Below are 55,133 nucleotides of genomic sequence, written 5' to 3'. Positions count from 1 at the left end.
CGCCGCCGTTGCTGCCGCTGACTTTGCTCATATCTCTTTCCTTCCAGCACGCCGCAGGTCCGCCAAACGGATCGCGGTCAACTTACCGCCCGCAGATACGGCTCGCCTTGGGGTGCATTGCCGTATCCGCCTCGTTTCCCGGGGTACTAGCCGTGTCAGATACAGGAGCTGACAACCGGCTGCAACGAATTCCCCATCAAACCAAAGGCCACGTCATAAAAATTCAACACAGCCTTAATATATACTAATATCGCTTTCTGTTGCGGTTGAAAGCCCCGAAATTACTTTTGCGGGATCAAACAAACGTCAAAAAGCGGCGCGCCTCAATTCGCGGCGGCGCCTTCCATTTCCTGGCGCGAGGTGAGGATCTTGTCGATCACACCCCAATTCTGCGCTTCGTCCGCATCCATGAAGTGGTCGCGATCAAGGGTTTTTTCAACCTCTTCGAGCGTGCGGCCGGTGTGCTTCACGTAGACTTCATTGAGGCGACGCTTCATCTTGATGATGTCACGGGCGTGACGCTCGATATCCGATGCCTGTCCCTGGAAACCGCCGGAAGGCTGGTGCACCATGATGCGGGCGTTCGGGGTTGCAAAGCGCATTCCCTTCTCACCGGCGGCCAGAAGCAGCGAACCCATCGATGCGGCCTGGCCAACGCAGAGCGTCGAGACCGCAGGGCGGATGAACTGCATCGTATCGTAGATCGCCATGCCGGCGGTTACGACGCCACCTGGCGAATTGATGTAAAGCGCGATTTCCTTCTTCGGGTTTTCAGCCTCGAGGAAAAGCAGCTGCGCGCAGACGAGCGAAGCCATCTGGTCTTCCACCGGACCGGTGAGGAAAATGATGCGTTCCTTGAGAAGACGGGAAAATATGTCATAGGAGCGTTCGCCGCGATTGGTCTGCTCTACGACCATCGGCACCAGAGCCATGGCGGTATCAACTGGATTTTTCATGTCCGTCCTTTGTCAACTCTGCCCTTCGCGGAAAGCCGCTCCGGAATCACTTCTAACCTTCATTCTCCCTACATAGAGTGTCCCTGCCCCGTACTTCAAGACACGAAGCCGCATATCCTTAACGGCTCAACAGCGATTACAGGCGTTTGAAGCCTCTGACGGCGACGGCTTGAAACCATCGGGCGCGTCTGGAACCGGGTGCCCTTGCCGGCATTATTTTCCATCGAAGTGAGCCGCAAATGCAAAAACCCGTGGCCATGCACAGATATAACTTCTCACCGGCAAGAACTCGTTAGGGATTTACTGCTGATACTGCGCGGCGAATTTCCGGTTTCCGTCAGGAAGCGGGCGCCCCATTCGGGCGAAATGGCATCTCAACAATTCCGGCGGGCATTGCGCACATCGTGCCGCAGATCCCGCTTTCACGGCATGATAGCGCAGATAGGATTTTGCAATGCTGGATGCAAAAACGGGCATGCTGCTTTGGGCGTCGGAGACGTTCACCCTTGCCGTCCTTTTGGGAACCCTGTGGCTGCACCGCCCTGCCCGCCAGCACAATCTCTATTTCGCCGCCGGTTTTCTTTCGACCGGCATCGGCGCCATTCTTGTCGCCATGCGCGGCGACATTCCCAACTACCTGTCGATTGACCTCGGCAATACGCTGGCGCTTTCAGCTTTCGGTTTCTGGCTGGCCGGCCTCCTTTCCTTCGAACAGCGCAAGCTTGCCGGCTGGATCGCCATTCCCGCGCTTTTGTGGGTGGCCGGCATGCTCATCCCGCCGGTGCGGGACAGCATGGTTTCGCGTATCCTGCTTTACCATGCCTGTGCCGCCGTCGCTTATTTCATGCTGGCCGGCGTCGTTCTGGCAAACAGGAGCCGGGCATCGCTCAGCCGCAAGGTTCTTGCCGCTATTTTCATTTTGCAGGCCTTTTTCGGCGCCATCATCGCATCGGTCATCATTCCCGGTGATATCACGTCCCCCAGTGCCGTCGCGCTGACGTCGCCGCTCGCCTTTTCAGGCATTCTCGGCTTCACCGTCATCATCATGATCAGTGCCAAGATCATCATGGAAGATTCGGAAGCCCGCCTGCACCGGCTGGCGATGACCGACCACCTCACCGGCGTCCTCAACCGGCGCGGTCTTCTCGAGGAGTTCGAGCGCATCAAGAAGCGGTCGCCGGCTTCCAGCCGTTATGTGGCGCTGGTGCTGTTCGACATCGACCATTTCAAGAAGATCAACGACAAATATGGCCACCAGTCCGGCGATGCGGTGCTCGTGCACTTTTGCAACATGGCGCAACGCGTCATTGGCGATCGCGGCCTGTTCGTCAGAATGGGCGGCGAAGAATTCGCGCTGGTCGCCGAAGTCGAAAGCCCGTCCAGCACGGTGACGCTGGCGGAAGCCATCCGCAGCAATCTGCGTCTTTCCAAGATCAGTTCACGCGGCGAAGGTATCGAAGTCACCACCAGCGTCGGCATATCGGAAGCCATGATCAAGGATGCCGACCTGAGCGTGATGATGACGGAAGCCGACCGTGCGCTCTATGCAGCGAAAAAAGCCGGCCGCAACAGGACCGTCATCCACGTCAATTCGGCCAATGTCGTCGTCCCCTCCCCGGACCGGGACGAAAATCCGATGGACAATAATGCCGACCGGCAGGTTGCGGCGCTGAACCGCATATCGGCCATCGCCAGCCGGTGACATGATGCCCAGGCGATGACAGGCGGAAAAACAGGCAGCGGTTTTTCCCCACCCTTTCCAAAGCGCAAGAGGCGGACTAAACCTTGAGCATGACAGCGACATTTCCCTTCCTCACCATCGACCCCGCCACGCGCCGCGTTTCACTTGATGCCCGCGACCCGGCCTTCTACAATGATCCGAACCCGGTCTATGCGGCGCTTCACGCGCAATGTCCCACCTTTTACTGGGAAGAGCAGCGGCAATGGTTCTTCACCGAATATGACCATGTCAGCGCGCTTTTACGTGACCGTCGTTTCGGCAGACAGATCCTGCATGTGGCCAGCCGTGAGGAAATCGGTCTCGCCGAACCACTCGAACATGTGAAGCACTTCGATGCCGCCGAGCAACATTCGTTGCTGGAACTGGAGCCACCGGAACATACGCGGCTGCGCACGCTCATCAACCGCGCCTTCGTTTCGCGGCATGTCGACAAGATGAAGCCGGAAATCGAGGAACTCGCCAACCGCCTGATCGACGCCTTCGAAGCCGATGGCAAGACGGAACTGCTCTCAACCTATGCCGATATCATTCCGGTGACGATGATTGCCCGCATGATCGGCATTCCCGAAGAAATGGGGCCGCAGCTTCTGAAATGGTCACATGCCTATGTCGGCATGTACATGTTCAAACGCACTGCCGAGGACGAGATTCTTGCCGACAAGGCAGCCAGGGAGTTTTCGGATTATGTGCGCAGCGTGATCGCGGAACGGCGGGCGGAACCGCAAGACGATCTCTTGAGCCACATGATCCACACGGAGCATAAGGGCCAGTACCTGACCGATGACGAGCTGATTTCCACCACCATCGTGCTGCTGAACGCCGGACACGAGGCGACCGTGCACCAGATCGGCAATTCCGTGCGCATCATTCTGGAAAGCGGCATCTCGCCTTATACGCTGTTCAGCGACGAGACGACCACGGAACGCACGATTGAAGAGACGCTGCGTATCTGCGCGCCAGTCCATATTTTCCAGCGCTGGGTGCTTGAGCCGGTCGAGATTGGCGGTGTGACGTTCAAACGCGGCGACAAGGTCAGCCTCATTCTGGCCGCGGCCAACCTCGACCCAGCAAAATTCTCCGACCCGCTGGCCTTCAAGCCGGACCGGAACGAAGGCGTCAACGTCTCCTTCGGTGCCGGCATTCATTTCTGCATCGGTGCGCCGCTGGCAAGGCTTGAGCTTAATCTTGCCCTGCCGCTACTGTTCAAGCGCCTGCCGGGTCTCAGGATCGCCCAGCCGCCGAAGGTCAAGGACGTCTATCATTTCCATGGTCTGGAGCGGCTTGATCTGGCGTGGTGACGTAGTTTTTTTATTATCACCAATGCGCTATGGTGTTGTCGTCCAACAGTGATGAGGCAAATGCCTTGGCAACCAAGTCGAAGAAAAAAACGGAACCTGTTCTGCCCGCCCCGGCAGATTTCGACGACCTGCATTCAACGCTTGAAAAAATAGCACGACAACTCGACGCAGTGGACCTTTCCGAGAGTAAATCGCGTTCCGCTCCGAAGGAAAAGCCAAAGCGCGTACCCGGGCGTTTCAAGGGAGCGCTTGTCGTTGACGGTAGCTTTTTCGAACCGCTGACGGATGATGAACTCAAAGAGTTCACAGGCGAATGAAATATCTGCTGGATACTCACGCTTTGCTCTGGTGGCTTAGCGATGATGAGCAACTTTCCGCAGACGCCCGTGACATCATTGGCGACCTGAACAATGATATTTATGTGAGCGCGGCTTCGGCCTGGGAGATTTCCACGAAATTTGCGAGAGGCCGCCTGCCTGGTGCATCACTCATGTTGCCGGATTTTGCCGGTGTGATTTTGCAGGAAGGTTTTCTGGAACTTCCTATCAACAGCGCGCATATGGTTCGCAGCGCCATGCTACCGGGTGATCACCGCGATCCATTCGATAGAATTCTTGCGGCTCAGTCGATCCTCGAAAATATGGCGCTGATATCCATTGATGAGAAAATTCCATCGCTTGGCGTAATGACGCGCTGGTAGCCTGCCGTCAAAGCCGGATGACGTAATCCTTCCTTGTCGTTTCAACGACCTCCCAGGTGCCCGTGAAGCCGGGCTGCAGGACGAGCCGGTCGCCCCGCTTCAGGTGGCGCGGCGCCCCGCCATCTTCCGTCAGGATGGAGTGGCCTTCGAGAATGTTGAAATATTCCCATTCATCATAGACCACGCGCCATTTGCCCGGTGTGGATTGCCAGATGCCGGCATAGATGCCGCCCGGCGCTTCCTCCAGATTCCACGTGGTGAATCTGGGATCGCCGGAAATCAACCGTTCCGGCGCAGGCGCGCCATGCTCCGCTTCGACCGAAACATCAAATGTCAGCAAGTTCGTCATGGCGGGCCGCCCCCCTCAGATTTTCGCAAGCGATTGTTCAAGATCGGCGATGATGTCCTTGACGTCCTCGATACCGATGGACAGACGCACCACATCCGGCCCGGCGCCGGCGGCGGTCTGCTGTTCCGGCGTCAGCTGCGCATGGGTGGTGGAGGCCGGATGGATGACGAGCGAGCGCGTATCGCCGATATTGGCGAGATGGGAGAAAAGCTGCAGCCCTTCCACCAGCGCCTTGCCGGCGGCATAACCGCCCTTGACGCCGAAGGTGAAGACGGAGCCTGCCCCCTTTGGCGAATACTGCTGCTGAATGGCGTAGTTATCGCTGTCCTCCAGCCCGGCATAATGCACCCAGCCAACTTTCGGATGCGCCTTCAGCCATTTGGCGACGGCGAGCGCATTGTCGGAATGGCGCTGAACGCGCAGCGGCAGGGTTTCGATGCCGGTGAGGATGAGGAAGGCGTTGAAGGGCGAGATGGCCGGGCCGAGATCGCGCAGGCCAAGGACACGGCAGGCGATTGCGAAGGCGAAATTGCCGAAGGTCTGGTGCAACACGACGCCCGAATATTCCGGCCGGGGTTGCGACAGCGCCGGATATCTGTCCGTCGCCGACCAGTCGAAGGTGCCGCCATCGACGATGATGCCGCCCATGGAATTACCGTGGCCACCGAGAAATTTCGTCAGTGAATGCAGCACGATATCCGCGCCGTGTTCCAGCGGTCGCAGCAGATAGGGGCTCGCCATGGTGTTGTCGACGATCAGCGGCAGGCCGTGGCGGTGGGCGACATCGGCAATTGCAGCGATGTCCACGAAGGTGCCGCCGGGATTGGCGAGGCTTTCGATGAAGATGGCGCGGGTTCGGTCATCGATCTGCGCCTCGAAACTGGCCGGATCGGTCGCATCGGCCCAGCGAACCTGCCAGTCGAACCCCTTGAAGGCGTGGCCGAACTGGTTGATGGAGCCGCCATAAAGCTGGCGGGCGGCAACGAAATTGTCGCCGTGCTGCAAAAGCGTGTGGAAGACCAGCAATTGCGCGGCGTGACCGGATGCGACTGCGAGCGCCGCGGTGCCACCTTCAAGCGCTGCGACACGCTCCTCCAGAACCGCCTGGGTGGGGTTCATGATGCGGGTATAGATATTGCCGAATTCCTTCAGACCGAACAGCGCGGCGGCATGATCGGCATCACGGAAAGCGTAAGCGGTCGTCTGATAGATGGGCGTCGCGCGTGCGCCGGTGGTTGGATCTGGCTGTGCGCCCGCGTGGACGGCCAATGTTGAAAAACCGGGATTGCTGCTCGACATGATATTTCCTCCACATACAATTTTGGAGGGATCATAATGCCTTGCGGCGAAATGATAAGTCCGATCTGTACCAACTATCGCACAATATTGAGACGCGGATACTCAATTGCGGGGCAACGGTCCATCACCACGTTCATGCCATAGGCTTCGGCCTTGGCGGCGGCCTTGTCATCGCGCACGGATAACTGGCCCCAGATCACTTTCGGGCGCTGCGGCAGCAATATCGCCTCCTCGACGATCGCTGAGAGATATTCGGGCGCCCTGAAGACATCAACCATGTCCACGGGTTCGGGAATATCGGCAAGCCGGGCATAAACTTTCTGCCCCAGTATCTCCTTGCCCGCCTGGCCGGGATTAACCGGAAACACCCGGTAACCCTTCGACAATAAAAAACGCATGACGCCATGGCTCGGCCGGTCCGGATTGGGTGAGGCGCCAAGCAGGGCGATGGTCCTGACATCGGTCAGGATTTTTCGGAGATAGTCCGGTTCATAAGTATCATGCTGCATGTCAACTTGTCCCTTTGGCGCATCTCGCAGTTTGAGCGATGCTGGCAGGCACCCTTGTGAGAAATCAGCGCGAGTATCGCGTTTCCTGCATAAATCCGCAGCTACATTTGCACGCCACCGGCGATTGCTTTTGTTCTCTGCTTTTAATGCCATTTAGGACGCATCATCGCATTCTTGAACCCCTGCCCGGTCTAAAACCCGTGAAGTCGGCCCTTTCTTGCCTCGATATGGGGCAATTTCATTCACGCAAAATGATTTCACGAAACTACCCCGCATAAGCTGGTATTGAGTATTTTCATCCAGTTTCCAAAATAACCCATATGCGGGGGAACACTGGCTCAAACAACATTAGCGTGCATTTTATGCGCCATTCGTCTCCTGTTTGTTTTCATTCCGTTCACCGATGAATTAGACTTGACTAATTTTCAGAAAGTTATTCTGTAAATCAATCTATCTGCAAAACTACAACGTTTCAGCTTGTGATTTTACATGGATATGAAATTCATTTTCAGAACAATGAAAGAAACTGGCATTGGGATTGATGCCCTTATCCGCGCTGCCAGAAATGCGAATTAAACGCCAATATCCGCTTAAATAGCCCTGATTTTTAGAAAAACAGGCAAGCGCCAGCGTGATCCGAGCCTTGCATCTGGAGCCAGCATGCCAGTTCCTCGGATGAAATCATGGGCAAAGCGGCATTGCCCCCGGAGCAGGAGATATAGTGACATGCACAAATCTGAAATTTGACGCATGTCATAATCGGCGAGAGGATCGAATATTCGCACGGACGATCAGACGAGACCCGCACTCGTTTTTAAATGATCACAAAGCGCCCATGGCACCTCACGGCCTCCATCGAAAATGGATTTCGGTCGTCAAACCCCATGCTATAGGTTTGGCAAAGTAGCCCGCGAGCGAGTCTCTATTGTGACAATCGACATTCTTCTTCTGGTTCTTCTGGGTGAAATCCTGCATGCCGGATGGAATGCACTGGTCAAATCGGGATCCGACAAGTCACTTGACGCCTCGCTGATTGCCGCCGGGGCTGCGGCCTGCTCCTTGCCGTTCCTGCCCTTTCTGCCTTTTCCGGCGCCGGTGGCCATTCCTTTTCTGATCGCCTCGGCGTTTCTGCAATTTGCCTATTTTCGCCTTGTTGCTGCCGCCTATGCGATCGGCGATATCGGCCTCGTTTATCCCGTCATGCGCGGTGTAGCGCCCCTGATCGTCGCGGCGACGAGCAGCCTTTTCCTGAGCGAGGTCCTGAGTCCGCTGGCGCTTGCCGGCATAGCCATCATTTCCGGCGGCATCCTGACGCTCGCCTTCGAGGCGCGGCGCGGCGGCGGAAAAGCGATCATCCTTGCGCTCATCAATGCCTTCGTCATCGCCTCCTACACCTTCGTCGACGGTGTCGGCGCAAGGCTTTCGGGCAATGCGATTTCCTATACGCTGTGGATGTCGCTGCTGCCGCCCGTGCTGCTTTTCGGTTTCGCCTTTTACCAACGCGGCGTGAGCGCCGTTGCAGCGCATGTGCGGCGCAACTGGTGGCGCGGCCTGATCGGCGGCGGAGGCTCCATCCTCTCTTACGGACTGGCGCTCTATGCCATGACCAAGGCCCCCGTCGCGGTCGTCGCCGCACTTCGGGAAACCTCAATCCTGTTTGCGCTTGTCATCTCCGTCGTGATCCTGAAAGAACGCGCCAGCATCTGGCGTTATCTCGCCGGCGGCATCATAGCAGCAGGCGTTCTGGTCATGAGACTGGGCTAAAACAGGCCGATTTTATGGGGTAAAATATTACCACACCAATAAACTCTTGTTTTTGCTTGGTTATTTTTAAGGCCTTCAAAAAACGCCATATTGACGCATTCCCCGGCGCACCGTATAAGCGCGCCAGATCGGATTCCAGCCGGAATAGGTCATTTGCGGTTAGCCTCAGGGCAACCAAACCAAGCAACAAGAAACGCCCGTATGCTCTTATTCAATCAAGAGGATGACGGGTCCACATTAGAAAGTGAAATTCATGTCTACTTTCGTTCAGAAGCCTGCTGAGGTGGAGAAGAAGTGGGTCATCATCGACGCCGAAGGCCTCGTTGTTGGTCGCCTCGCCACCATCGTTGCAACCCGCCTGCGCGGCAAGCACAAGGCCACCTACACCCCCCACGTCGATGATGGCGACAATGTCATCGTTATCAACGCGGAAAAGATTGCCTTCACCGGCAACAAGTACTCCGACAAGAAGTACTACTGGCACACCGGTCACCCGGGTGGCATCAAGGAGCGCACCGCTCGCCAGATCATCGAAGGCCGCTTCCCGGAGCGCGTCGTTGAAAAGGCCATCGAGCGCATGATCCCGCGCGGCCCGCTCGGCCGTCGCCAGATGAAGAACCTGCGCGTTTACGCCGGCTCGAACCATCCGCACGAAGCACAGCAGCCCACCGTTCTCGACGTGGCCGCGCTTAACAAGAAGAACGTAAGGAGCGCCTGATAATGGCCGATCTTTCCTCTCTGAAAGACCTCGCCCCGGCATCGGAAGCTTCGGCTCCCGTGCACGTCCGCAAGGTTGACACCCTCGGCCGCTCCTACGCGACCGGCAAGCGCAAGAACGCCGTAGCCCGCGTATGGGTGAAGGCCGGTTCTGGCAAGATCATCATCAACGGCCGCGATTTCACCACGTATTTCGCACGTCCGGTTCTGCAGATGATCCTTCAGCAGCCGATCGTTGCCGCTGCCCGCGCAGGCCAGTTCGACATCATCGCCACCGTTGCCGGTGGTGGTCTGTCCGGTCAGGCCGGTGCCGTTCGTCACGGTCTGTCCAAGGCCCTCACCTACTTCGAACCGGGCCTGCGCTCCGTTCTGAAGAAGGGTGGTTTCCTGACCCGCGACAGCCGCGTCGTCGAGCGTAAGAAGTACGGTAAGGCCAAGGCCCGCCGTTCGTTCCAGTTCTCCAAGCGCTAATCGCTTCTACGAACGGTTCGTTCAGAACTTCGAAAGGCGGGACTTCGGTTCCGCCTTTTTTTATTTTGGTGACCGGCCGCATCTTGAATTATTCCCTCAAGGGAATAATATTGCCGCATGAGCTATGTTGTCGAGTATACAGATGAATTCGGAGCATGGTGGGAAACGCTTGGGGAAAGCGAGCACATCAGCATCGACGCTTATGTTCGGAAACTGGAGGAGCGAGGCCCTCGCCTGCCGTTTCCTTATTCGAGCGGTATTCATGGATCACGGCACGCGCATATGCGGGAATTACGTATTCAGAGCGGAGGAAAACCGCTCAGGATATTTTATGCCTTCGATCCACGCCGAATGGCGATCCTGCTGATCGGTGGCGACAAGACGGGTGACAAACGGTTCTATGATCGCATGATACCGATTGCCGATACACTTTATGACGAGCATCTGACGGAGCTTGAAAAGGAGAAGTACCATGAGCGGTAGGCACAGTTTCGCACAGTTGCGCGACCGAATGTCGGATGATGCACGTATGAAGTCAAAAGCCGAAGCCCATCGTCTGGAAGAGGAAATGGATCTTGCGGATGTTCGCAGGGCACTGAAGCTTTCACAGGACGAAATAGCGCAGGCGTTGGATATTGGCCAAAGCTCGGTCGCCAAGCTGGAAAAACGGGCCGATATGTATGTCGGAACGCTGCGCCGGTTTATCGAGGCGATGGGCGGCGAACTGGAAATCGTTGCCCGCTTTGACGGCCGCGCGATCAAAATTCGCAACTTTGCCGATCTTGCTGAAAAGGCGGACAAATAATGGCCGGCAAAACCATCGACCATGCCTTTACCGCAACCACGGTGACTTCAGCCGCCACCGACCCGACCCATGCGGGCGTGCTCTCCTTCATGCGGCGCAAATATACCAAGACCCTCAAGGGCGTTTCGACGGCGATCTGGGGTATCCCCTTCGATGCGGCGACGTCCAACCGGCCGGGTGCACGCTTCGGGCCGCAGGCCATCCGCCGGGCCTCGGCGATTTTCGATAACGATCCGCAATATCCCTTCGCGCGCGATCTCTTCGCCCATATGCCGACCGTCGATTATGGCGACTGCCTGCTTGACTACGGCAACCACTGGAAGACGCCTGATACGATCGAGAAGGAAGCTCGCAGCATCATCTCCAAGACGGATTATCTGCTGACGCTCGGCGGCGACCACTTCATTACCTGGCCGCTTTTGAAGGCGCATGTGGCCAAGCATGGGCCGTTGGCGCTGGTGCAGTTCGATGCGCATCAGGACACATGGTTCGACGATGGCAAACGCATCGACCACGGCTCCTTCGTGGCCCGCGCCGTGCGTGACGGCCTGATCGATGCGGACCGCTCGATCCAGATCGGCATTCGCACCCATGCGCCTGACGATTTCGGCATCCGCATTCTCCACGGCTACGAGGTGGAGGAGATGCTGGCGAGCGACATCGCCTCGCTGATCGTCAAGCATACGGGCGGCATGCCTGCCTATCTGACCTTTGACATCGATTGCCTCGACCCGGCCTTCGCGCCCGGAACCGGCACGCCTGTGGCCGGCGGACCGACCAGCGCCAAGATTCTCTCGGTCCTGCGCGGCCTTGGCCAGCTTGATATTCGCGGCTCCGATGTGGTGGAGGTGGCACCCGCTTACGATCATGCGGATATTACCGCCATTGCCGGAGCCACCGTTGCAATGTATATGCTTGGCCTGCGTGCCGAACGGCTGGCCAAGGCCGGCTGACACAAAAACGGCACCTGCCAAACTGATTCCGAATACCCTTACAACCCTTTGAAAAGTCAGGACAAGGACATGACAGCGAAGATCTTCATCGATGGCGAACACGGCACCACGGGTCTGCAGATCCGCACGCGCCTTGCTGGTCGCCGCGATATTGACCTGCTGTCCATTCCCGAAGCCGAGCGCCGCAACGCCGCAATGCGCGAGGATATGCTCAACAACGCCGACATTTCCATCCTCTGCCTGCCGGATGATGCTTCCCGGGAAGCGGTCTCGATGGTGGCCGGCAACAACAATGTCCGCATCATCGACACCTCCACCGCCTATCGCGTCCACAAGGACTGGGCTTACGGCTTTGCCGAGATGGACAGCGAGCAGGGTGAGAAGGTTCGCTCCGCCCGCTTCGTCGCCAATCCGGGCTGCTATCCGACAGGCGCTATCGGCCTCATCCGCCCCCTGCGCGCTGCCGGCATCCTGCCCGATGGTTATCCGGTCAGCGTCAATGCGGTTTCCGGTTATACCGGCGGCGGCAAGCAGATGATTGCGCAGATGGAAGATCAGAGCCGCGACGACGCGATCAGCGCCAATAATTTCCTCTATGGCCTGACGCTTTCCCACAAGCACGTGCCGGAAATGACCATTCACGGCCAGCTTGACCGCGCGCCGCTGTTTGCGCCTTCCGTCGGTCGCTTCCCGCAGGGCATGATCGTGCAGGTGCCGCTGTTTGCCGCCGACCTCAAGGAAGGCACGGGCATCGAGACGGTGCATGCCGCGCTCACCGCCCATTATGCGGGCCAGGACATCGTCAGTGTGGTGCCACGTGCCGAAAGCAAGGGGCTTTCCCGCATCGATGCCGAGGAACTGGCGGGCAAGGACACGATGAAGCTCTTCGTCTTCGGCACGCCGGGCGGCGAACATATCAACCTCGTGGCGCTGCTCGACAATCTCGGCAAGGGCGCATCCGGCGCGGCTGTGCAGAACATGGAACTGATGCTGTCGGCATGAGGTTTTTTGCATGAGCCGAACCATCCCCTCTTTTCCGGCCTCGTGGAATATCGAGGCCGCAAAACAGATTGCCGATACGCCGGCCGGGGTGGTCTACGCGGTGACGCGTGGTGACGGCTCTCCAGCCGTCGCCAAAGTCCTGAAAAAGAAAGTGCTTGAGGACAGCCTTCGCGGTGCGGATTTCATCGCGTGGCGCGCGGGTGTCGGATGCGTGGAGCTGCTTGAGCGTTCCGATGACATTCTGCTGATGGAACATGCCGGCGCGGAAACCCTGCGCGATGTACTGTTCCGCGACGGTGACGACGATGCGGCCACGGAAATCGCCGCCGATGTTCTGCTCCGATACCATCAGCCATCGCAGCAGCCCCCGCCCTCAAGCCTGCTGACGTTGCCTCTCTATTTCGAAAGCCTGTTCCGCAAGGCCGAGCAGGATCGCAACAGCGGCGTGGAGAGCATCTATATCGACGCCGCCGCGATGGCGCAGGAGCTGATTGACCGGCAACGGGATGTGAAGCCGCTGCATGGCGATCTGCATCACGAAAACATCATGCGCAGCGGGCGCGGCTGGATCATCATCGACCCGGCGGGCCTGATTGGCGATGCGGCGCTTGATGTCGCCAACATGTTCTCCAATCCACTCGACCGCTTCGATCTGACGCGCAGCGAGGCACGTATCGCCTCCATGGCGGCGATTTTTTCCAGGGCGCTGCAGCGGGATGAACGGGTGTTGCTGCAATATGCCTTCGCTTATGGCTGCCTTTCGGCCGCATGGCACGATGAGGACAGCAATGCGGAAGAGCGCGACAACGAACTCGCTGTCGCGGCTACTGTCAAAACGGTGCTGAAGCAGTTCTGAACGCGCTCAGTCCCTGACTTCGACGGCGACAGGCGCCGGATATTCACCAATGAAACCGCGCCAGTGGGCGACCGCAAATCCAAGCACGATCAATGCCATGCCCTGATGGGCGAGCGCCACGTGGATATCCACATGCATGAGAAGCGTGGTGATGCCGAGCGCCGCCTGAATGGAAACGAGCACGAAGAACAGTACGGCCCGGCGGGCGTGTGGCGTATTCGGCAGGGCACGGGCAATGGACACCATGTGCCACAGCGTGGCGGCGAAAAGCGTGTAGGCGCCAAGACGATGGATGAACTGCACCGTTTTCGGGTTTTCGAAGAGGTTGATCCACCAGGGCTGCTGCAGGAAGAGATCGCCCGGCACCAGTGAGCCGTCCATCAGCGGCCAGGTATTGTAGGAAAGGCCGGCATTCAACCCCGCCACCAGCGCGCCGAGATAGATCTGGAACAGACAGAGGACCGTCAACAGGCCGGCAAAGCCCCTGCCCGTCTTTTCGTCAGCCGCCTCAGGCGAATGATGCGACAGGCCGCGCAATATCCACATACAGCCGGCGAAGATGAGGCAGGCGATGGTCAGATGTGTGGCGAGGCGATATTGCGAAACATCCGTGCGATTGACGAGACCGGAAGAGACCATCCACCAGCCGATGAAGCCCTGAAAACCGCCAAGCGCCAGAAGACCGACCAGCGGCAGGCGCAAACGCTTTTCGACACGGCCGGTCAACCAGAAAAAGGCAAGCGGCAGGGCGAAGATGAGACCGATGGCGCGGGCAAGCAGGCGATGCGCCCATTCCCACCAGAAAATCGTCTTGAACTCGTCAAGCGACATGCCCCTGTTGATTTCCTGATATTGTGGGATGCGCTTGTAGAGCTGGAATTCTTCTTCCCATTCGGCAACCGAAAGCGGCGGGATAGCACCGTGGATCGGTTTCCATTCGGTGATCGACAGGCCGGATTCGGTAAGCCGCGTAGCGCCGCCGACCAACACGAGACAGAAAAGCGTGAAGAGAACGACGCGCAGCCAGATGCGCAGCAGGCGGCGGTTCTTTTCCTGCTGCTGCAGGGCAGCCTCCACCACCATTTCCGCGGAACCGTTTGCCATCGTCATGCTGCTCGAACGCATCTTTTCAGGTCTCCCTCATACAGTCATGTTGATTAGCCCCAACCGGCACCACAAAACAAGGCCTCAGGGTTTGCGGCATCCGGTCGCGGCGGTATAGTCGCGCTTACATATCAGATCGTCCTGCCTCTTCGTCGAATCGCCAAGACGATCTATTTTTTTGTTTTACGCGTGTCTTTTTCCCAAAATCGATGACACTTTTGGGAGACATGCTCTCATGATGGAAGATTTCATGCCCCCTCGCCTCAGATCGCTTATCGGCACCATCGTCATCATCTGCCTCGTCGTCATCTACGCCGTGGCGGCGACTGCCATCGCATCGGCGACACTGGCGCAATCACCCTGGTGGGTGCATCTGGCCTATTTCGTGCTGAGCGGGCTTTTGTGGATATTGCCGGCCATGCTCATCATCAAATGGATGGCTGGCCCCAAAAAACAGGGATAAGCGCCAACCGTTGCGCAACACCCTGAGGTCGCAATTTTATAAACCGATTGTTTGCCGCTCAGCGATATAGTCCCACCGAAACAACCGGAGAGAGTGGATGGCGGCTGAGGGGCCGGTCACAGTCAGCGAGGGCAAAGCGTCGAGCGCCATGCAAGGCGAGCGGCGGGGTGCCGACCGTCTGGTGATCGATCTTGTCGACGACATTTCCACCATCCGCGCCGACTGGGAGCGGATGGAGAGCGACCCGCTCAACTCCCTGCATCAGGGGTTCGGCTGGTGCTCCATCTGGGCACAGACCCAGAAAAGCCCATTGCTCATCATTCGCGGCAGACAAAGCGCAAAGGCGGTCTTCCTGCTGCCGCTCGAAATCGTGCAGGAGAGCGGCATCCGCAAAGCGCGTTTTCCGGGCGGCCGTTTCAACAATATCAATACCGGGCTTTTCGATCCGTCCTTTGCCGAACAGGCCGAACACAAGACGGCGGCGGCGATTGCCCGCGAGGCGCGAAAACTGCTGCATGGCCGGGCGGATATTCTGGCCTTGCAGAACATACCGCTCAGCTGGCGCAGCAGGACCAATCCGCTTTCGTATCTGGCCTCCGTCGAAAACCAGAACCCGGCCTTTCAACTGCCGCTGCTGGAGAGTTTTGAAAGCACCCTGCGACAGGTCAATGCCAAGAGGCGGCGGAAGAAATTCCGTATCCAGAGCCGCAGGGCCGAGGAAATGGGCGGTTACAGCCATGTGATTGCCCGTTCGCCACAGGAAAAATGCGAATTATTGCAGGCCTTCTTCCGGCAAAAGGCCACCCGCTTCGCCTCTCAGGGCATCCCGGATGTTTTTCGAAGCCAATCGGTGAAGGATTTTTTCTACGATCTGGCCAACTTCCCGGAAACGGGCACGGACAGTCTTCTGGAGCTGCACGCCATTCGACTGCATGGCGAAAACGAGGGCGTCATTGCCGCCATATCCGGGCTTTCGCGCAAGCAGGACCACATCATCTGCCAGTTCGGCTCGATCGATGAGGCGGTTTCGGAACTCAGCCCCGGCGAGTTGCTGTTCTGGCTGATGATTGAACGGGCCTGCAGAGAGAAAGCCGCACTCTTCGATTTCGGCGTCGGCGACCAGCTTTACAAACGCAGCTGGTGCCCGCTTTCCACCGCCCAGCACGATATATTCCTGCCGGTGACATTGAAGGGGCGCGCAGCGGCCTCGGCCTATGTCGCCATCGCCAGAACGAAAAGCCTGATCAAGTCCAATCCGGCGCTCTATGCGCTGATCCAGCGTTTTCGCGCCGGACGGCCAAGGACGGACGCCATGTCTGCCACTGACTGAGAGGGTTTTCCGTCGGTCAGGCGGCGCTCAGATGACCCGGCTTGCGCATACCCGTCATCGGCAATGCCTGCTCGTAACCCTGGGCCACCAGTTCACCCAGCGTCTTTTCCAGCATCTCGCCATCCTTGCCGGGCACCGAAACGATGATTTCCGCCGGCAGATTGCGCAGCATTTTTTCAAGGCTCGAAATCTGCACCGCGCCGCATTCAACCAGAACCGTATCATAGGCGTCAGACAGGGCGCTTAGAATCATCGTCAGGCGATCAATGGCCCGCATGGCCTCACGCGGCTGCGCATTGCCGCGCGGCACGATATGCGCATCGGACAGCCGGTCGCCGTGAATGGTTTCGCCAAAGGCAGCAGCGCCCGCCAGAAGATCCATGACACCCGGCAGCCCGGCCTCGGGCACCATAAGACGCGTGGGACAGGCCGAAGCCGTCATATCGACGAGAACGACCGAGCGGCCCATTTCAGACAGGGCACGCGCCAGCATGACGGTGGTAGTTGAACCGCTGTCACCGGCTGGAGACACAACGGCGGCGACGGGTTTGGCAAGACGGGTGGCCAGAAAGCCCGCAACGGCATCGATCGAGAAATCGTCGGAGGTTTCGATCTCCTCTTTCGTCGCCTCTTCTTTCAAAGGTGCGACCTCTTCCACCGGCAAAACCGAAGCCGAAGCAGCAGCGGTGGCGGCAACGGCGGGTAACGGCCGCACCTCTTCGACAATGGGTTGCTGCTGGTAGGCGGCAGCGGGCATGGCCTGGGCGGCCGGCGGCGACGCCTCATGATGGGTGGCAACCGGTTGCTCCGGCAAATCCGTGGTCTCGTCCCTGTCAGCGGGTTTACGCGTCGGCGCGGGCGGATCGGAGAGCGGTGGAACCTGATTTCTGCCCACCGGCTTCAAGGCGCGCCCGGTGAAGAGTTCCACCAGCATGACGACGATGCAGGAGAGCAGGAAGGTCGCCAGCGTGACGACGATGGTGATGGCTCCGGTTTTCGGGAAATAGGGCTCACGCGGCTCCACCGCGCCTGAGATCACGCGCGCGTCGGCGGGCGTTGAATCCACCGAACCGGCGCGCGAGGTCGCCTCGCGGTAACGGGCGAGATAGGTTTCCAGAAGCTGGCGTTGGGCCGAAGCCTCGCGTTCCAGATCGTTCAGGCCGACCTGCTGCTCCCCGGCGCGCACGCTTTCGGATTTCAGCACGTTCAATTGTTGCACCAGTTGCCGTTCGCGCAGGCGGGAAACATTGGCTTCGTTTTCCAGGCTTGCCAGCACCTTGCGAGTTTCTTCCTGAATCTGCCGCTGTATGCCTTCCAGCTGGTTGCGCAGCGCCCTAATACGTGGATGGCCTTCCAGCAACGAGGAGGTCAGATCGGAAATCTGGCTGCGGATACCCGTTTCGTTTTCCTTCAACCGCTGGATCGTTGGAGAACCGACGACATCCGGGAAGGTATCGAGAGGGCGGCCGCTTGAAAGCGCATTGCGCACGCCTTCCGCCCGCGCTTCCGCATTCGCACGCTCTCCACGAATACGGCCTAGTTCGGTCGAGATATCGCTGAGCTGGCGGGTGGCAAGCGTTTCGCCCTGCCCGGCCGACAGGAGATCGGATGAGGCGCGATAATCCGCGACCTTCCTGTCCGCCTCACGTACCTTCTCGCGCAGATTGGCAATTTCCGGCTCCAGCCAGCGCGCCGCTTCCGTGCTCGTGTCGAGTTTCGCGCCACTTTGCAGAGCGATATAGGCCTTCATCATCTCGTTGGGGATGGCCGCGGCGAGCTTTGGATCTTCAGAAGAAAACTCAACGGTGATGACGCGTGAGCTTTCGACCTGATAGACCTGCAATTTCTCGCGGAAGGCCTTCAGCACCCGCTCTTCGGGTTGCACCTGCAGCGGATCTTTCTTGAGACCTACGGCAATCAGCAGGCCCGACACCAGCGAAGGACGCGCTTCCGGATCAAACTCCTCCAGCTCATAGAGCTTCATGTTTTTCGCGACCTGCTTGATGAGGTCGACCGATTGCAGGATCTGCACTTGGCTGGAGACGGTCAATTCATCAAGCACCGGCTCGGCCGGCGCATTGGATTGCTGTGAAGCACCGAAAGAGGCCGCGCGGGATTCGATGAGGACACGCGCTTCACCCTTATAGGCGGGCGCCATCATGCTGGCGATCACGAAGGCGGCGCCGCCGGCCAGAAGCGTGACGGCCGCGATCCGGCCCTTGCGCCGCCATATGGCTGCAACAAGCTGTGCCAGATCGATATCCACATCCCTGTCGTCCATGCGATCGCCGTTCATGTGGGCTCCGTAACCGAGACAAACCTCGGGCGCTCAAATATAGATGGCCAATTTTCGCGAATTGTAAGTCTTGGCGGTAACACAACAGTTAATCCCGGCGAATCCGACAAAATAAATCGGATATTGCGACACTCCGGACTGGCCGTTTACCGCGCATTAACCCTAACAGAACGATAAGAATGCTCATAGATCGACTCGGAGCCAGATGAGATGCCGCTCGCCGGATCACGACATGTCACCGCACTGACGCTTGCCGTTCTGACGGCCCTTTCCGGTTGCGCGGCATATCAACCCGCGCCGCGCTCATTCAATGAGGCGGCCCTGCAACCCTATCATGTCGATAGCGGCGACAGGCTGCGCATCAACGTTTTCGAACAGGTGGGGCTGACCAATACCTATACGGTCGATCAGGCTGGTTATGTCGCCTTCCCGCTTGTCGGTCAGGTTCCTGCACGCGGCAAGACGCTGCCGCAACTCGAAGCCGCCATTGCCGCGAAATTGCGCCAGGGTTATCTGCGCGATCCGGACGTGACGATCGAGATCGACCGTTATCGCCCCGTCTTCATCATGGGTGAAGTTGGTCGTCCCGGCCAATATTCCTATGTGCCCGGCATGACGGTGCAGAACGCCATCGCCATCGCCGGCGGCTTCACCCCGCGCGCCAATCAGGCCGATGTCGATCTTACCCGCAAGATCAACGCCGAAGTAATGACCGGCCGGATCGGCATCACCGCACCCATTCTTGCGGGCGATACGGTCTATGTACGTGAACGCTTCTTCTGAAAACGGAGTGGCACACGTGTCGGATGACGGCCCTCCCCTACGCATCATTCACTGTTTCCGCTCCCCCGTCGGCGGTGTCTTCCGCCATGTGCGCGACCTGATCGAAGAACATGTCAAACAGGGCCACAAGGTCGGCATCGTCTGCGACAGTTCGACCGGTGGCGCACATGAGGAACGGCTTTTCGCCCAGATCGCCCCGATGCTGGAGCTGGGGCTTACCCGCCTGCCCATCAGGCGCTCCATCGGCCCGGGTGACCTGCCGGCGCTCTGGAGATCCTACAAGCAGATAAAAAGTTTGCGGCCGGACATCTTGCACGGGCACAGCGCCAAGGGTGGCGCTCTTGCCCGGCTGATCGGCTCATTGTTGCGGGCGAACAGGTATCGCGTAGCCCGCCTCTACTCGCCGCATGGCGGCAGCCTGCATTACGACCGCAAGAGCCTGAAGGGGCAGCTGTTCCTGCGGCTCGAGCGGTTTCAGGAACACTTCACCGACGCGCTCTGTTTTGTCTGTAATTTCGAACAGCGAACCTATGAAGCCAAGGTCGGCAAGCCGCGCACCCGGACGGCGATGATCTATAACGGCGTGCAGGAAAGCGAGTTCGAAACCGTGCCGACCCGCGAGGACGCAGCCCGTTTCCTCTATATCGGCATGTTGCGCGACCTCAAGGGCCCGGATGTCTTCATCAAGGCCTTCGCCAGGATGGAGCGCAGCGTCGGTCACCCCATGTCCGGCGTTATCGTCGGTGACGGGCCGGACAGGGACAAATATGCGGCGATGATCGACAAATCTGGGCTTTCCCAGCGGATTGCCATGCATGCCGCCATGCCCGCCAGACAGGCCTTCGAGCTGGCGGAGACCGTGGTGGTGCCCTCGCGCGCCGAAGCCATGCCCTATATCGTGCTTGAGGCGCTGGCGGCGGGCAAGACGGTCATCGCCTCACATGTCGGCGGCATTCCGGAGGTTCTGGGAGAAGACAGCGAGGCACTGGTTCCGGCCGGAGACGCCGAGGCGCTGGCGAAGGTCATGGTCAGGGACGCTGAAGACGGCGATTGGTCAAAGCGGGTGATGCCCCCACCAAACAGCTTTAAGGCGAAGTTTTCAACGCCTGTCATGGCCGATGACATGATGAAGCTCTATCGCGACCTGCTTTCACGCTAAAGCGCGCCTGACGTCTAAAGACATTTTAAAAACACGATTTTTAATTGTATATTCCGCCATCCTGTAGAAAAGCATCATAAACGTTTCTTAGCATGTTTCGGCTAGTTTCCTGCTCGTAGAGCGCGTGTGTCCGTTCGGACGCTACGCAAGGACGCTTTACCACTTTGAAGTTGCGCATCGTTCCCATCGAAAATCGATTTCGATTTTCGGGCCGATCCGCTAGAGGGTGCGGACCAAGTAATGACCAAGGCTGACAAGGACAGACTGCAATTCGATCTGGCGTCGTTGCGCAAGCAAATCTCCGAGCGCGAAGCCGGTGAGCCTTCGCCGTCCGAGACCGTCGTTCTCAATCCGCTTGCGCGGCAGATTGCCAACCAGCTGCGTGCCGGCAACCATTCACCCAACATGGTGATCGGCCAATTGCGGCTGCTGGAATTCACGATGCTCGTGGTCATCGCCGCCATCGTCAACGGCATCGCCGCCGATCGGGGTCTCGAAACCTTTCTGGCGGTTTTCAGCGCCGGCGTGCTGGGTGCGGCACTCTGCGTGTTCCTGCTGCAAGCGGGCGACTGTTATCAGTTACCGACGCTGCGCACGCCGCTGAAAATGTTTGCCCGCATTCAAGGCGCCGTCTGTCTGTCTTTCGTGGGCGCCGCCTGCTTCCTGCTCGTGGTTTTTCCCAATGCGCTGCATTCCTGGCCGGCATTCGGCATATGGTATGCGATTGGCGCGGTAGCCATTTTCACCGGACGGCTGATCCTTGGCTTTGCCATTCGCCACTGGGGCCGCAATGGCGTCATGGAACGCCGCGCCGTCATCGTCGGTGGTGGCGATGCTGCCAGAGACCTCATCCGTTCGCTCGAGCAGCAGTCGGACAACGATATCCGCATCTGCGGGATTTTCGACGACCGGAAAAGCGAGCGCTCTCCCGATGTCGTCGCCGGTTATCCCAAGCTCGGCACCTTTGCCGAACTGGTGGAATTTGCCCGCCTGACAAAGCTCGACATGCTGATCATCGCCCTGCCGCTGAGCGCAGAGGCCCGCATTCTCCAGCTCTTGCGCAAACTCTGGGTGCTGCCGGTCGATATTCGCATCGCCGCTCACGCCAATAAATTGCGGTTCCGTCCGCGCGCCTATTCGCATGTGGGCAATGTGCCGATGCTCGATGTGTTCGACAAGCCGATCCGCGACTGGGATTCGGTGGCGAAACGGATATTCGACATCACCTTCAGCCTCCTCGGCATCGCCCTTTTCTGGCCGGTGATGCTGGGAGCCGGGATTGCCGTCAAGGCCACGTCCAAAGGCCCCATCCTCTTCAAGCAGAAGCGTCACGGCTTCAACAATGAGACGATCAATGTCTGGAAGTTCCGTTCCATGTATACGGAACTCAGCGATCCCACCGCCAAGAAGGCCGTCACTAAGAACGACCCGCGTGTCACGCCGGTCGGCCGTTTCCTGCGCAAATCGTCGATGGACGAGCTGCCGCAGCTCTTCAACGTTCTCTATGGCGATCTCTCGCTGGTCGGCCCGCGCCCGCACGCAGTCCATGCCCAGACGGGTGATCTGAAATATACCGAAGTGGTGGAGCATTATTTCGCGCGTCACAAGGTCAAGCCCGGCGTGACCGGTTGGGCGCAGATCAATGGCTGGCGCGGTGAAATCGACCATGGCGACAAGATCAAGTTCCGCACCGAATATGATCTTTATTACATCGAGAACTGGTCGCTTTTCCTCGATCTCAAGATCCTGTTCCTGACGCCGATACGGCTGCTCAAATCGGAAAATGCCTATTGACCCACGTCGGTTACCAACACGCACCGGGTTTTGATGCGCCTCTGGCCGCCATGCGGCTCGTCGGTTCGTTCTTCATTGCCTTCGGCGTGTTCCTCTCCGGCTTCGTCATCTCCGAACCGGCGCCCTACGAGCTGATGATGGTCGGGCAAGTGGCCATCTGGTTCCTGCTGGGCCTGCGCCTTTCCCGCACCGTCGTGCTGCTGCTGTGCCTGCTGCTTGCCTTTAATGTCGGCGGTTACCTTTCGCTCACCACCATGGCCGATCTGGACGAGGGGCCGCTTTACCTCGCCGTCTCGACCTTTCTGGCATTGACCTCGGTTTTTTACGCGGCGATCATCGAGGACAAGTACCAGCGGCTGCTGCTGATTTTTCGCGCCTGGCTCGCCGCGGCGCTGATAACCTCGCTGCTCGGTATCATCGGATATTTTCACGCCCTTCCCGGCTTTGAGGTCTTCACGCTTTACGATCGCGCCAAGGGTGCCTTTCAGGACCCGAACGTCTTTGGTCCCTTCCTGGTGACACCGTCGCTTTACCTGATCTATGGCCTGCTCACCGGCAAGGCGATGCATGCGCCGTGGCGTATCCTCGGCCTGCTGATCCTGTCGCTTGGCGTGTTCCTGTCGTTTTCGCGTGCGGCATGGGGCCTGTTTCTGTTCGCCGCCCTCCTGCTCGTCTTCGTCATGCTGCTGAAGGAGCGCACTGCCGCGTTTCGGCTGAAAATTCTCGTGCTGTTTCTCGTTGCGGTCGCGCTCATGGTCGCAGCCGTCATCATCGCGCTGCAATTCAAACAGGTCTCCGACCTGTTCTTCAGCCGCGCCTCTGCGGTGCAATCCTATGATGGTGGGCATCTGGGGCGCTTTGCCCGTCACTATCTTGGTTTCCTGCTGGCGATGGAACATCCGCTCGGCATCGGGCCGATGGTGTTCGACAATATCTTTCCCGCCGCCGAACATAATATCTGGCTGAAAAGCCTGACAACGCATGGCTGGTTCGGTTTCGTGATCTATCTGACGCTGATCTGCTGGACGATCGCTGCCGGTTTCAGGCATCTGCTGCGGCCGCGGCCGTGGCAGCCGTTCCTGATCATTTCCTGGGTGACCTTTGTCGGCCACGTCATGATCGGCGCCGTCATCGATACCGATCACTGGCGGCATTTCTTCCTGCTGCTCGGCATATTGTGGGGCTGCATGGCGCTGGAAAAACGCGAAAAGCTGCGCCGCCGCACAAGCCACGCCTAAAATGCTTCCCCTTACGGAACCCTTCGCGATTTCATGCGTTTAGCCCGCGATTATGATCGTCAAACGGGGAGACATCTTATGACGCAGACCAATAATCTCTATCTCATCATCGGCGCACTCCTGGTGGTCCTTGTCGGCCTTGGGGCCTATGTCTGGCACGAGGAGAGCAAACCGAAGGGCATCGAGATGAATATCGGCCCGAACGGCGTTTCCGTTCAGGAAAATTAAGGCGCAAGCGTCGCGCAAACTTCCTTCATTAGACCGGGTGCACCCCAAGCCCAAGCGGCGTGGGACGCACCCGGTCTTCTTATGAGAGGAGACGAAAGGCGGGATCAACAATCCGCGCCAAGCCGGTTCGGTACGAATGATGCGTATCGGGCTGATCATGGAAAAGTTATCGAAATGGTCTCCTCCGTCGACCTGTCCACCCGCCTCACCGCCACCAGATTAGCCCTCAAGGCCATCAAGGAGCAGGATGACAACTCCACCGCGACCTCATCTTCCTCGTCGCGGGCAGCGCTGCCTGGCGCCTATGGCGTCGATACGTCTTCTTCCACAAATACGAGGCTGACACAGCTTCTGGCGCAATATGCGCAGACCGCCGGCGTGGAGACGCAGACCGAGACGACACCTCAGGCTTCATCCGGCGATATTACGCAGGCCGGTTTCATGAAGGATCTGAAGGCGATGCTGGAGGATTTGTCCAAGGACCCGGACAAGGCCTCGCAGGCAAAGGCGATGCTGGAAGCACTGGCCGCCGGCACGCTCACCGTATCCGATCCATCCGAAGGCGCGCAGATCAAGGCGTGGGACGTGAAGGCCGATTCGAAAACCACCTCGAAACCCGCAACCGAGATCGCCACGACGGGCTGGAGCGATTTTCTGAAGGATCACCTCAAACGCGACGGCTCAGCCTATAGCAAGAGCGCCAGCGGCGCTTATGTTGACAGGATTTCCGGCGACAACGCGTTTTTCGGCAGCGTCGGCAGCCGCTATTATTATCTCACCTGGCCGCAGGCAAAACCCGGCACGCTGACCGTCTAAGCGGCCGCTTCCGAACCCATCTGGACAAAACGCTGCGGCATCGATCATGCCGCAGCGTTGTTCCTGCCATTCAAGCGACGGGCGCAGCCGCCTGCGCGGTTTCACCCGACAGAGCTTTTTGCAATTGCGCTTCCTGCTCAGGAGACAGCGAGGTCTTGATGACCCGGCCGCGCAGCCCTTCCAGTTCCGCCAGAACCTTTTCCGGCTGTACCTTGCGGATCAGCACGAACAGTGCCGAAGAGCCATTGGGAATGGTTTCGCCAAGGGATTTGATGAAATCGTCATCAATGCCGAAATCGGTCAGCGAACCCGCCAGCGCGCCCGTGCCGGCACCAATTGCGCCGCCAATTGCAAAGCCCGCCAACGGATTAAGGAACAGCAGGCCGACAAGGCCGCCCCAGAGGCCGCCGGACAGAAAACCGGAGCTTGCGCCAAGCGCCGTCAGATTGACGCTCTGCTTCAGATGCACCTTGCCGTTTTCATCACGAACAACGACCACGGCGTCTTCCAGATCGACCAGATATTCCTTTTTCAGGCCGGCGAGCTTCAGAAGAACGCGGTCGGCCTCTTCCGTTCCATCAAAACCAACAACGACGAGTTCGGACATATTTATCTCCCTGAGTTTCAATTCCGCTGCAATTGAACGCTGAAGTTCACGGCAGGTTCCAGCCATGATGGAAAGAGGATGTGTCATGCGTTTGACGGAAGCAACCGGTAGAGAGCGGAACGACAGTCTGTCCCCTGCCCGCCATCCACACCCTTTGTTCCTTTTTTTGAGAAAAGGCGATTTTCCGCTTGCGCCCTAACAGGCTTATATATAAACGGCTTTCAGGTTCGGAGCGTAGCGCAGCCCGGTAGCGCACTTGACTGGGGGTCAAGGGGTCGTGGGTTCGAATCCCGCCGCTCCGACCATAAAAATCAGATAGATAGCCAGTTCCCCCAGAGCTGGCTATATTTGTTTTAGCGACATTGCAGCCCTCGGGTCCACTCTCGCAACTGCGCGTTAGGCTTTGCGTGGTGTTTGGTTCTTTCCCGTCCTGACGGCGCGCATTTGATTTGCTGGAGGCTGATTGATTGAGCGCTAGACCAAATTTGTTCCTGCCGCCATCGCCGTCCCCCTGACGGTTATCGTGTTCAAGCACGCCCCCAGCACCCTGACGAAGCCTGAGCCTGAAGGACATTGACATGGCGAAGAAATCAAAAATCGAACACTCCGAATTTTCAGGCGAATTCGAAGATGACGGTGTCACGGTCCTCGTCGATATCTACCGAGCCGCCGGCACACAGCAGGATTGGAAGCTTGAGGTCATAAGCGAAAATGACCTTGTCACCACCTGGGACGAACCGTTCGCCACCGATAAAGATGCATGGGAAGAATTCCTTGCCACGTGCGAAAAGGACGGCATTCGTAGCTTTCTTGAAGACGAGGATCCCGCAGTCCATTAGGGTCTGCCCACACGAACCAAGTCGCAGGATAATTGTGGGGCCACCCGCCGTATTCACCACCCTGCGGAGGACAAGGGCTTTCGGCGTTAGCGTCGGTCGCAATTGTTGCTTCGTTATGGAGTGGTGATTTGCCCCTCGAAACTTATCAAACGCAAAGATAGCCCATTGTGGTGACTACGGGGATTCAGTCGCGGCACTAGCGTTTATAAGTCAACGCATAGCGATGACAGCGATGCGGCTGAAGCGATCAGAATGATTTTCGAGCGGCAGTCGCTGGAACAGGTGTTTGAGATGAAGGTGCGCGTGGCCTTGCCCTGTTGCGCGCATTGCTGCCGCATCACTCGATATTGGCCGGGTTAATCTGAGGCGTCACGAGTGTGTCCGGCGGGCGTTTACGATCCGCTGGTTTCTTTTTCCTTCTTCGCCTGATCGTGATGCCACTTGATGGCGAAGTACATGCCCGTACCCAATACGATAATCTTGAACGGGAAGAAGACTATAGGGAACAAATCCACCCAATTCCAATCCGTCATTTTGAATATTTCCAGTCTATTCTTGACATAATCTCCCGCGACTAGAGCTACGTCAAAACTGCTGTTTCAGCAACTTCATTCATGCACGCAAGCACGGTCTTTTTGACGCAGCCCAGCCCCGTTTGTTTCATCCGGGGCGCTTGCGTCATGCCTCAGCCATCCACTGCCGTATGGCGCTCACCAGCCGCCATTCGTTCAGTCCGGTAGCGAGGAATGCCTAGTAATCAACAGGTTGGCGATTTGCCCTTTGTTCATGCCACTCGCCTTTCGTCAAAGAGAATGATTGCGCGCATTGCTTTGTTGACTCTTCGCTAAAATTAGAACATTTAGTGAACAAAAGAGAGGTCACCGAGATGTCCGATGCTGCGAAAACCACCCCCGTACGGCCGGACGACATAGCCGGATACGTCATCCAGTGTCACGATGGCGATGCGAGGGCGGCCGTCGAAACGCTGCTTGGTGAAATCGAGCATTTGCAGGAACAGCTTTCCCTTGCGGTTGCCATCATGGGCAAAGGATATACGCGCGGCTGGACGCCGGATATGGCAGGCGATTGAGTCGGCTGTTTGCTGCTGGATGCGGTTTATCGGATGATGAGACCGTAACTTTGACGGACCATGCCTTTGATGTGGATGGAGCTCGCACCTGCCAGAATCGCCCTCCGGCAAGATATTTCCGACAAGATAGTGCATTGCGGGTCGGGTCGATTACGGACCGCATCCTGATCCGCCTTATCACCGCTCCGCCGCTGTCATGGCCTCGCCAATTGAGCAAGCCCGCACCGAGAATTGCGTGCAGCCTGATCGCATCGGCAATCAAGACAGAACGCAAATCCCTGTGCCGGGAACGATCCATGATTTACGCAGGATCAGCTTGAAGCGCCCTCAGAACTCGTTTGAGGCGATGGCGAAGTCGTCGGTGATTGGCATGTGCTCCACATTCTCCCAGGTTCTGTCCATGGCATAGGTTGCCGAGAGATAGGGAATGCCGATGTGGCCGTAACGCACCGAAAGCTGGCTTTCCGCCTCCTTCTCGCCGAGGCGTGCGACGCGGCTGAGGTAAAGAGCGGTGGCGAGGCCTGTCCGGTCAGCGCCGGCCTTGCAATGGATGAGGATCGGTTTCGGCGCATCGCGCATGATCGCGACGAGCTGGTTGACCTGATCCATGTTGAGTTCCCGGCTGGCCGACATGCCGAAATCGATGTGCTTCAATCCAAGCTCGCGCGCTGTTTCAACCTCGTCCCGGTACCAGGTCTGGGACTCATTCGGTCCGCGCAGGTTGATAACCGTCTTGATGCCGTGATCCCTGGTGTAGCGGACAAGCTCTTCATTGCTCGGCTGGTTGGAACGGTAAAGTTGACCGGCCACCACCTCGTGAAAGTTGCCGAGGAGCTGGATGGCGTAAAGATATCCGCCTGCCGCAAGCACAACAAAGCCCATGCCCCCAAAGGAGCACTTCCAAAATCTTCGCATAATAAAACGGTTCCCTTACTCGACAGGAGAACCGATACAGACGGATTCTGACAGCAAGCTGAAAGTTATGCGACAGTATTGTAAGAGTAAAAAAATTGCGTTCGATCAACGCACGAAAACGTAAACCGCATAGACCGCGATAAGCGCCGCGGCCACTGCTGCCGTGATGACGCCGAGGCGTTTTTCGATGAAATGGCGCACTGAATCACCATATCTCTGCAGCAATCCGGCAAGAATGAAAAAGCGGGCGCCACGTGTGACGACGGCCGAAAGAATGAAGAGGCCGAGGCTGATATTGGCCGCGCCTGAGAGGATCGTCACCACCTTGATCGGCGGCAGGTGTGCAAGTCCCGATGTCACCAGCAGGAGAACGATGGTTTCGTAGTCCACCGAGTTCTTCAGCTGTTCGAAACTGTCGAGCTTGCCGTAAAATTCGAGGATGGGCCGCGCGATGCTCTCGAAAGCATAATGGCCGAGGAACCAGCCGGCGATGCCGCCGAGGACCGAGGCGACCGTCGCCACAAACGCATAAAACATCGCCTTTTTCGGCTTGGCCAACACCATGGGCAGGAAAAGCACATCCGCAGGCACGACGAAGACGGAGCTTTCCACAAAAGCGACGATCGCCAGCCACCATACGGCGGTTTTGCGCGCCGCAAGCGCCATCGTCCAGGCGTAGATGTTTTTCAGCATTTCATGTCCCCGGGAAGAGTGTGGAGCGAAGTCAAGGCGGGAGTGCCGAGGCATCTCACCGGTCATTCAGGCGATTTACGGCGGCGCGCAGCAGACGCAGAAAAGCCAGCGCCGCAGCAGGATTAGACACAACGCAAGAGAATGGCAAATGTTGGAAGATTTATTTTTGCATCGCGGAAAATGAGAAATGCCAGCAATTCCAGTCCACACCGGCATGCGGTTGCTGCGCTGCGAAATTTCACCCTGTGGTAGATGAACTCGCCTTTTTGCTGTAGAATAAAAGCCGTAAGAAGTGGAGGAAGTTATCATGGACTATGTAAACTTCATTACGTCGATCAATCCGGTGATACTGGCCATCCTGCTGGTGGTTCTTCTCGCCGGCGCCTATAGCCACTGGGTTTCGCACTAATAGAGCGAAAGATACGACGAACCATGACGATGCCGATTTCTATCGGCGATAGGCATGTGGCCGGATGAATGTTATCAAACCCGGAGTTAAAACAACTTCCGGGAAGCGGCATGACGAACGAATTCGCATTCACTGATACGTCTGAAAAGCTCAGCACCACGCTGGAGAAGCTTATAGGCAAGTTGCAGGGCCAGACGATCACGTTGCGCGAACTGATGGAAGCAATCGGCGAACAGGGCCTGTTGCTTATCTGCGCAATTGCGTCCCTGCCCTTTCTCATTCCGGTCTCCATTCCCGGCGTCAGCACGGTGTTCGGCGCGGCGATCATCCTCGTCAGTCTCGCAATCACGCTGAACCGCCTGCCATGGCTGCCGGCGAAAATCCTCGACCGGCAGATGGAAACGGCAAAGCTGGTGCCGGCGCTTCAAAAAGGTGTCGCCATCGTTTCCAAGCTGGATGGATTTATTCGCCCGCGTGTACCGGCGCTCACCACCGGCATTGTCGCCAACAGAATAAACGGTCTGGCGCTGATGACGGCAGGTGTGTTGCTGATGATGCCACTCGGCTTCATTCCCTTTTCCAACACCCTGCCCGGTGTCGCCATCCTGCTTTTATCTGCGGGCATGATTCAAAGAGACGGCGTCACCGTGCTCGGCGGTTATCTGTTTCTCGGCCTGACGGCGATTTATTTCGCAGCGCTTGCCTATGCCGCTTTCTGGGCCGGACAGGGCATCAGCAGCTCGATCGGTGGATAAGGCCTACTGTCCCCTGTTGCGACGGGCCTCGCGGCCGTTCTGCCGCGATGCCCACCAGACCGCGAGCCTTCGCCGCCTGCGGCGCACCGCCGGCAGATCGTGCGAAAGTACGACAAGACCGAGCGGAATCATCCAGAAACCGAGAACGGGCAAAAACCCCAACGTTCCGCCAACCACCAGAGCGGAGCCGGTGGCGATCCTGCCAACCCGCGAACGCGGCATGGCAAGGCTCCATTTTCCGACATGGAGGCGACCCGTCTTGTGGTTCATTCCGAATTTCATTCCATCCTGCCCTTCAGCGTCTGGCCTGTGGATAATTTTTTGAACGTCGATAAGCCCGGAAAATCGGGACTTCAGAGGGATAAAACAAGAGGAATGCGTTTTTTTTGAAAAAACCGCTTGGCAAATCGGAAAAGCATTTGTATTACCCCGCTCACACCGCGCCAAGCAGCGCACGTTCCCTGGTAGCTCAGCGGTAGAGCATTCGACTGTTAATCGACAGGTCGCCGGTTCGAATCCGGCCCGGGGAGCCATTTCTCTCAAAAACGTGTTTTGAAGAGCGAAGTGCAGCTGCATTCGCCCGATCCGGTTCGTGGCATTTTTCGCCCACCTGACTGGCGGGCCTTCCAGTAATCAGCTCTTCTTGACCGCGCGCTTCGTTGCCTTTGCGGCGTTGGTGAGCGCCGGCGGATCGCTGGCCGGGAAACTTTCTTCAAGGCTTTCCGTGAGATCGTCGACTTTGGCCTTGCCCGTCGACTTCTGCTCCTTCTCAAGCGATTTTACCGCGGGGGATTTGGCCTTTGCTGCCGGAGCCTTCTTCGCTGGCGTTTTCTTCGCCGGCGCCTTGTCCGTTGATGTCTTGTATGCCGAGGTCTTGGCAGCTGCGGATTTTTTCACGCCATTCTTGCCCGTCGTCTTTGCGGCTCCGGCACCGGCGGAGACTTCCCGTTCCGCCTCGCTCCAGTGGCGCTCATGATGCCCGTCAGGTCTGCCTTCCTTCTCCCATATTGCGCGCGCTTTTTCACGGATTGCGGCTTCGCGATCATAGCTCATAACAGGCCTCCCTCTTTGCGTTGCACCGGTTTTGATTGTGCCACTGAAAAAACAGAAAAAGCCAGACTTTGTTCCTCGCAGACCGATTGTGAATGAGCATTTCTTCGAAAAAGGGAACCGTCATGGATGCGGGATCGTTTGCCCCGCGGAAACCCCGCAGGAGAATTACTCAATGAGCACCCCGAAAAAGCCGAAGAACGAACCGCTCGATATTCGCGACGAGGATGTGGCGCGTTTCGAAACCGACAGCGAGCTCAAATCGAAAGACGGTGAGATTTATCCGGATGAGACAATGAGCCTGCGCGCCCGTCGGCAGGCAGCCCGCCAGCATGAGGACGCCTTCATCGTTGCCACCGACCTTGAGGATGATGACCAGCGCGACGCCGCACCCGGCACCAGGGAGCAGCCATAGGCCCCTAGAAATGGATAAGGCGGGTCATGGCCCGCCTTTATAAGAATATGTGCTGTGTGGTCGTCAACGGCGAACGGAAACGATGGCCTTGCGGTTGAAATTCGATACCTGCACCCGGCCAGACTGGTTACCGCCGAGGATCTGGGCGGTCTTGCCGCTCATGCTCTTCAGAATTCCGGCGTGATAACCGCGACCGTTGCGGATGACGACGATATCGCCGGGCTTGGCCTGGCCGACGGGAACGGCGTAACCGAAAGAGGTCCAGGACTTCGCAAATCCGTAGGATTTCGGCGACTGCCGGCCGGCCTTGCTGGCGACGGCATGCAGGAAGAGGCCACACCAGGGGGTGCTGCGGGGATTTGCCCCAAGAATATTCTTCAGGCTCTTATTGTTCTTGGACTCATGCAGCCCGGTGTATTTTTCTGCCTGGTTCAGCATGCCGGCAGAGGCCGGCGCCGCGACTGTAAAAGCCAAGGCAGCGGATAGAATTAACGCGGATACTCTCAAACGTCTCGCCCTTATGTTGGAGGGCGTCCGTGTATTGTGACAATTTAGCGACAATTTGACGAGAAATGGGCAGAAATCAGACGCCTATTCATGCGGCCTGATCTGTCATTGCTTTAAAACAGGCTGCCCTGCGCCTCATCGGCGCGGCTGCGGCTGGCATTTTCGAGATCCAGCATGCGCAATTTGGTGGTGGTTCCGCCCGGCGCGGAGAAACCGCCCAGCCGGCCGCCAGCCGCCAGAACGCGGTGGCAGGGAATGATGAGCGGCACCGGATTTTTCGCCATCGCCTGCCCGACATCGCGGGCCTTTTCCATGCCGAGGCCAAGCTCTTTCACGATGCCGCCATAGGTCGTCGTGCGGCCCCAGCCGATCTGCCGCGCAACATCGTAGACATCGAGAAAAAACCGCTCCTGCCCGGAGAGATCCAGTTCGACGGGGGTAAAATCGATCGCCTCACCAGCGAAATAGCGGGTGATCATCGCGATCACTTCACGCGTGCGTGTGTCGGGAACCGCAATCGTGGACGATGGAACACGTTTAAGGAGAAGCTTTTCTGTTTCCCCTGCATCAGCAGCGGGCAATTGCAGACGGGCGATGCCGCGCCCCGCCCATGCAAGGCCGCAATGGCCAAGCGCGGTTGGAAAAACAATATAGCCGTAGTGGTTGGTCATCGCGTTCATTCATCCGCTTCGGGCGCATACGATGCCATATCCTGCGTCCGAAACAACCCGTTTCCTGATCTTCAAAAAAACAAGGCCACCCGGTTCGGCGGGTGGCCTTTTCCATGCCAGTCCTGAAAAACAGCTTAGGATGCGATTTTATTCTGCGTCTCCGCCCTGTCCTCCATCAGGCATTGCGCCTGCCGGCTGGCCGCAACGAAGGCCGTGCGGGCAATTTCACCCGCCACATCACCCATCAGCGAGGCGCGGCACAGACGAAGCGCCTGCTCATGCGCCTTGTCGCCGCGTTCTGGCCATTCGTGCTGCAGAAAATCGAAGGCTTCGTAAACGCCGTTGAAAATTCGGGGCGCACCGTTTTCAAGGGAAATGGTAACGGGCTTTTCCCACTTAACGTCTTTCAGCAACATTGATTGCACTTCCATGCTCTATTAACCCGCGACAAACGCCGGCTCCTCCAGTTGGTTCCCTTCACCTGCTGTTTCAAGAGCGAAAAAATAACCCTCGAGAAACCATGTGCCCCATCTTTCCATTCTAGTCGATTTGCGGAACAAAGCGTTTCAACACTCGTTCAAGCGGAAGTGAACCGGGTTATTTCATGCCGACAACAGCCTCCCCCGTCATCGTCTGGTTCCGCAGGGATCTGCGCCTTTCGGACAATGTTGCCCTTCTCGCAGCTGTGGACCACGGCGGCCCCATCATCCCCGTCTATGTCAGAGAAAAGTCCTCTGGCCCGCTGGGCGGTGCGCAGGAGTGGTGGCTTCACCATTCGCTTGCCTCGCTTTCCGCCGCGCTGGAAAAAACCGGCAGCCGCCTTCTGCTTTTAAGCGGCGATGCCGAAAAGATGCTGCGGCAGCTGATATCGGAAACCGGCGCAGACTCGGTATTCTGGAACCGCCGGTATGATCCGGCCGGCATGGCCACGGACAGGGCGTTGAAACAGAAGCTTCGCGACGATGGTCTGACGGTTCGCAGCTTTTCCGGCCATCTTCTGCACGAACCCTCACGGTTGAAGACGAAATCCGGCGGCCCCTACCGGGTCTATACGCCCTTCTGGCGGGCGCTGGAGGGTGGCGAGGAGCCGCATGCCCCGGCGGAGGCGCCAGAGAGCCTGAAAGCACCGAAGACATGGCCGACATCGGAAAAGCTTGATGGCTGGAAGCTGCTGCCGGTCAAGCCGGACTGGGCGAAGCACTTCAGCGACATCTGGGCGCCCGGCGAAGATGGCGCACAGGAGAAACTCAACGACTTCATCGATGGCGCTCTGAAAGGCTATGAAGAAGGCCGCGATTTTCCGGCAAAGGACGCGACCTCGATGCTTGCGCCGCATCTGGCCTTGGGGGAAATATCGCCCGCCACCGTATGGCACGCGACGAAGGGGCTTTCCCGCCACATCGCCTCAAACGATATCAGCCGTTTTCGCAAGGAAATCGCCTGGCGGGAATTCTGCTATCACCTGCTGTTTCATTTCCCTGAATTGGACGAGAAAAACTGGAACGACAGTTTCGACGCCTTCGGTTGGCGGGACGATGAGAAATCCTTCAAGGCCTGGACGCGCGGCATGACGGGTTATCCCATCGTCGATGCCGGCATGCGGCAATTGTGGCAGCACGGCACCATGCACAACCGGGTGCGCATGATCGTGGCCTCCTTCCTCATCAAACATCTGCTGATCGACTGGCGGAAAGGCGAGAAATGGTTCCGAGATACGCTTGTCGATGCCGACCCGGCCTCAAACGCCGCCAACTGGCAATGGGTGGCGGGTTCCGGGGCGGATGCCTCGCCATTCTTCCGCATCTTCAACCCCATCCTGCAGGGCGAGAAATTCGACGGTGATGGCGACTATGTGCGCCACTTCGTACCGGAGCTGGAAAAGCTCGAGCGGAAATACATCCACAAGCCGTTCGAAGCGCCGAAAGACGTGTTGAAAAAAGCGGGTATCACGCTTGGTGAAACCTATCCATTGCCAATCGTCGACCATGCAAAGGCGCGGGAAAGAGCGCTTGCGGCCTATGCTGCGGTGAAGAACAACGCATAAAACTGGGTATCGGCAAAATTTTGCGTGGCGAAGCCAAAGCCGGGAAGATAATTTCTTGCCTAAAGGCGGTTGTAACGGGACATAACGGCACCTAATTTCCGCTCAGACAAGAAGGCTCAATCATGACCATTCATCCCTCTGCGCTTAGTGCTATTGGCAACACGCCACTCATCCGTCTGAAAGCCGCTTCTGAAGCGACGGGCTGCGAAATCCTCGGCAAGGCGGAATTCCTCAATCCCGGCCAGTCGGTGAAGGATCGTGCCGCGCTCTACATCATTCGCGACGCCGAGCGGCGCGGGCAGCTGCGCCCGGGCGGCACCATCGTCGAAGGCACGGCGGGTAATACAGGCATTGGCCTGTCGCTGGTCGCCAATGCACTCGGCTACAAGACCGTCATCGTCATTCCCGAGACGCAGAGCCAGGAAAAAAAGGACGCGCTGAAGCTTCTCGGCGCCAAGCTGGTCGAGGTTCCGGCCGCCCCCTATTCCAACCCGAACAATTACGTGAAGGTTTCCGGCCGGCTGGCAAAACAGCTTGCCGCAACCGATGAAAACGGCGCGATCTGGGCCAACCAATTCGACAATATCGCCAACCGTCAGGCCCATATCGAAACCACCGCCCCGGAAATCTGGGACCAGACGGATGGCAAGGTCGATGGTTTCATATGCTCGGTCGGTTCAGGCGGAACGCTGGCGGGCGTGGCCGATGGCCTGCGCGATTTCAACCCTGATATCAAGATCGGCCTTGCCGACCCTGAAGGTGCCGCCCTTTACGAATTCTACAAGCACGGCGTCCTGAAGTCCGAAGGTTCTTCCATCACCGAGGGCATTGGGCAGGGCCGCATCACCGCCAATCTGGAAGGTTTTACGCCGGACTTTTCCTATCGGGTCTCGGATGCGGAAGCGCTGCCGGTGCTGTTCGATCTCGTTACGAAGGAAGGGCTTTGCCTCGGCGGTTCTTCCGGCATCAACATTGCCGGCGCAATCCGCCTTGCCCGCGAGCTTGGTCCGGGGCATACAATCGTGACGATACTATGCGACTACGGCAATCGTTATCAGTCGAAGCTGTTCAATCCGGATTTCCTGCGCTCCAAGGGGCTGCCGATTCCGCAATGGCTGGCGACGAAAAGCGAGATTGCGGTTCCGTACGAAACCGTTTGAGGACATGCCGAAATGCCTGTGAATGCCCTGTTCCGTGACGATTTTTATCTCTCGACCGTAGAAGCAATCGTCACGGCGGTGCATGAGGATGGTGGCATAGAATTCGACCAGACCTGCTTTTATGCCACCTCCGGCGGCCAGCCGGGCGATAGCGGGTTTCTCGAGCGGGCGGATGGTTCGCGCATCGACCTCGGCGTCACCAAGAACGGTGCCGACAAGAGCGTCATCATCCATGTGCCGCTCGAAGGCCAGCCTTCTCCCGACGTTGGCGAGAAGCTGACCCTGCATGTGGACTGGCCACGCCGCTACAAGCTGATGCGCATGCATACGGCCTGCCATCTGCTCTCCGTCGTCTGCCAGTGGCCAATCACCGGAGCTGCCGTCGGCGAGGAAGAATCGCGTGTTGATTTCGACATGTCGGAAACCATCGACAAGGATGAGGTCACGGCCAAGCTGATGGAGTTGGTGAAAGCCAACCATCCCGTCTTCCTGCAATGGATTACCGACGAGGAGTTGGCTGCCAATCCGGGCATCGTCAAATCCAAGAATGTGCGCCCGCCGATGGGCCTTGGCCGTGTCAGCCTCGTCTGCATCGGCGAAAATTCCAGCATCGACAGCCAGCCCTGCGGCGGCACCCATGTTTCCGCAACGCAGGAAGTGGGCGATATTCACATTGCCAAGATAGAAAAGAAGGGCAAGGAGAACAGGCGGTTCCGCATTCGTTTCGGCGCGCCTGAAGCTGTTGCCTGAGATCGGGAGAGACATCGTGAGCACGGATAAGAGCCGTTTCGTCGTTTCGGCGGACTGGGTGGAAAAACAGCTTGGCACAGCCCGGTTTCGTCTCGTTGATGCCTCGTGGTATCTGCCGGCGCACAAGCGCAATGGCGCGGAGGAATTCGCGGCCGGCCATCTGCCCGGCGCAGTGTTCTTCGATCAGGACAAGATCGCCGATCACACCACCGGTCTGCCGCACTCGCTACCCTCACCGGAATTTTTTGCGCAGGAGGCCGGCGAGCTTGGTTTCAGCGAGAATGATACGATCGTGGTCTATGACGGCCCCGGTTTCTTTTCCGCACCGCGCGTCTGGTGGATGCTGCGGGTGATGGGCGTGCGCAAGGCCTATGTGCTGGATGGCGGCCTTGATGGCTGGAAGCGCGAAGGCCGGCTACTTGAAACCGGTACGCCGAAGATCGAGCCTGCGACCTTTACGCCTGACTTCAACGAGAAACGCGTGACATCGCTGTCGACCATGCGCGGCATTGTCGATAGCGGCGAAAAGCAGATTGCCGATGCCCGCGGCGCGGGGCGCTTCACTGGCGACGAGGCCGAACCACGTGCCGGCATGCGGTCGGGCCATATGCCCGGCGCGCGCAGCCTGCCGGCGACAGCCTTTTCGGAGAACGGCCACTTCAAGGACCTGACCGCAATCCGCAAGATGGTGACTGATGCGGGCATCGATCTTGGCAAGCCGGTGGTGACGAGCTGCGGCTCGGGCGTTACCGCCGCCGTCATCACGCTGGCGCTGGAATCGCTCGGCCATCAGGATAATTCGCTCTATGACGGTTCCTGGTCGGAATGGGGCGGGCTGGAAGACACGCCTGTCGCCACCGGACCCGCCGAGCCTGTCCCCGTTGTATCGCATGGGCCTTTGAAGGCGCATGTGACGCAGCTGGAAATGACGTCGCCGCCGAAGGTCAGCCTGCCGATCCCCGTCAACATCCAGACGGCATTGATGCGGGTCACCGATATTCCCCTGCACTTCTATCGCTATCTTTACTGGCGGGTGGGTAAACGCTGGCATTGGCAGAAGCGCATGCGCATGAGCGATGCGGAGCTGTCAGCCGTCCTCAAGGACCCGAAGAACAGCGTTACGGTTCTTTATATGAACGGTGCGCCTGCCGGTTTCTTCGAGTTGCACAAGGCGAGCGACGAGGTGACCGAGCTTTCCTATTTCGGCCTGCTCGAAGAGGCGATTGGCGCTGGCGTCGGCAAGTGGTTCCTGTTGCAGGCGCTTTACGCGGCCTGGCAGGATAATCCGAAACGGGTGACTGTCACGACCAATACGCTCGATCATCCGCGTGCGCTGCAACTTTACCAGATGATGGGCTTCTCGCCCGTCGGCACCTATGAGGCCTGGGTGGAGCCTCTTTCCGATACCGAGCTTCTGGAAATTTCGCTGCGTAATTGAGTAGCGCCATTGAGAGCAACGCGTGCCATTCGCCGATAGGGAGTGTCTGGTTCCCACTGCCTCATTCCTGTGCTCGTCACAGGAATCCAGTCAGCCCAAGTCCTTGGGCTGAAAAGGACTCTCTCGCCGCGCAGACGCGCGTCGGCTGGATTCCTGTGACAAGCACAGGAATGAGGGAGTGAGGGAAATGTCAGCGCAGGAACCGCTGCGCAATGTTGGTGGGGATACCTTTAACGGCGCAGCATTCATGCCCGGTCGATAATCAGATGGGTAGCACCCTCGCCCGCCACCGTTCCTGTGCAGCGATAACCGAGTGCGGGCAAATCCAGCCCTTTGAAAAGCTGTTCGCCCTTGCCGAGAAATACCGGCGCGAGCGCCAGATGCAATTCATCGATCATGCCTTTGGCCATATATTGCCCGATGGTGGAAACGCCGCCGCCGATACGGACATCCTTGCCATTCGCTGCGACGAGCGCGCCATCGAGGGCCGCCTCGATGCCGTTGGTAACGAAATGGAATACCGTGCCGCCCTTCATGGTAAGGGACGGGCGCGGATGGTGCGTCAGCACGAAAACCGGAACGTGATAAGGCGGTTCCTCGCCCCACCAGCCTTTCCAGCTTTCATCCGGCCATGCGCCGCGGATGGGACCGAACATGTTGCGGCCCAAAATCCATGCGCGGATATTTTCGAAGCTCTTTTCGGAAAAATCCTCGTCCGTACCGGTCGAGCCGCCTTCCTTGCCGAACATGCGGTGAAAGGTGCGTGTCTTGAAGGCCCATTGATGCAGCTCTTCGCTGTTCACGCCCAGTGGGTTCCGCAGGCTCTGGTCTGGCCCAGCGCCATATCCATCAAGCGAAATGGAGAAATTGCGAACGACAACCTTCGGCATGGCACTCTCCTCCCGTTCAGGAGGCCAGATCGCCAGCGTCAGGCAATCGACCTCAGATTTCCCGTTCCAGATTGACCGCCGTTGGAATTTGCCCGCCGGCGGCGCCCTTGTCTTCCGTGACGGTGTTCAGCAGATGATCGGCAATCAGCTCCGCCTGGAATTTACCAAGCTCATAACAATAGGTGATCTCACGCTTTTCAGCCGACCAGTAAACATCGGGACGGCCGCAGGTCCTCGCCGTGAGCTTGACGTCACCCTTCAGACCGTAAGCGCCAAAACTGCGACTGATGAGATCGAGAACCTTCGATTCCCTGATCATGATGGCATAGGGTTCAAGCTCGGGATCGCGTGGCGGCATGTAGCTGACGGTGAATTTGGACCGCGTCTGGCTGCGATGCGGGCTCAGAAAATTCTCCCAGGCCGAAGCGACACGCGGATAGGCGGCAGCGCATTTGTCGAATTCGGCATTGTCCAGACCCATCATGGCGGCCAGATCGCCATAACCATCCTTGTCGCGGCCGACCATCAGGCAGGCCATGTTGCGATCACGGCTTTTGTCGGGAATGAGCGCGGAAAAGACTGGTGCTTCGTGCTCTGGCAAGGTTTCAGCCTCGCGTCCCAGATACCAGCTGTCGGTGGCGTTGACGAGCGCGGTATCGAGCCATTCCTCATTGGCCTGAAGAATGAGCGTGCCCGCCAGCTGGTCCGCCGGGGCCTGCGTACTGCCGGTATCCACCGTTCCGAAATCCGAAATCAGCATGCGCGCGCCTTCGTGATACAGCGAGAAGATGGCGTTGCCGATGACGAAGTTGACCGCCTGCTGCAGCTGGTCGTCGGACAGGCCATCGAGACCGGCGGCAGTCTGTGCCTGGGCCGGGGCCGTCAACGAAACGAAAGCCAGCGGAATGGCGGCCAGAAAACGACGCAACATAAAATCAGACCTTCCGGGAACGAGGAGCGTCACTGATTCCCGATGCAAACGAGTCATGCAATGGGCTGGTTGCATCACCTGGCAAGAATCGGGTGGATAGCACTCTGTTTGAAGATCATAGCTGCAAAGAAGCAACGCCGATCCAAACCAGAAAGAACCCGCCATGACCGATCTCGTCTTTATTGCAATGCCGGCTAAAGAAGCCGAAGCCTTCCGGGCAGGCGCTGCCGACGCCTATGGCAATCCGCCCGAACGGAGCTTTTCTCCCGGAGGCATGCCCTGCCGCCACTGTCTTTCCCAGATTGGTGAAGGCGAAGGCATGCTGATCCTTGCCTACAGGCCGTTTCCGTCGCTGCAGCCCTATGCGGAGACGGGACCTGTGTTTCTGCATGCCGAAGCCTGCGAACGCTATCCGCAAACGGAGACCGTTCCGCCGATGCTCAACAGCCCGGATTATATCGTGCGCGGATATGGCGCCGACAACCGCATCGTTTACGGTACAGGCGCTGTAACGGCGACCAACGAGATCACGTCTCGCGCACGACATCTTCTGGAGCGCACAGACGTTGCTTATGTGCATGTCCGTTCCGCCCGCAACAATTGTTATCAGTGCCGTATCGCCAAAGCATAATCACAGCATTATCTAGAATTTTAACCGAACAACTAAACCGGTCTCAAACTTTTACAGCCTATGGTGCTCCTGTCGGAAACAATTGATTTGAGCAGCAAAATGGCAAACAACCTCAATATGGCGACCCGCACCGCGCCGCGTAGCAAGACCAGGATTTTTGCGACCGTTCATTATTTCAGCCAGTCGACCAGAGCCCGTGTCCTTGATCTCTCGGCCACGGGCATGGCGCTGGAGCTGGACGGACCTTTCGCTGCCGCCAAGGGCAGCCGGGTCAAGGTGCAGAGCGAGGATCTGGGCTTCATCGAAGGCGTTGTGCAATGGCAGCACCAGAACCGCCTTGGCCTGCAGCTGAAGCTTTCCACCAACACGCTGGCGCAGCTCTCGTCCTATTTCCGTTTCTTCCATGAAGAAGTGAAACCGACGCTCGCCCGCTGAGTTGCTTTTCCCCAAAGCCGGAATGGGCTGCCCGGACGAGGCGCCTTTCCCGATGTGGAAGTGTGCGCATCACGCTCCAATGACAAAAAATTTATCAAACGGTTGAAAACAGGCCTATCTGTCACCGGCTTGTCATTTTGGTGATGGACTCCTCGGCGATTGCTTCTACCCTGTCCGCTTCTCAAGACAGAGCAAGCTTCATCCGAAGGAGTTCCCATGTCGCCGCTTCTCGCTCTCCACCCCATTACCCGCCGTTCGCTGCTCGGTGGCATTGCGGCCTCTTCGGCGCTGGTGCTGCTGCACCCCTTCGCCGCCCGTGCGGCCGCCAATCAGGCGCATCTGCGCATCATGGAAACGACTGATATCCACGTTCACGTCTTTCCCTATGATTATTACGCCGACAAGCCGAACGACACGATGGGTCTGGCGCGCACTGCCTCGATCATCGGCGCCATCCGCGCGGAGGCCGGAAACTCGATGCTGGTGGATAATGGCGACTTCCTGCAGGGCAATCCGCTCGGCGACTACATCGCCTATGAGCGCGGCATGAAGGCCGGCGACAAGCACCCCGTGATCAATGCCATGAACGTGCTGGGTTATGATTGCGGCACGCTCGGCAACCACGAGTTCAATTACGGTCTCGACTATATGTCGAACACGCTGGCCGGCGCCGGCTTTCCCTTTGTCTGCGCCAACCTCACCAAGGGTCAGCTGGCGTCTGATCCCAAGCAGGACGATCTGTTCTTCAAGCCCTATATCATTCTTGAAAAACAGATCCGCGACGGCGGCGGCGTCATCAGCCCGGTCAAGGTCGGCATCATCGGTTTCGTGCCACCACAGATCATGATGTGGGATTCCAAGAACCTTGAAGGCAAGGCGCAGACGCGCGACATCGTAGAGGCCGCCAAGGCCTGGGTTCCGGCCATGAAGGAAGAAGGCGCTGATATCGTCATTGCGCTTTCCCATTCCGGCATCGACGGCAAGGGCCAGAGCGACCGCATGGAGAACGCCTCGCTTTATCTGGCGGGCGTTGAAGGCATTGACGCCATCTTCACCGGCCACCAGCATCTCGTTTTCCCCGGTCCGAAGACCTGGGACGGCATTGAGGGCGTGGACGCGGCAAAGGGCACGCTCCTCGGCAAACCGGCGGTGATGGCCGGTTTCTGGGGCTCGCATATGGGCCTCATCGACCTGCTGCTCGAAAAGGACGGCAAGAGCTGGAAGATCGTCGACTTCACCTCCGAAGCACGGCCGATCTACCACCGCGATGAAAACCGCAAGATCGTTGCCGACTTCACGGACAAGCCGGAAGTCATCGCCGCCGCCAAGGCCGATCACGAGGCAGCCCTCGCCTATGTGCGCCGCCCGGTCGGCAAGACCTCTGCGCCGCTTTATTCCTATTTCGCGCTGGTGGCAGACGACCCTTCCGTGCAGATCGTCTCCAACGCCCAGACCTGGTACATCAAGGACATGCTGAAGGAAGGGGAATATAAGGACCTGCCCGTGCTTTCGGCAGCAGCGCCCTTCAAGTCCGGCGGTCGCGGCGGCGCGGATTATTACACCGATGTCCCCGCCGGTGACATCGCCATCAAGAATGTCGCCGACCTCTATCTCTACCCCAATACGGTGCAGGCGGTGCTGATCAATGGCGCGCAGGTGAAGAACTGGCTGGAAATGTCGGCCGGCATGTTCAACACGGTCGAGGCCGGCGCCAAGGATGCTCCGCTGCTGAACGCCGATTTCCCGTCCTATAATTTCGACGTCATCGACGGTGTCACCTATCAGATCGACATTTCCAAGCCGGCGAAGTTCGACAAGGACGGCAAGGCGGTCAATCCCGACAGCAACCGCATCGTCAACCTTCAGTTCAATGGCAAACCCATCGATCCCGAGCAGAAATTCGTGGTGGCCACCAATAATTACCGTGCCGGCGGCGGCGGCAAGTTCCCTGACATCGCTGCCGACAAGGTGATCTTCGTGGCGCCCGACACCAACCGCGACGTGATCGTCCGCTATATCGTCGATCAGGGCACCATCAATCCGTCCGCGGATGCCAACTGGTCCTTCGCGCCGGTGGCCAATACCTCGGCAATCTTCGAGACGGGTCCGAAAGGCCGCCATTACGCCACCGAGATCAAGGGCGCAAAGATCGAAGATGCCGGCGACGGCGCGGAAGGCTTCGCAAAGTTCCGTCTGGTTCTTTGAGGGCTTCGGCCCTCCCGGCGAAACATCGCCGGGAGGGCCGACTTATTCACGACGTCTCCATCAGCTCAACGTCATCCTCGGGCTCGACCCGAGTATCCATCGGCTCCCGTGGGTGTGGATCCTCGGGTCGAGCCCGAGGATGACGTCGAGTGTGATGAAGACTAGTCGCCCCATTGCTGACTATTTCTCAATTACGCCCACCCACAGCGCGCAACAGCAGCGGCAGCTCCATCGGCGGCTTCTGCTCGATGCGTTGGTAATCGCTACCATCGCGGTTGCGGCGGATGAGCTTCAGGCCGACCATGTCGCGACGCAACATCGCGGCATCGCCAAACAGATGCAGATCATTCAGGAAGCTGCTGAATTCCCGTTCGGAAAAACTGCGCCCAGCGGGAATTTTCGCCCATAGGTACCAGAGGCACAGTTCCTGCTGGGAGCGACGGGCAGGCCATTGCACCAGCCTGCCGGCGACATCGAAAATCCGCGCAGTCTTCAGCACCTTGCCCTCATTGGCAGCCGGCATTATCTGCGGCAACAGAGGGCTACTTTCAGCGGATGATGTGCGTGCGGCGCGCAGATGCTGGAAATTGCGGAACCCGGCGGCCCGGCTGAGAAGATTGAGCATCTCCACATGGCTTGGCTGGCGCTCCAGCCTGCCGATCTGTTCGCGAACGGATTTGGCAAAGGTCGAGAGGTCGGCGATATCAATGGAAAGGATCGAACGTGGCATGACTTATCCTCACGTGCCATTCCGAAGAGGTGTCGCTGATCGCCGGCTTCCGACAAGGCACGGGATAAGTGCTGTCAATTATTCGAGATGCAGGTTTAGCTTCCCTTGCGGGACGGCGATGCCTCGGTGAACTGCTGACCGTGGTTTACGTATAGGCAGACCGTTCGTTGCCGTCAATTGGCCCTATCGTGGTGTAACGCGAGGTTGCCGCCCGTTTCTTCTCCCCGTGGGGGAGAAGGTGGCCCGAAGGGTCGGATGAGGGGGCAACGCCAGCGATAGACCGCACCCTTTCCCCTCATGACCCCGCTGCCGCGACCTTCTCCCCGGCGGGGAGAAGAAGCTCGCGGCACCCGCTCGCTCCACATGCAATAGCCAATATCACTCTGCGGCGACAGCAATATTCCTCTGCTTGTTCGCTTCCAGCATCCCACTGAAATCCTTGTGGTTCGGGCAGGCCGACAGGCGCTGCTGGAAAGCCTCGGCGAGCCACTGACCTGCAGGACCTGCGGGTGAATCCACCCGCCGCAATGCAAAGAGCGGATATTCGCCCTGTTCATAGGCTTCGAGTTCAAGAGCCTTCAGGCTGCCATTGGTCAGGTCGTTACGGACGATCGATGCGGGCAGTCCGCCCCAGCCCAGACCACCCTTGATCAGCTGGTATTTCGTGGCGATATCGCTCACCCGCCATGTCTTGTAGGAGAGCACATTAAAATCGCGTCCTTTCGTGAGGCCGGAGGCATCGGTGACGACGAGCTGGACCTCCTCACGCACATCCGCCAGGGTCAGCGGCCGCTCGATCTGCGCCAGCGGATGATCCGCAGCGACGACCGGCAGCATGAAGGAATGGCCGACTTTTTCGACGACGAGTTCATCATCCTGGCGCATCAGCGCCCCGCCGATGCCGATGCCCGCCTTGCGGGAGAGCACCATCTCCATCACCATACCCAGCTCACCGACATTGAGGCTGAGGGTGACGGTGGGGAACTGCTGGCGAAAATCCCGCAGCACCGCGACGACAGCCTCTGCCGGCACCATGGTGCTGATGGCAACAGAAAGCTCCGCCTCAAGCCCCTGCTTCAGCCCCTTGGCACGGGCGCGCATTTCCTGCAGGCCGGCGACAATGCGCCTTGCATCCTCCAGCATGGCACGGCCCTCATCCGTCAGCTTCGGCTGGCGCACGCCGCTGCGCTCGAACAGGGTGACTTCCAGCTGGGCCTCGAGATTGGCGATGGTGTAGCTGACCACCGACTGGGCGCGATTAAGCGCCCGCGACGCGGCGGAGAAACTGCCGGTCTCGGCAACGGTCAAAAATACCTGCAACTGGTCGAGTGTGGGGTTCGCGTCCATGTCCCATCCATTTCATCGATAGATTACTTCCACATTATCACAGTTTTCTTGATGGCCGTAATTTTTCATATAGGGGCGACGAAAGCGCCCGTAGCTGTTTCACGCCCTCCCAAGGCACCCCGTCAAACCCATTGCATGCAAGGAAAAGACCATGTCCAACATTCTTCTCATCACCTCCAGCCCGCGTGGCGACGAATCGGTTTCGAACAAGTTTTCCGGTGAACTCGCGAACAAGCTGAAGGCCAAGTCGGCGGCGAATACCCTTGTCCACCGCGATCTCGCCGCCGATCCCATTCCGCACCTCGACACCGTCAAGACGGCTGCAATCCGCAAGCCGGCCGACCAGCGTACCGCTGAAGAAGCGGTTGCGGCTGACTATTCCGACAAGCTGGTTGCCGAGCTTATGGCTGCCGACACCGTCGTCATCGGCACCGGCCTCATCAACTTCAACATCTATTCCGGCCTGAAGTCGTGGATCGACAACGTCGCCCGCGCCGGCCAGACCTTCCGCTACACCGAAACCGGTCCGGAAGGCCTCGCCAAGGGCAAGAAGGTCTATATCGTGCTTGCTGCTGCCGGCGTTTATTCCGAAGGCCCGGCCGTATCGATGAACCATGCCGTTCCTTACCTGAAGACCGTTCTCGGTTTCATGGGCATGACCGACGTGGAAGTGATCTATGTCGAAGGTCTGGCATTCGGCCCGGAAGCCGTCGAGAAGGCCATTGCCGCCGCCGGCGCCAAGGTTGCCGAACTGGCACAGGCCGCCTGAGGCACACAGAATGGCAGGCTGATGCCGGCAGGATGCCGGTCTCAGCCGACCCACATTCCAAAACGGCCGTGGACCTGGTCCCGGCCGTTATTTTTTGCCGCATACAGTCGGGCATCGGCTTCCGATAAAAGCGCGCGGAAAAGCTGCCCGTCCTCAAAGGCCGTGGCGACGCCAATGCTGACCGTCAGCGGCGAACCGTCAGGGCGGCGCAGATCCGCCAGGATCGCCACCCGCAGCCCCGCGGAAAAGGCAAGTGCCGCCTCATGTGCCATTGCCGGCAGGAGTGCCACGAATTCCTCACCACCGAAGCGGTATAGATGTCCATGCGGCTGCACGCTGCGTTTCAGCACGGCGGCGAAGTCCCGCAAGATCTCGTCGCCCTGCAGGTGGCCGAAAGTATCGTTGACGGTCTTGAAATGATCTATATCGACGATCAGCACGCTGACCGGCCGCTGTTTCTCCAGGCACTCCACGACGACCGAGGGCGCATCGAGTTCCATGCGGGCGCGGTCCGACACACCAGTCAGCATGTCGCGACCCGAGCGGGACAGAAGTTCCTCGTAGCGTTCCCTGAAAGTGAGGTCGTTGAAGACATCGGCAACGCTGCGGCGTGTCAGGAAACGCCCCTTGGTCGATGTCAAACCAAGATAGAGGGCGAACAAGACCGAATAGATGCCAACCGCAGCCATCTTCGCCTTCCAGCCGTCGTAGAAGACATTGACCGGCGCATCGAACAAATATCGCAACGCCCCGTAAAAAGCCGCCTGATCGAAGCTCAAGATGACGACGCCGCAGATGGCGAAGCGCAGCACGATGTGGCGCTGCAAATACCGCCCGAGCTTTTCGTAAAGCAGGATGATGGCGATGGCATCGACATAAAGAATGCTGGTGCCCCAGACCATCAGCACGCCCATCTCATCAAGAAAGCCGGTATCGACCGACTGTCCGGGGACGATCGCCACCGTCTGATGAAACCGGATGATCTGCGCCATTATGACGGTCAATATATTGCCGAGCAGCAGGCCGTAGATCGGCTGGCGCACAACCGCCGCATCCTCACGCATATAAAGCATGAGGATCATCATCAATTTGCCGGCAAAAAGGATGGAGGAACCCGGCGAGGCGACGCCGAAAGGCAGGCCGACATAAAAGACGGCGGCCAGATAGGTTTCCATGAAATGCATGACACCCAGCGCGGTGAGAAAAACACCGATGCCGAGAATATGCCGGTAATGAAGGAATGCCGTCATTACCGAAAAATAGACGATGGCCTCCGTAAGGAAGAGGGCCAGATTTGCCCATTGCATCGGCACACGCCCTATCGATCCACATCACGCCGGTCTATCGGCGCAACTCCATGCCCTTCAAGGACGATAGGCCTAAGCAACCAACGGAATCTTAATTTAGAGAGTAAGAAAACGTCATCATTTTCCTGGGAAAAGCGATGAACCGTTCTGGTCGATGATCAGCTTCGCCTTGCGGATCGTGAACTCCACCGCATCATCCATGCTGCTGAAGACATCGGCGCGCACGAATTCATGCACAAGCACTTCCTCGCCAGCCTTTTTCTCGATGCGGCCAGCCAAGCGGAACTGGCCGCCTTCCTTCAATGGCGTCGCATAGATCAGATAGTCGCCATGCGCATGCGGCTCCACCTGCGCCGTCTTCTGCGGTGCGTCGGACGACTGGCCGGAGCCGAAGGCCGAAAGGATTTTGGAAAAAAACGATGCCATGGTTTTCACTCCCTGATCTATCTCGCGTTTGAAGGGCGGATATGCTCCGCCCTTCCCTGTCGTTCGTCCCCGATCAGATGATCAGGTTCGACAGGATTTCGTTTTCGGTAATATCCTCATAACCAAGGCCTGCGGCCTCGAAGCGCTCCAGAAGCCCTGCAAAGTTCTCCTGCGCATTGGTTTCGATACCGATCAGGATCGAGCCGAAATTGCGGGCCGATTTCTTCAGATATTCGAAGCGGGCGATATCGTCATCCGGGCCGAGCAGATTGAGGAAATCGCGCAGCGCGCCGGGGCGCTGCGGCAGGCGCAGGATGAAATATTTCTTGACGCCGGTGTAACGCATGGCGCGTTCCTTGACATCCGGCAGGCGCTCGAAATCGAAATTGCCGCCGGAAACGACGGCGATGACCGTCTTGCCTTCCAGCCTCTCGCGGCCAAGCTTTTCAAGTGCGGAGATCGCCAGTGCGCCGGCGGGCTCCAGCACCACGCCCTCAAGGTTCAGCATTTCAATGATCGTCACGCAGATGGCATTTTCCGGGATAAGCATGACCTGCTCGGCCGGAAAATCCTTCAACGCCTTGAAATTCAGATCGCCGATGCGGGCGACGGCAGCGCCATCGACAAAATTATCGACCTTGTTCAGCGTCACCGGTTCGCCGCGTTCAAGGCTCTTTTTCAGGCTCGGCGCGCCTTCCGGCTCGCAGAACACGAAGTTCTCCTTACTGACGGTGCCGGCGAGGAAACCCGTGAGGCCGGCCGAAAGCCCGCCGCCGCCAACCGGCATGACGACGATATCCGGCTTCGTGCCTTCCGGAAGCTGGTCCATGATCTCGGCGGCGACCGTCGCCTGACCCTCGATGATATCCTCATGGTCAAACGGCGGTACCATGTAACCGTCATTGTCCTGCACATGCTGACGCGCGGCTGCATAACACTGGTCGAATATATCGCCCACCAGCCGGATTTTGATGAATTCTCCGCCGAAGATGCGGGTTTTTTCGATCTTCTGCTGCGGTGTCGTCACCGGCATGAAAACCACGCCGTGAACGCCGAAATGGCGGCAGGCGAAAGCAAAGCCCTGGGCGTGGTTGCCGGCGGACGCACAGACGAAAACCTTGTCCTTGCCGGCCTTGGCCACCGCCTTGCGGAGAAAGTTGAATGCGCCTCTAATCTTGTAGGAACGGACCGGGGACAGATCTTCACGCTTCAGCCAAATCGACGCGCCATACCGACGGCTGAGATGTTCATTCAACTGCAACGGCGTTTCCGGGAATATTTCCCGCACTTCCCGCCGCGCTGCTTCCACAAGCTGCTTGTCCACGATAGTCAATCCATTGAAATTCATAATGGCACCCGCTATGCCATAGGAAGGCGTCGGAGACAAAGACTCATTTCAGCGCGGCCACGAACTCTGGGTTTCATCTCTTGAACAGCAACCTTCTGCGCTCCGTCATCTATGTAGCGTCCATCTTCGGGCTATACCTTGCAACGGCGATGTTCCTGCCGGCGCTTACCGATCTTTATTACGGCAATGACGACTGGATGGTGTTTGCGCTTTCCGGCTTCATGTGCGGCGGCTTTGCGCTGGCCTGCGCGCTGGCGACCCGCGGACCGATCGCCTCTTTCAACAAACGTTTCGGCTTCCTGCTCGTCAACCTGCTCTGGCTGGTATTTTCGCTGGTGGGGGCCGTGCCGCTTTATCTTTCCAAGCTCGACCTGACGCTCGGTCAGGCGATATTCGAATCCGTCTCCGCCATCACCACCACCGGATCGACCGCGATTTCCGGCCTCGACAATGCGCCGCAGGGCATTCTTCTCTGGCGGTCACTGCTCTGCTGGCTCGGCGGTATCGGTATCGTCGCGCTCGGCCTCTTCATCCTGCCGCTGCTGCGCGTCGGTGGCATGACCTTTTTCCGCATGGAATCCTCCGATACCGGCAATGATCGGCCCTTCGCGCGGCTGGCAAGCTTCACCAAGGCTTTCGTGGCGATCTATATCGTCATGACGATTGCCTGCACGGTTGCCTTCGACTTTGCCGGCATGTCGCATTTCGATGCGCTGAACCATGCCATGTCGACCGTCGCGACCGGTGGTTTTTCCACCCATGACGCCTCCTTCGCCTATTTCGACAATACCGCATTGCTGTGGATCGCCACCATCTTCCTGATCTTCGGCAGCCTGCCCTTTTCTGTCATGATCCTGCTTGCCGTGCGTCGCCGGCTGGAGACGCTGCGCGATCCACAGATCGCCGTCTTCCTCGGTTATCTCTGTGCGATTTCGATTGCGGTCGGCGTTTATCACCACCTTAGAAACGGCGTGCCGCTGGATGAAGCGCTCAGCCATTCCTTCTTTAACATGACCTCGATCCTGTCGACCGGCGGCTTTGCCAGCGACGATTATACGCTCTGGGGTCCCTTCGTTGTCGTCGTCGCCTTTTTCGCCACCTTCATGGGCGGCTGTTCCGGCTCGACGGCGGGCGGCATCAAGGCCTATCGTTTTCTCATCATCTTCAATGTGGCGCGGGCCGGGCTGAAGAAGCTGATCTACCCGAACGCCGTCTATTCTGTGCGATACGGCCAGCAGGTGGTCGATCCGGAAACAATCCGCACCATCTTCCTGTTCATCAGCTGTTTCATCGCCCTGTGGATCGCCGGCAGCCTTGCCATGAGCCTGATGGGTTATGATTTCCTCACCGCCACTTCGGGTGTTGCAACAGCGCTTGCCAATGTCGGCCCCGGCATCGGCCCGATCATTGGGCCTGTCGGCAATTTCTCCACGATCAGCGACCCGGCGCTTTATCTGCTCTCAGTGATGATGCTGCTCGGACGTCTGGAAATCCTCACCGTTCTGGTGCTGCTGATGCCGATTTTCTGGAAGAGCTGAGATCGCTGCATCAGCGCAAATAAAGCGCTTGACCTTCCCACGTTGGAATAGTCCAGGCTCTCCCTGTTAGAATTCCAAACCATGGAGAACAGCCTATGTGCAATGGCCATCAGCACCACCACGAAACCACCACTGCTGCCCCTGTCGGCGCAGATCTTTCCTTTCACGTTGAAGACATGACCTGTGGTCACTGCGCCGGTGTGATCAAGGGCGCGATCGAAAAGACCGTTCCCGGTGCTGCCGTGCATGCCGATCCTGCAAGCCGCACCGTTGTGGTCGGTGGCGTCTCCGATGTCGCGCGTATTGCCGAAATCATCACCGCTGCAGGCTATACGCCGGAAGCACGCGCCTGAACTGAAAAGAGACCGGCGGCGCTTTATCGCAGCTGCCGCCGGATCGCCCTGCCCGCTTCACGCTGACGTAAGTGATACTTCAAAACGTTCGTCACGCTTGCCTCCCCCAGACGGCGGATGCCCTCTCCCTTTTTGATCCAGGGATGACGGTGGAGGTCTTTCAACTTCTGGAAATCGCCTTTTCGCCGCGTATCGGCCATATTGCATCTGACGCTAAGAGCTGCTGTCGCGCACGCTTTGAGGCTGCAAATAAGTCCTGCACGAGTGATGATTGAGCGACGCTGCATCATCGGCATGATGGCGGAAAAAGTACCGCATTCGTATCATAACAAAGGCCCGGCTCTTTCGAGCCGGGCTTCTATTTTTCAGCCATATCCCGCCAACTTACTTCGTCGCCAGATCCTTGGTCATGACGAAATAGTTGAGCGGATGCGGCTTGTAATTTTCGAGCTTGGCGGAATAGGCGTCGAAGACCGTCTCATGGATAAGGAAAACGGAGACGGCTTCGTCGTAAATCTTCTGCGCCGCTTCGCTGTAAATCTCATAACGCTTGGCGGGTTCTGCCGTCGCGTAGGCGGATTTGATCAGCTTGTCGGTCGCCTCATTGCAATAATGCGAGATGTTATAGCTGCCGCCGCAGGTATAATCGGCATTCAGGAAACCGGCGGGTTCGGCAACATCCGTGGCATAACCGCGCGACAGCAGCGCCATATCGAATTTGCCGGCCAGAAGGTCGGGTTCGATCGCGCTGTAATCGGCAACGCGGACATCAACCTTGATGCCGAGTTCCTGCAATTGCGCCTGAATGATCGCCGCGACATCCTTCAGTTCCGTCTTTGCCGTATATGCAAGCAGCGTCACCTTCAGGCTGCCGGGTGCAATGCCCGCTTCCTTCAGCAGATCCTTGGCTTTTTCCACGTCATAGGCAGGCTTGCCCTCTTTTGCAGCCCATGGTTCACCCGCGGCAAAGGGCATGGCGGCACCTTTCACCGCACCTTCATAGATGCTGTCGGCGATGCCACCGGTATCGATGGCGGCCTGGATTGCCTGCCGCACCTTGAGATTGTCGAAAGGCGGCCTGGAATTGTTCAGCAACAGCTCCGTGATGCGGGGCGACGGGATGGGCGCGACCTTGACGCCGTCGGTCGATTCGATGGTCTTGACGGTCCATGGCGGGACAAGGCGCGAAATCTGTGCTTCTCCGGTTCTTGCCTGGGTGGCGCGGGTGTCGGCATCGGGAACAAAATTCACGCGGCCACCCGCAAGTTTCGGCATTCCGCCCCAATAATCATGATTGGCGGTCAGCATCATATGCTGGCTCGGATCGACCTCCGTAATCTTGAAAGGTCCGGTACAGGTTCCCACTGGATCGACCTTGCCGTCCTTATAAGCCGATGGCGCGAGAATGGAGGTTGCGGGGCTCGCCATCTGCGCCGGAAGCAACACCGATGGCTCGATCGTCGTTATCTTCACGGTATCATCGCCGGCCGCTTCGACGGCAGCAATCAGCTTGGGTGAAAAGGCACGGGCCGGAACCGGGGCCTGCAAAAGATTGGTAAGCGCATTAACCGCGGCCTTGGCATCAAGCGTTTCGCCGTTCTGGAACTTGACGCCCTTGCGCAGTTTGAATTCCCATACCTTGGGGCCGGTCTGCGCCCAGGATTCAGCCAGACTCGGCTCCAACTTCATGTCGTAGCCGACACGTATCAGGCTTTCGAAACAACCTGCCCGGGAGCCGAGATAGGCATCGTCGGACGCCATCTGCCAGCCGGTCTTCACCCCGAAATTATCGTCATAGGTAATCGTGCCGGCCTTAGCCGCGTCGGCTCCAAACGCAGTCACGATGGCGCAAGTCGCCAAAAGTGCGTGCTTCATCATAGAATATTCCCCTTTTATTTTTGATGATAACGCTCACAATTCACTTATTTTCATAAAATTCCCGATTAAATTTTCTCAAGTCAGAAGACAAAAGAATATCCAGCGGATACTCGAAGAATATCCATCTGAATACAATTTATTTTACTGCAATATACTCGGAATTTAATTCCGATATTAAACCTCAGACACACGATTCATCTGTTTTTACCAAAGCACAAAACCGCAACTGCTTCATGCTTCAACCCCATTCACGCCAATGGTGGCAACGGGCGAAATGCGCGCCCGCAACGCCCTCCAGAACCGGCTCTTTTTCACTGCAAATCGGCGTCGCATATTTACAGCGGGTGTGAAATTTGCAGCCGCCTGGAGGATTGAGCGGGCTTGGCAAATCGCCGTCCAGCAGCATTTCCGGCGCATAAAGGCCGGTTTCATCCAGCATCGATGAGGCGATGAGCGCCTTGGTGTAGGGATGTTTCGGCGCACGAAAGAGCTCTTCCCGGTCGGCGATTTCAACGATCCGGCCGAGATACATCACCGCGATGCGATCGCAGAGATAACGCACCACGCGCAGGTCGTGGGAAATCATCAGAACCGTCAAACCATGGCGGCGTTTCATGTCCATCAGCAGGTTGAGTATCTGCGTGCGCATGGAAGCATCGAGCGCCGAGGTCGGTTCGTCGCAGACAAGGAAGCTTGGATTGAGGAGAAGCGCGCGCCCGATGACGACGCGCTGCAACTGCCCGCCGGAACACTGGCTCGGATAACGATCAAAAAACGATGCATCGAGACCGACTTCTTCCAGCATTCTGAACACGCGCGCCGTGCGTTCTTCACGGGTGCCGATGCCGTGCTGGGCGAGCGGCGCTTCCATGCTTTGCCCGATGCGCATGCGCGGATCGAGCGCGGAATATGGGTCCTGAAACACCAATTGCACGACCCGGCGCATCCGCCGCAGCGTCTCGCCCTGCATGTGCAATATGTCGTGTTCGCCGATGCTGACCTCGCCTTTGGTCGCGTGGGTCATCCGGGTGATCAGCCCGGCGACAGTACTTTTACCGCATCCGGATTCGCCGACAAGGCCGAGCACTTCCCCTTCGCCGATGGTCAGGGACACATCGTCGACCGATTTCACCACCCGGTGACCGAGGCCGGATATCGGATAATATTTGCAGAGGTTCTTCGCGACCACATAGGGGCGAGTGTCGCTATCGACCGATGGCGGGGTCTGTTTTACAGCTGTCAATTGCATCATACCCTCCTTCAGCAGACCGCGTGGCTGGTATGGTCGCCGGCATGATCCTCACCGACTGCCCAGCACCGCGCCTTGCGCCCTTCCGGCAATGCATTCAGATCCGGTTCCGACGCCATGCACCGGCTGCCCATGCCTTCCGACTTGGCAAGCGCGCAGCGCGGATGAAAGCGGCAACCGCAGGACATGTCATGGGCCTGCGAGCTTGATCCGGGGATCGTCAGCAGCTGTCCCTCGCTGTCGGTGGTCAGAAGCGAGCAGCTGATCAGCGCCTTTGTATAGGGATGTTGCGGCGCCTTGAGGATCGCCTGTGTCGGCCCCTCCTCGACGATGCGGCCGGCATACATCACCGCAATCCTGTCTGCGAAAGCGGCAACCACCGACAGATCATGGGTGATCAACAGGGTGGCGAGCCGACGCTTGCGGCGTTCGTCATCAAGCAGGCGCAATATCTGTGCCTGGACGGTGACATCAAGAGCCGTCGTCGGCTCATCGGCGATCAGCAGTTGCGGATTGCCCGAGAGTGCCGCGGCAATCATGACACGTTGCGCCATGCCGCCGGAAAGCTCATGCGCGAAACATTGCGCCCGCGCCGATGGGTCTGGAATGCCGACATCCGACAGGAGACCGACGACCCGGTTGAGCGCAGCACTCCGGCTCATCTTGCGATGGACCCACAGCGGCTCGGCAACCTGCGTCTTCACCCGGCTGGTCGGATCAAGCATGGCCTGTGGCTGCTGGAACAGCATGCCGATATCGGCGCCACGCAGCGCATCGAGTTCGGACGATGAAAGCGCGAGGATATCGCGCCCGGCAAAGGAAATGCGGCCGGAATTGATTTCCGCGCCCTGCGGCAAAAGCCGCATCAGCGACAGGGCCGTCATGCTCTTGCCGGAACCGGATTCGCCGACGAGCGCGACCACTTCACCGGCATTGACGGAAAGCGTGAGGCCAGAAATGACAAATTTTCGGCCATTTTGCGCCGGCACCGAAACGTGCAGGTCCTCTATTTCCAGAAGCGGTGCGCATTCGGGAGACAGGGCCGTAATGGCATGCGTTTGTCCTTCGATATTCATAAGAGTTCCCCTTATTTTTATTGAATCGGAGGCATTTGCGTATTTT

60 protein-coding genes and 2 tRNA genes (1 of these 62 only partly in view) are annotated in these 55,133 nt (G+C 58.2%); 36 read left to right on the top strand and 26 right to left on the bottom strand.

The annotated features are described in order from the left end of the window. Together clpX and clpP are read right to left on the bottom strand one after the other, a co-directional pair. A protein-coding gene (gene clpX, locus QSV77_RS04495; RefSeq protein ID WP_003521528.1) for an ATP-dependent Clp protease ATP-binding subunit ClpX crosses the window boundary here: on the bottom strand, window positions 1-31 show its beginning. It extends 1,247 nt beyond the left edge of the window; only the first 31 of its 1,278 coding nucleotides appear in the window; it begins with the start codon at window positions 29-31; its stop codon lies off the left edge, out of view. 292 nt (window positions 32-323) lie between these two features. Then, the gene (clpP, locus tag QSV77_RS04490) at window positions 324-956 is read right to left on the bottom strand and encodes an ATP-dependent Clp endopeptidase proteolytic subunit ClpP (RefSeq protein ID WP_046800320.1); all 633 of its coding nucleotides are present in this window, start codon (window positions 954-956) and stop codon (window positions 324-326) included. 454 nt (window positions 957-1,410) lie between these two features. On the opposite strand from clpP, the gene QSV77_RS04485 reads away from it, so the two are divergent. The 4 genes from QSV77_RS04485 (at window position 1,411) to QSV77_RS04470 (ending at window position 4,695) form a co-directional block, all read left to right on the top strand. Then, window positions 1,411-2,658, top strand: a complete 1,248-nt coding sequence (locus QSV77_RS04485; protein ID WP_302732653.1) for a diguanylate cyclase — start codon at window positions 1,411-1,413, stop codon at window positions 2,656-2,658. An 89-nt stretch (window positions 2,659-2,747) separates the two neighbouring features. Then, window positions 2,748-3,995, top strand: a complete 1,248-nt coding sequence (locus tag QSV77_RS04480) for a cytochrome P450 (RefSeq protein WP_302732652.1) — start codon at window positions 2,748-2,750, stop codon at window positions 3,993-3,995. 65 nt (window positions 3,996-4,060) lie between these two features. Continuing rightward, the gene (locus tag QSV77_RS04475) at window positions 4,061-4,312 is read left to right on the top strand and encodes a hypothetical protein (RefSeq protein WP_302732651.1); all 252 of its coding nucleotides are present in this window, start codon (window positions 4,061-4,063) and stop codon (window positions 4,310-4,312) included. Beyond that, the gene (locus QSV77_RS04470) at window positions 4,309-4,695 is read left to right on the top strand and encodes a type II toxin-antitoxin system VapC family toxin (RefSeq protein ID WP_302732650.1); all 387 of its coding nucleotides are present in this window, start codon (window positions 4,309-4,311) and stop codon (window positions 4,693-4,695) included. The genes QSV77_RS04475 and QSV77_RS04470 overlap by 4 nt, the downstream gene beginning before the upstream one ends. 7 nt (window positions 4,696-4,702) lie before the next feature. On the opposite strand, the gene QSV77_RS04465 is transcribed toward QSV77_RS04470, so the two are convergent. From QSV77_RS04465 to QSV77_RS04455, 3 genes are all read right to left on the bottom strand, one after another. Further along, window positions 4,703-5,044 carry a cupin domain-containing protein gene (locus tag QSV77_RS04465; RefSeq protein ID WP_142839600.1) on the bottom strand — a complete coding sequence of 114 codons (342 nt, stop codon included), beginning with the start codon at window positions 5,042-5,044 and terminating at the stop codon, window positions 4,703-4,705. A 15-nt stretch (window positions 5,045-5,059) separates the two neighbouring features. Next, window positions 5,060-6,343: an O-acetylhomoserine aminocarboxypropyltransferase gene (locus QSV77_RS04460; protein WP_269698088.1), complete on the bottom strand. Its 1,284-nt coding sequence runs from the start codon at window positions 6,341-6,343 to the stop codon at window positions 5,060-5,062. Window positions 6,344-6,417: 74 nt separating this feature from the next. Further along, the gene (locus tag QSV77_RS04455; RefSeq protein ID WP_302732649.1) at window positions 6,418-6,852 is read right to left on the bottom strand and encodes a CoA-binding protein; all 435 of its coding nucleotides are present in this window, start codon (window positions 6,850-6,852) and stop codon (window positions 6,418-6,420) included. Window positions 6,853-7,779: 927 nt separating this feature from the next. Here QSV77_RS04455 and QSV77_RS04450 point away from each other — a divergent pair. The 8 genes from QSV77_RS04450 (at window position 7,780) to QSV77_RS04415 (ending at window position 13,420) form a co-directional block, all read left to right on the top strand. Beyond that, window positions 7,780-8,616 carry an EamA family transporter gene (locus tag QSV77_RS04450; RefSeq protein ID WP_302732647.1) on the top strand — a complete coding sequence of 279 codons (837 nt, stop codon included), beginning with the start codon at window positions 7,780-7,782 and terminating at the stop codon, window positions 8,614-8,616. A gap of 253 nt (window positions 8,617-8,869) precedes the next feature. After that, on the top strand, window positions 8,870-9,334 hold the full coding sequence (rplM, locus tag QSV77_RS04445; RefSeq protein ID WP_035242586.1) for a 50S ribosomal protein L13: 465 nt from the start codon (window positions 8,870-8,872) through the stop codon (window positions 9,332-9,334). A gap of 2 nt (window positions 9,335-9,336) precedes the next feature. After that, entirely contained in the window at window positions 9,337-9,804 is a 468-nt protein-coding gene (gene rpsI / locus QSV77_RS04440; protein ID WP_080852221.1) for a 30S ribosomal protein S9, read from the top strand. A 117-nt stretch (window positions 9,805-9,921) separates the two neighbouring features. Continuing rightward, on the top strand, window positions 9,922-10,287 hold the full coding sequence (locus tag QSV77_RS04435; protein WP_302732645.1) for a type II toxin-antitoxin system RelE/ParE family toxin: 366 nt from the start codon (window positions 9,922-9,924) through the stop codon (window positions 10,285-10,287). Then, window positions 10,277-10,609 (top strand): XRE family transcriptional regulator, encoded by a 333-nt coding sequence (locus QSV77_RS04430; protein WP_302732644.1) that lies wholly within the window; start codon window positions 10,277-10,279, stop codon window positions 10,607-10,609. Before QSV77_RS04435 ends, QSV77_RS04430 begins: the two co-directional genes overlap by 11 nt. Continuing rightward, window positions 10,609-11,562 carry an agmatinase gene (speB, locus tag QSV77_RS04425; protein ID WP_302732643.1) on the top strand — a complete coding sequence of 318 codons (954 nt, stop codon included), beginning with the start codon at window positions 10,609-10,611 and terminating at the stop codon, window positions 11,560-11,562. The genes QSV77_RS04430 and speB overlap by 1 nt, the downstream gene beginning before the upstream one ends. Before the next feature lie 69 nt (window positions 11,563-11,631). Next, on the top strand, window positions 11,632-12,564 hold the full coding sequence (argC, locus tag QSV77_RS04420; protein WP_302732642.1) for an N-acetyl-gamma-glutamyl-phosphate reductase: 933 nt from the start codon (window positions 11,632-11,634) through the stop codon (window positions 12,562-12,564). A gap of 10 nt (window positions 12,565-12,574) precedes the next feature. Further along, window positions 12,575-13,420: an aminoglycoside phosphotransferase family protein gene (locus QSV77_RS04415; RefSeq protein ID WP_302732641.1), complete on the top strand. Its 846-nt coding sequence runs from the start codon at window positions 12,575-12,577 to the stop codon at window positions 13,418-13,420. 6 nt (window positions 13,421-13,426) lie between these two features. Here QSV77_RS04415 and QSV77_RS04410 read toward each other — a convergent pair whose 3' ends face one another. Next, window positions 13,427-14,545, bottom strand: coding sequence for a COX15/CtaA family protein (locus QSV77_RS04410; RefSeq protein ID WP_302732640.1), 1,119 nt, complete (start codon window positions 14,543-14,545; stop codon window positions 13,427-13,429). A gap of 229 nt (window positions 14,546-14,774) precedes the next feature. Between QSV77_RS04410 and QSV77_RS04405 the strand changes: the two genes are divergently transcribed. Together QSV77_RS04405 and uppA are read left to right on the top strand one after the other, a co-directional pair. Further along, a complete protein-coding gene (locus tag QSV77_RS04405) occupies window positions 14,775-14,987 on the top strand; it encodes a DUF2842 domain-containing protein (RefSeq protein WP_046800379.1) in 213 nt (70 codons plus the stop codon). Between the two features lie 97 nt (window positions 14,988-15,084). Next, window positions 15,085-16,317, top strand: a complete 1,233-nt coding sequence (gene uppA / locus QSV77_RS04400; protein WP_302732639.1) for a polysaccharide biosynthesis GNAT family N-acetyltransferase UppA — start codon at window positions 15,085-15,087, stop codon at window positions 16,315-16,317. 16 nt (window positions 16,318-16,333) lie between these two features. On the opposite strand, the gene uppB is transcribed toward uppA, so the two are convergent. Beyond that, window positions 16,334-18,613, bottom strand: coding sequence for a polysaccharide biosynthesis protein UppB (gene uppB, locus QSV77_RS04395; protein WP_302732638.1), 2,280 nt, complete (start codon window positions 18,611-18,613; stop codon window positions 16,334-16,336). 210 nt (window positions 18,614-18,823) lie between these two features. On the opposite strand from uppB, the gene uppC reads away from it, so the two are divergent. The 6 genes from uppC to QSV77_RS04365 all read left to right on the top strand — a co-directional run bounded on the left by uppC (window position 18,824) and on the right by QSV77_RS04365 (window position 24,631). Then, window positions 18,824-19,396, top strand: a complete 573-nt coding sequence (uppC, locus tag QSV77_RS04390; RefSeq protein ID WP_046800338.1) for a polysaccharide export protein UppC — start codon at window positions 18,824-18,826, stop codon at window positions 19,394-19,396. 16 nt (window positions 19,397-19,412) lie between these two features. Further along, window positions 19,413-20,555 (top strand): polysaccharide biosynthesis type 4 glycosyltransferase UppD, encoded by a 1,143-nt coding sequence (uppD, locus tag QSV77_RS04385; protein ID WP_302732635.1) that lies wholly within the window; start codon window positions 19,413-19,415, stop codon window positions 20,553-20,555. 240 nt (window positions 20,556-20,795) lie between these two features. Beyond that, window positions 20,796-22,349 (top strand): polysaccharide biosynthesis glycosyltransferase UppE, encoded by a 1,554-nt coding sequence (uppE, locus tag QSV77_RS04380; protein WP_271361062.1) that lies wholly within the window; start codon window positions 20,796-20,798, stop codon window positions 22,347-22,349. Then, window positions 22,346-23,587: a polysaccharide biosynthesis O-antigen ligase family protein UppF gene (gene uppF, locus QSV77_RS04375; protein WP_302732634.1), complete on the top strand. Its 1,242-nt coding sequence runs from the start codon at window positions 22,346-22,348 to the stop codon at window positions 23,585-23,587. Before uppE ends, uppF begins: the two co-directional genes overlap by 4 nt. A gap of 78 nt (window positions 23,588-23,665) precedes the next feature. Next, window positions 23,666-23,815 carry a hypothetical protein gene (locus tag QSV77_RS04370; RefSeq protein WP_003496532.1) on the top strand — a complete coding sequence of 50 codons (150 nt, stop codon included), beginning with the start codon at window positions 23,666-23,668 and terminating at the stop codon, window positions 23,813-23,815. A 174-nt stretch (window positions 23,816-23,989) separates the two neighbouring features. Further along, window positions 23,990-24,631 (top strand): hypothetical protein, encoded by a 642-nt coding sequence (locus QSV77_RS04365; protein WP_302732633.1) that lies wholly within the window; start codon window positions 23,990-23,992, stop codon window positions 24,629-24,631. Window positions 24,632-24,701: 70 nt separating this feature from the next. Here the strand turns inward: QSV77_RS04365 and QSV77_RS04360 are convergent, their stop codons facing one another. Beyond that, window positions 24,702-25,238, bottom strand: a complete 537-nt coding sequence (locus QSV77_RS04360) for a DUF1269 domain-containing protein (RefSeq protein ID WP_142839586.1) — start codon at window positions 25,236-25,238, stop codon at window positions 24,702-24,704. 228 nt (window positions 25,239-25,466) lie between these two features. On the opposite strand from QSV77_RS04360, the gene QSV77_RS04355 reads away from it, so the two are divergent. Further along, a tRNA-Pro gene (locus tag QSV77_RS04355) sits at window positions 25,467-25,543 on the top strand. Between the two features lie 273 nt (window positions 25,544-25,816). Next, window positions 25,817-26,077, top strand: a complete 261-nt coding sequence (locus QSV77_RS04350; protein ID WP_302732631.1) for a hypothetical protein — start codon at window positions 25,817-25,819, stop codon at window positions 26,075-26,077. Window positions 26,078-26,469: 392 nt separating this feature from the next. Here QSV77_RS04350 and QSV77_RS04345 read toward each other — a convergent pair whose 3' ends face one another. Then, entirely contained in the window at window positions 26,470-26,610 is a 141-nt protein-coding gene (locus QSV77_RS04345) for a hypothetical protein (RefSeq protein WP_137002497.1), read from the bottom strand. 353 nt (window positions 26,611-26,963) lie between these two features. Between QSV77_RS04345 and QSV77_RS04340 the strand changes: the two genes are divergently transcribed. After that, the gene (locus QSV77_RS04340; RefSeq protein ID WP_142839585.1) at window positions 26,964-27,167 is read left to right on the top strand and encodes a hypothetical protein; all 204 of its coding nucleotides are present in this window, start codon (window positions 26,964-26,966) and stop codon (window positions 27,165-27,167) included. A gap of 327 nt (window positions 27,168-27,494) precedes the next feature. On the opposite strand, the gene QSV77_RS04335 is transcribed toward QSV77_RS04340, so the two are convergent. Both QSV77_RS04335 and QSV77_RS04330 read right to left on the bottom strand, forming a co-directional pair. Beyond that, the gene (locus QSV77_RS04335) at window positions 27,495-28,049 is read right to left on the bottom strand and encodes a dual specificity protein phosphatase family protein (protein WP_302732630.1); all 555 of its coding nucleotides are present in this window, start codon (window positions 28,047-28,049) and stop codon (window positions 27,495-27,497) included. 138 nt (window positions 28,050-28,187) lie between these two features. Next, window positions 28,188-28,775 (bottom strand): YqaA family protein, encoded by a 588-nt coding sequence (locus QSV77_RS04330; RefSeq protein ID WP_302732628.1) that lies wholly within the window; start codon window positions 28,773-28,775, stop codon window positions 28,188-28,190. Between the two features lie 519 nt (window positions 28,776-29,294). Between QSV77_RS04330 and QSV77_RS04325 the strand changes: the two genes are divergently transcribed. After that, complete coding sequence (locus QSV77_RS04325; protein ID WP_046800349.1) at window positions 29,295-29,939, top strand: exopolysaccharide biosynthesis protein; 645 nt, start codon at window positions 29,295-29,297, stop codon at window positions 29,937-29,939. A gap of 3 nt (window positions 29,940-29,942) precedes the next feature. Here the strand turns inward: QSV77_RS04325 and QSV77_RS04320 are convergent, their stop codons facing one another. Next, window positions 29,943-30,221: a hypothetical protein gene (locus QSV77_RS04320; RefSeq protein ID WP_142839582.1), complete on the bottom strand. Its 279-nt coding sequence runs from the start codon at window positions 30,219-30,221 to the stop codon at window positions 29,943-29,945. Window positions 30,222-30,397: 176 nt separating this feature from the next. Here QSV77_RS04320 and QSV77_RS04315 point away from each other — a divergent pair. Next, window positions 30,398-30,472: transfer RNA gene (locus QSV77_RS04315), tRNA-Asn, on the top strand. A 100-nt stretch (window positions 30,473-30,572) separates the two neighbouring features. Here the strand turns inward: QSV77_RS04315 and QSV77_RS04310 are convergent. Beyond that, window positions 30,573-30,992, bottom strand: coding sequence for a DUF2934 domain-containing protein (locus QSV77_RS04310; RefSeq protein ID WP_302732627.1), 420 nt, complete (start codon window positions 30,990-30,992; stop codon window positions 30,573-30,575). A 172-nt stretch (window positions 30,993-31,164) separates the two neighbouring features. Here QSV77_RS04310 and QSV77_RS04305 point away from each other — a divergent pair, with 172 nt between their 5' ends. After that, window positions 31,165-31,404, top strand: a complete 240-nt coding sequence (locus QSV77_RS04305; protein WP_269698123.1) for a hypothetical protein — start codon at window positions 31,165-31,167, stop codon at window positions 31,402-31,404. 63 nt (window positions 31,405-31,467) lie between these two features. Here QSV77_RS04305 and QSV77_RS04300 read toward each other — a convergent pair whose 3' ends face one another. The 3 genes from QSV77_RS04300 to QSV77_RS04290 all read right to left on the bottom strand — a co-directional run bounded on the left by QSV77_RS04300 (window position 31,468) and on the right by QSV77_RS04290 (window position 32,998). Then, window positions 31,468-31,911, bottom strand: coding sequence for a TIGR02594 family protein (locus QSV77_RS04300; protein WP_142839579.1), 444 nt, complete (start codon window positions 31,909-31,911; stop codon window positions 31,468-31,470). Between the two features lie 113 nt (window positions 31,912-32,024). After that, entirely contained in the window at window positions 32,025-32,582 is a 558-nt protein-coding gene (locus tag QSV77_RS04295; RefSeq protein WP_302733884.1) for a methylated-DNA--[protein]-cysteine S-methyltransferase, read from the bottom strand. A 134-nt stretch (window positions 32,583-32,716) separates the two neighbouring features. Continuing rightward, the gene (locus QSV77_RS04290; protein WP_046798901.1) at window positions 32,717-32,998 is read right to left on the bottom strand and encodes a DUF982 domain-containing protein; all 282 of its coding nucleotides are present in this window, start codon (window positions 32,996-32,998) and stop codon (window positions 32,717-32,719) included. Between the two features lie 188 nt (window positions 32,999-33,186). Here QSV77_RS04290 and QSV77_RS04285 point away from each other — a divergent pair, with 188 nt between their 5' ends. The 4 genes from QSV77_RS04285 (at window position 33,187) to sseA (ending at window position 37,974) form a co-directional block, all read left to right on the top strand. Next, the gene (locus QSV77_RS04285; RefSeq protein WP_302732626.1) at window positions 33,187-34,626 is read left to right on the top strand and encodes a deoxyribodipyrimidine photo-lyase; all 1,440 of its coding nucleotides are present in this window, start codon (window positions 33,187-33,189) and stop codon (window positions 34,624-34,626) included. Window positions 34,627-34,748: 122 nt separating this feature from the next. Beyond that, complete coding sequence (locus QSV77_RS04280) at window positions 34,749-35,786, top strand: cysteine synthase A (protein WP_269698126.1); 1,038 nt, start codon at window positions 34,749-34,751, stop codon at window positions 35,784-35,786. A gap of 12 nt (window positions 35,787-35,798) precedes the next feature. Continuing rightward, window positions 35,799-36,536, top strand: coding sequence for an alanyl-tRNA editing protein (locus QSV77_RS04275; protein ID WP_302732625.1), 738 nt, complete (start codon window positions 35,799-35,801; stop codon window positions 36,534-36,536). Window positions 36,537-36,552: 16 nt separating this feature from the next. Then, entirely contained in the window at window positions 36,553-37,974 is a 1,422-nt protein-coding gene (gene sseA, locus QSV77_RS04270; protein WP_302732624.1) for a 3-mercaptopyruvate sulfurtransferase, read from the top strand. A gap of 245 nt (window positions 37,975-38,219) precedes the next feature. Here the strand turns inward: sseA and QSV77_RS04265 are convergent, their stop codons facing one another. Beyond that, window positions 38,220-38,864, bottom strand: a complete 645-nt coding sequence (locus QSV77_RS04265; RefSeq protein WP_302732623.1) for a dihydrofolate reductase family protein — start codon at window positions 38,862-38,864, stop codon at window positions 38,220-38,222. A 52-nt stretch (window positions 38,865-38,916) separates the two neighbouring features. After that, a complete protein-coding gene (locus QSV77_RS04260) occupies window positions 38,917-39,795 on the bottom strand; it encodes a DUF4344 domain-containing metallopeptidase (protein WP_302732622.1) in 879 nt (292 codons plus the stop codon). Between the two features lie 163 nt (window positions 39,796-39,958). Between QSV77_RS04260 and QSV77_RS04255 the strand changes: the two genes are divergently transcribed. The 3 genes from QSV77_RS04255 to QSV77_RS04245 all read left to right on the top strand — a co-directional run bounded on the left by QSV77_RS04255 (window position 39,959) and on the right by QSV77_RS04245 (window position 43,066). Beyond that, window positions 39,959-40,426: a DUF1203 domain-containing protein gene (locus QSV77_RS04255; protein WP_302732621.1), complete on the top strand. Its 468-nt coding sequence runs from the start codon at window positions 39,959-39,961 to the stop codon at window positions 40,424-40,426. Window positions 40,427-40,525: 99 nt separating this feature from the next. Next, entirely contained in the window at window positions 40,526-40,861 is a 336-nt protein-coding gene (locus QSV77_RS04250) for a PilZ domain-containing protein (protein WP_046798894.1), read from the top strand. A 216-nt stretch (window positions 40,862-41,077) separates the two neighbouring features. Then, window positions 41,078-43,066, top strand: coding sequence for a bifunctional 2',3'-cyclic-nucleotide 2'-phosphodiesterase/3'-nucleotidase (locus tag QSV77_RS04245; RefSeq protein ID WP_271361049.1), 1,989 nt, complete (start codon window positions 41,078-41,080; stop codon window positions 43,064-43,066). 187 nt (window positions 43,067-43,253) lie between these two features. On the opposite strand, the gene QSV77_RS04240 is transcribed toward QSV77_RS04245, so the two are convergent. Together QSV77_RS04240 and QSV77_RS04235 are read right to left on the bottom strand one after the other, a co-directional pair. Continuing rightward, window positions 43,254-43,796 carry a DUF2087 domain-containing protein gene (locus QSV77_RS04240; RefSeq protein WP_302732620.1) on the bottom strand — a complete coding sequence of 181 codons (543 nt, stop codon included), beginning with the start codon at window positions 43,794-43,796 and terminating at the stop codon, window positions 43,254-43,256. Window positions 43,797-44,174: 378 nt separating this feature from the next. Continuing rightward, complete coding sequence (locus QSV77_RS04235; protein ID WP_142839569.1) at window positions 44,175-45,143, bottom strand: LysR family transcriptional regulator; 969 nt, start codon at window positions 45,141-45,143, stop codon at window positions 44,175-44,177. A 151-nt stretch (window positions 45,144-45,294) separates the two neighbouring features. Here QSV77_RS04235 and QSV77_RS04230 point away from each other — a divergent pair, with 151 nt between their 5' ends. Then, window positions 45,295-45,912, top strand: a complete 618-nt coding sequence (locus QSV77_RS04230; RefSeq protein ID WP_271361046.1) for an FMN-dependent NADH-azoreductase — start codon at window positions 45,295-45,297, stop codon at window positions 45,910-45,912. Window positions 45,913-45,953: 41 nt separating this feature from the next. Here QSV77_RS04230 and QSV77_RS04225 read toward each other — a convergent pair whose 3' ends face one another. From QSV77_RS04225 to ilvA, 3 genes are all read right to left on the bottom strand, one after another. Then, window positions 45,954-47,219, bottom strand: coding sequence for a diguanylate cyclase (locus tag QSV77_RS04225; RefSeq protein WP_142839567.1), 1,266 nt, complete (start codon window positions 47,217-47,219; stop codon window positions 45,954-45,956). Window positions 47,220-47,336: 117 nt separating this feature from the next. Beyond that, the gene (locus tag QSV77_RS04220; protein ID WP_142839566.1) at window positions 47,337-47,645 is read right to left on the bottom strand and encodes an HlyU family transcriptional regulator; all 309 of its coding nucleotides are present in this window, start codon (window positions 47,643-47,645) and stop codon (window positions 47,337-47,339) included. Window positions 47,646-47,718: 73 nt separating this feature from the next. Next, window positions 47,719-48,993 (bottom strand): threonine ammonia-lyase, encoded by a 1,275-nt coding sequence (gene ilvA / locus QSV77_RS04215; protein ID WP_142839565.1) that lies wholly within the window; start codon window positions 48,991-48,993, stop codon window positions 47,719-47,721. An 80-nt stretch (window positions 48,994-49,073) separates the two neighbouring features. On the opposite strand from ilvA, the gene QSV77_RS04210 reads away from it, so the two are divergent. Together QSV77_RS04210 and QSV77_RS04205 are read left to right on the top strand one after the other, a co-directional pair. Beyond that, window positions 49,074-50,531: a TrkH family potassium uptake protein gene (locus QSV77_RS04210; RefSeq protein WP_271361045.1), complete on the top strand. Its 1,458-nt coding sequence runs from the start codon at window positions 49,074-49,076 to the stop codon at window positions 50,529-50,531. A gap of 95 nt (window positions 50,532-50,626) precedes the next feature. Next, window positions 50,627-50,884: a heavy-metal-associated domain-containing protein gene (locus tag QSV77_RS04205; RefSeq protein ID WP_269698142.1), complete on the top strand. Its 258-nt coding sequence runs from the start codon at window positions 50,627-50,629 to the stop codon at window positions 50,882-50,884. Window positions 50,885-51,268: 384 nt separating this feature from the next. Here the strand turns inward: QSV77_RS04205 and QSV77_RS04200 are convergent, their stop codons facing one another. From QSV77_RS04200 to QSV77_RS04190, 3 genes are all read right to left on the bottom strand, one after another. Further along, a complete protein-coding gene (locus QSV77_RS04200; protein ID WP_302732619.1) occupies window positions 51,269-52,762 on the bottom strand; it encodes an ABC transporter substrate-binding protein in 1,494 nt (497 codons plus the stop codon). A 238-nt stretch (window positions 52,763-53,000) separates the two neighbouring features. After that, window positions 53,001-54,011, bottom strand: a complete 1,011-nt coding sequence (locus QSV77_RS04195) for an ABC transporter ATP-binding protein (protein WP_302732618.1) — start codon at window positions 54,009-54,011, stop codon at window positions 53,001-53,003. An 11-nt stretch (window positions 54,012-54,022) separates the two neighbouring features. Beyond that, entirely contained in the window at window positions 54,023-55,087 is a 1,065-nt protein-coding gene (locus tag QSV77_RS04190; protein ID WP_142839561.1) for an ABC transporter ATP-binding protein, read from the bottom strand. Between the last annotated feature and the right edge of the window lie 46 nt (window positions 55,088-55,133).

The sequence above is a fragment of the Agrobacterium sp. V1 genome, from assembly GCF_030518355.1.
Lineage (GTDB): Bacteria > Pseudomonadota > Alphaproteobacteria > Rhizobiales > Rhizobiaceae > Agrobacterium > Agrobacterium cucumeris.
Note: the sequence above shows the minus strand (reverse complement) of the source record. Positions and strands in the feature narration are given on the sequence as shown.

Coding starts and splice junctions, on each gene's coding strand:
- clpP (WP_046800320.1), bottom strand. CDS start 956: ATGAAAAATCCAGTTGATACCGCCATGGCTCTGGTGCCGATGGTCGTA.
- QSV77_RS04485 (WP_302732653.1), top strand. CDS start 1,411: ATGCTGGATGCAAAAACGGGCATGCTGCTTTGGGCGTCGGAGACGTTC.
- QSV77_RS04480 (WP_302732652.1), top strand. CDS start 2,748: ATGACAGCGACATTTCCCTTCCTCACCATCGACCCCGCCACGCGCCGC.
- QSV77_RS04470 (WP_302732650.1), top strand. CDS start 4,309: ATGAAATATCTGCTGGATACTCACGCTTTGCTCTGGTGGCTTAGCGAT.
- QSV77_RS04465 (WP_142839600.1), bottom strand. CDS start 5,044: ATGACGAACTTGCTGACATTTGATGTTTCGGTCGAAGCGGAGCATGGC.
- QSV77_RS04460 (WP_269698088.1), bottom strand. CDS start 6,343: ATGTCGAGCAGCAATCCCGGTTTTTCAACATTGGCCGTCCACGCGGGC.
- QSV77_RS04455 (WP_302732649.1), bottom strand. CDS start 6,852: ATGCAGCATGATACTTATGAACCGGACTATCTCCGAAAAATCCTGACC.
- rplM (WP_035242586.1), top strand. CDS start 8,870: ATGTCTACTTTCGTTCAGAAGCCTGCTGAGGTGGAGAAGAAGTGGGTC.
- rpsI (WP_080852221.1), top strand. CDS start 9,337: ATGGCCGATCTTTCCTCTCTGAAAGACCTCGCCCCGGCATCGGAAGCT.
- QSV77_RS04435 (WP_302732645.1), top strand. CDS start 9,922: ATGAGCTATGTTGTCGAGTATACAGATGAATTCGGAGCATGGTGGGAA.
- QSV77_RS04430 (WP_302732644.1), top strand. CDS start 10,277: ATGAGCGGTAGGCACAGTTTCGCACAGTTGCGCGACCGAATGTCGGAT.
- speB (WP_302732643.1), top strand. CDS start 10,609: ATGGCCGGCAAAACCATCGACCATGCCTTTACCGCAACCACGGTGACT.
- argC (WP_302732642.1), top strand. CDS start 11,632: ATGACAGCGAAGATCTTCATCGATGGCGAACACGGCACCACGGGTCTG.
- QSV77_RS04415 (WP_302732641.1), top strand. CDS start 12,575: ATGAGCCGAACCATCCCCTCTTTTCCGGCCTCGTGGAATATCGAGGCC.
- QSV77_RS04410 (WP_302732640.1), bottom strand. CDS start 14,545: ATGCGTTCGAGCAGCATGACGATGGCAAACGGTTCCGCGGAAATGGTG.
- QSV77_RS04405 (WP_046800379.1), top strand. CDS start 14,775: ATGCCCCCTCGCCTCAGATCGCTTATCGGCACCATCGTCATCATCTGC.
- uppA (WP_302732639.1), top strand. CDS start 15,085: ATGGCGGCTGAGGGGCCGGTCACAGTCAGCGAGGGCAAAGCGTCGAGC.
- uppB (WP_302732638.1), bottom strand. CDS start 18,613: ATGAACGGCGATCGCATGGACGACAGGGATGTGGATATCGATCTGGCA.
- uppC (WP_046800338.1), top strand. CDS start 18,824: ATGCCGCTCGCCGGATCACGACATGTCACCGCACTGACGCTTGCCGTT.
- uppE (WP_271361062.1), top strand. CDS start 20,796: ATGACCAAGGCTGACAAGGACAGACTGCAATTCGATCTGGCGTCGTTG.
- QSV77_RS04370 (WP_003496532.1), top strand. CDS start 23,666: ATGACGCAGACCAATAATCTCTATCTCATCATCGGCGCACTCCTGGTG.
- QSV77_RS04365 (WP_302732633.1), top strand. CDS start 23,990: ATGGTCTCCTCCGTCGACCTGTCCACCCGCCTCACCGCCACCAGATTA.
- QSV77_RS04360 (WP_142839586.1), bottom strand. CDS start 25,238: ATGTCCGAACTCGTCGTTGTTGGTTTTGATGGAACGGAAGAGGCCGAC.
- QSV77_RS04350 (WP_302732631.1), top strand. CDS start 25,817: ATGGCGAAGAAATCAAAAATCGAACACTCCGAATTTTCAGGCGAATTC.
- QSV77_RS04345 (WP_137002497.1), bottom strand. CDS start 26,610: ATGACGGATTGGAATTGGGTGGATTTGTTCCCTATAGTCTTCTTCCCG.
- QSV77_RS04340 (WP_142839585.1), top strand. CDS start 26,964: ATGTCCGATGCTGCGAAAACCACCCCCGTACGGCCGGACGACATAGCC.
- QSV77_RS04335 (WP_302732630.1), bottom strand. CDS start 28,049: ATGGGCTTTGTTGTGCTTGCGGCAGGCGGATATCTTTACGCCATCCAG.
- QSV77_RS04330 (WP_302732628.1), bottom strand. CDS start 28,775: ATGCTGAAAAACATCTACGCCTGGACGATGGCGCTTGCGGCGCGCAAA.
- QSV77_RS04325 (WP_046800349.1), top strand. CDS start 29,295: ATGACGAACGAATTCGCATTCACTGATACGTCTGAAAAGCTCAGCACC.
- QSV77_RS04320 (WP_142839582.1), bottom strand. CDS start 30,221: ATGAAATTCGGAATGAACCACAAGACGGGTCGCCTCCATGTCGGAAAA.
- QSV77_RS04310 (WP_302732627.1), bottom strand. CDS start 30,992: ATGAGCTATGATCGCGAAGCCGCAATCCGTGAAAAAGCGCGCGCAATA.
- QSV77_RS04305 (WP_269698123.1), top strand. CDS start 31,165: ATGAGCACCCCGAAAAAGCCGAAGAACGAACCGCTCGATATTCGCGAC.
- QSV77_RS04295 (WP_302733884.1), bottom strand. CDS start 32,582: ATGACCAACCACTACGGCTATATTGTTTTTCCAACCGCGCTTGGCCAT.
- QSV77_RS04290 (WP_046798901.1), bottom strand. CDS start 32,998: ATGTTGCTGAAAGACGTTAAGTGGGAAAAGCCCGTTACCATTTCCCTT.
- QSV77_RS04285 (WP_302732626.1), top strand. CDS start 33,187: ATGCCGACAACAGCCTCCCCCGTCATCGTCTGGTTCCGCAGGGATCTG.
- QSV77_RS04280 (WP_269698126.1), top strand. CDS start 34,749: ATGACCATTCATCCCTCTGCGCTTAGTGCTATTGGCAACACGCCACTC.
- QSV77_RS04275 (WP_302732625.1), top strand. CDS start 35,799: ATGCCTGTGAATGCCCTGTTCCGTGACGATTTTTATCTCTCGACCGTA.
- QSV77_RS04265 (WP_302732623.1), bottom strand. CDS start 38,864: ATGCCGAAGGTTGTCGTTCGCAATTTCTCCATTTCGCTTGATGGATAT.
- QSV77_RS04260 (WP_302732622.1), bottom strand. CDS start 39,795: ATGTTGCGTCGTTTTCTGGCCGCCATTCCGCTGGCTTTCGTTTCGTTG.
- QSV77_RS04255 (WP_302732621.1), top strand. CDS start 39,959: ATGACCGATCTCGTCTTTATTGCAATGCCGGCTAAAGAAGCCGAAGCC.
- QSV77_RS04250 (WP_046798894.1), top strand. CDS start 40,526: ATGGCAAACAACCTCAATATGGCGACCCGCACCGCGCCGCGTAGCAAG.
- QSV77_RS04245 (WP_271361049.1), top strand. CDS start 41,078: ATGTCGCCGCTTCTCGCTCTCCACCCCATTACCCGCCGTTCGCTGCTC.
- QSV77_RS04240 (WP_302732620.1), bottom strand. CDS start 43,796: ATGCCACGTTCGATCCTTTCCATTGATATCGCCGACCTCTCGACCTTT.
- QSV77_RS04235 (WP_142839569.1), bottom strand. CDS start 45,143: ATGGACGCGAACCCCACACTCGACCAGTTGCAGGTATTTTTGACCGTT.
- QSV77_RS04230 (WP_271361046.1), top strand. CDS start 45,295: ATGTCCAACATTCTTCTCATCACCTCCAGCCCGCGTGGCGACGAATCG.
- QSV77_RS04225 (WP_142839567.1), bottom strand. CDS start 47,219: ATGCAATGGGCAAATCTGGCCCTCTTCCTTACGGAGGCCATCGTCTAT.
- QSV77_RS04220 (WP_142839566.1), bottom strand. CDS start 47,645: ATGGCATCGTTTTTTTCCAAAATCCTTTCGGCCTTCGGCTCCGGCCAG.
- ilvA (WP_142839565.1), bottom strand. CDS start 48,993: ATGAATTTCAATGGATTGACTATCGTGGACAAGCAGCTTGTGGAAGCA.
- QSV77_RS04205 (WP_269698142.1), top strand. CDS start 50,627: ATGTGCAATGGCCATCAGCACCACCACGAAACCACCACTGCTGCCCCT.
- QSV77_RS04200 (WP_302732619.1), bottom strand. CDS start 52,762: ATGATGAAGCACGCACTTTTGGCGACTTGCGCCATCGTGACTGCGTTT.
- QSV77_RS04195 (WP_302732618.1), bottom strand. CDS start 54,011: ATGCAATTGACAGCTGTAAAACAGACCCCGCCATCGGTCGATAGCGAC.
- QSV77_RS04190 (WP_142839561.1), bottom strand. CDS start 55,087: ATGAATATCGAAGGACAAACGCATGCCATTACGGCCCTGTCTCCCGAA.